We start from the raw sequence: 57,050 nt of genomic DNA, 5'->3' as shown, positions 1-57,050 counted from the left end.
GACCGGCGAAGATGCGGTCGAGCATCGAAGCCAGGTGGCTCTCGTCCTCAACCCGGTCGAAGAACACCATGAACTCGTCGCCGCCGAACCGGCTGACCTTGGTCGTCTCGCCGGCAAAGGCAGCAAGTTTCTCGGCGACGGCGTAGATCAGGCCGTCGCCGATCGGGTGGCCGAGCGTGTCGTTGACGCTCTTGAAGTCGTCGAGATCGAGCACGGCGATGGCGCAGATTCTGCCTCGGTCGCCGCCGGCAAGCGCCTCCGCGACGATCTCGTGGAAATAGGCGCGATTGGGCAGGCCGGTCAGGCTGTCGTATCGCGCCATCGAGCGGATCTTCTCCTCCGCCTCGACGCGCGCCGTCACGTCCTCGAAGGTGATGACGCCCAGTTCCTGGCTGCCTTCGCGCGCCGAGAATTCGTAGTGCTGGCCGTTGGTGAACGAGACCAGCACCTTGCGGTTCCGCCCCTCGCTCAGCGCGCGCGTCAGCTGCGCCTCGACGAAACGGCAGTCCTTGGCATCGAGCAACCCGCCGGCCACGCCGCGCATCAGCAGCGAATGGATGGAGCGGCCGAGCAACGCTTCCGTGGTCTTGAGCGACATCAGATGCGCCGCTTCGGCATTGGCGACGACGACCTTGCCGTCCGGCCCCAGCATCACGAGACCGTGCGACATGGTGTTCAGCGCCCGGTTGAAACGCTGCGCAAGGTTGTTGGCTTTTTTCTCTTCCGACAACGCGGTGAACAGCACTTCGCGGACGAGATCGGCAAAGCGTTTGATAGCGAAGAAGAACGGGGCTGACAGCATCCCCAGAATGACGTGATAGACGTCACCGCGAAGGATGAATGCCAGTGAGATGGGCCAGGTCGTGGTCACGATGAAAATCATGACCATGCGCGGCGAACCATAGTTGCGCCCCGCAATGGAGGTGATGGAGGCGAGCGTGACACATACAGCGGCGATTTCGGCAAAGCTGTCGCTGGTTAAATAGATTGCGACGAAGCAGAACAGCCCCAGCATGAGGCCGTGCATCGAGCCGTAGAGGATGTAGTCGTTTTCGCGCTGCCGCGCCTCCTCCCAATCCTTGGGTGGCGGCGCATTGCGGTATTTGCTCATATTGCCGAGGCGCAGTACAGCGACCGCCACCAGCCCGGCTACAACGTAGAGATAGATCTGGTTCTGGGTTTTCCAGTAACAGAGAAAAACAAGCAGCGTCTGGGCCGCGAAACCAATAGACAAGGTCAGCCCGTCGCGGAAAAGCGTTCCCACGAACGGAATATAGACGTCGACCGGATAGTCGCTCTTTCGCCTGAATGACACGCCGTATTCCCGGCCCTGATACGCCCCAACCAGTGGCACAATCCGCTTAAGAAAGGCTTAGACAGGGGTGGTCCGCGGCGCGGTGCAAATTATGGAATTATAAACGCTGTTACAAAAATCCGCGCCGCAACAGCCGGAAAAACGACGGATTTGTCGTTACGCGAGCATTCTCCGATAGCCGCTACTCGGCCGCGCGCACCATCGGCTCGGCTTCCGGCTGGTCGAGGCGGGCAAGCAGCCTCTCGCGCTCCGCATCGGCCTTCACGACGCTCGCCTGCTTGACGTGACCGTAGCCGCGAATCAACTGCGGCAACGAGCCAAGCGCAACAGCGGCCTCCAGCCGGCGAGGTTTCAGGACGGAAAGGATACGGTCGATGTCCTTTTCGTAGCGGTCGAGCAGCGAACGTTCCATACGCCGCTCTTCACTATAGGAGAACGGGTCCAGCACGGTCCCGCGCAGGCCCTTCAAGGCTGCCAGAACGTGAAAACCCTTCATCATCCAGCCGGAGAACCTGGATTTGCGCGGAGTGCCGTCGGCGTCGCGGCGGCCGAGGATCGGCGGGGCGAGGTGGAATTCGAGCCGGTCGAAACTCTGGAACTCCTGGCTCAACTGCCGCCGGAAGGATCCGTCCGTATAGAGCCGTGCCACCTCGTATTCGTCTTTGATGGCCATCAGCTTGAACAGGTTGCGGGCGACCGCCTCCGTCAATTCCGCCGAGCCCGGTACTGCCCTGGCCTCGGCAACACGCACAGCCGCCACTCGATCGAGGTAGCGCTTCGCATAGGCGGCATTCTGGTAATCCGTCAGGAAAGCGGCACGACGCGAAATCACCTCGTCCAGCGACTGCGAAGGCTTGCTCGCGGCGGCCGCACCCGTCCCGGCCGAGAGCTTGCGCACGAACTCCGGATCGTGCGCGGCGCGGCGGCCCCAGCGGAACGCCGCGACGTTCATTGCCACGGCCTCGCCGTTCAGCTCGATCGCCCGCTCCACCGCCTCTGCCGACAGCGGCAGCGCGCCGGTCTGATGGCTGAAGCCAAGCATGAACATGTTGGCGCCGATCGAATTGCCGAACAGCGCGCTGGCAGCCCTCGTCGCGTCGAAGAAATGCGCGCGTTCGTCGCCGGCCGCCTTGCGGATTGCGCGCTTCAGGCGCTCGGTCGGCAGCGAGAAATCGGCAACGCGGGTAAAATCGCCCGGCATGATCTCCGCCGTATTCGCGACGAAGGTTGTATGGCCCTCACGCACCGCCGCCAACACTTTTCGCGAACCGGAGACGACGAGATCGCAGCCGAGGATGAGGTCGGCCTTCCCTGCCGAGACACGGATCGCATGGATGTCCTCCGGCGATCTTGCGATGCGCACATGCGTGAAGACCGCGCCGCCCTTCTGGGCGAGCCCGGCCATGTCGATCATGCCGCAGCCCTTGCCTTCCAGATGAGCCGCCATGCCGAGGATCGCACCGATGGTGACGACCCCTGTGCCGCCGACCCCATCGATGATCGCCGACCATCCGTCGCCGCCGAGCGCGAACGGACGCGGCTCCGGCACGCCATCGAGCGGATCGGTCGAGCCCGCCAGGCCCCCGGCCTTCCTGATCTTGGCGCCATGCACCGTCACGAAGGAAGGGCAAAAGCCGTTGACGCAGGAGAAATCCTTGTTGCAGCTCGACTGGTCGATGCGGCGCTTGCGCCCGAACTCGGTCTCCACCGGCTGCACCGACACGCAGTTCGACTTGACGCCGCAGTCGCCGCAGCCCTCGCACACCAGCTCGTTGATGATCACCCGCTTGTCGGGGTCGGGGAAGGTGCCGCGCTTGCGCCGCCGGCGCTTCTCCGCCGCGCAGGTCTGATCGTAGATCAGCACCGAGACGCCCTTGACCTCGCGCAGCTCGCGCTGCACCCGGTCCATGTCGTCGCGATGGCTGATCGTCGTGCCGGCAGGAAAATTGGCCGGCCCGTATTTGTCCGGCTCGTCGCTGACCACGGCGATGCGCTCGATGCCTTCGGCGCGCACCTGCTCGGCGATGGCGAACACCGTCAGCCCGCCTTCATGCGGCTGCCCGCCGGTCATCGCCACGGCGTCGTTGTAGAGGATCTTGTAGGTGATGTTGGCGCCCGACGCTTTTGCGAAACGCATCGCCAGGCTGCCGGAGTGGTTGTAGGTGCCGTCGCCGAGATTCTGGAAAATGTGCTGGCGATTGGTGAACGGTGCGTGCCCGACCCACTGCGCGCCCTCCCCGCCCATCGCGGTGAATCCCGAGGTCGAGCGGTCCATCCACAGCGCCATGAAATGGCAGCCGATGCCGGCCGCCGCGACCGAGCCTTCCGGCACCTTGGTCGAGCTGTTGTGCGGGCACCCCGAGCAGAAATACGGCGTACGCTGGCCGATATCCTTTGTGTCGGCCAGCATTGCCTGGAATTGCCTCAGCCGCGCCGCACGCGCCGCGACCTCTTCCGAATGGCCGATGGTGCGCAGGATGCGGTCGGCCAGCGCAATGGCAATCTCGTTCGGATCGAGCGCGCCCTTGGCCGGAAACAGCCAACTCCCGCGCTCGTCGGTCTTGCCGACGACCAGCGGCCTGTGGCTCGTATTGTACAGCGCCTCCTTGACCTGAACCTCGATCAGCGAGCGCTTCTCTTCGACGACGACGACTGTCTCCAGCCCGTCGGCGAATTCGGCGATATGCTCGAAATCGAGCGGCCAAGGCGCCCCGACCTTGAACAGGCGGATGCCGAGCCGGTTGGCTTCGGCCTCGCCGATGCCGAGATCGTCCAGCGCCTGGCGCACGTCGAGATAACTTTTGCCGACCGTGATGATGCCGAGCTTCGCGCCACGCCCGCCCGAATAGACGATGCGGTTGATGCCGTTGGCGCGGATGAAGGCCGCCACCGCCGCGCGCTTGTATTCATGCAGCCGCGCTTCCTGCCCGAGCTGGTCGAGCTCGTTGCGGATAGCCAGGCCGCCCGGCGGCATGTCGAATTCCGGCAGCACGATCTTCACCCGGTCGAGCGAGGCGTCGACGGAGGCGGTCGATTCGATGTTGTCCTTGACGCATTTGATCGCGGTCCAGGTGCTGGAGAAACGCGACATCGCGTAGCCATAAAGCCCGAAATCGATCAGTTCCTGCACGCCGGCCGGGTTGAGCACCGGGATCATCGCGTCGACGAAGGCGAACTCGGTCGCATGGGCGTTGGTGGACGACTCCGCCATGTGGTCGTCGCCCATCAGCGCCAGCACGCCCCCATGTTTCGACGTGCCGGCAAGGTTGGCGTGGCGGAAAACGTCACCGGAGCGGTCGACGCCGGGCCCCTTGCCGTACCACAGGCCGAACACGCCGTCCTGGCGACCCTCGCCGCCGAGCTCGGCCTGCTGCGTGCCCCAGCAGGCGGTCGCCGCCAGCTCCTCGTTGAGGCCCGGCTGGAAGACGATGCTGGCGTCGCCGAGCTGCTTGCGCGCCTTCCAGAGCTGCATGTCCAGCCCGCCCAGCGGCGAGCCACGATAGCCCGAGACGAATCCCGCGGTATTCAGCCCGGCCAGCCGGTCGCGCCGGCGCTGCATCAAAAGCATGCGCACGATCGCCTGCGCGCCGGACAGGAAGACGCGCTCCTTCGACAGGTCGAACTTGTCGTCGAGCGCGACGTCGTGAAGGGTCATGCGTAATTGCCTGTTCGGGAACCGATCCGAGTCGAACGCCCTCGTGGGTTCATCGCAGCGGACTCTTTCGTTCCTTGAACCTCACGTCAAACAAATTTGCATGAACGCCCGGTAATATGAGGTCAGCGGGCATCCAATGCGGCTCAACTCCCTGCCGGCGTTTTGGGGATGCGATAGACGGACACGTGCGAGCGCGAGTCGGCGGTGAACTCGGACCCGGCCCAGTCAGCATGCCTGCTCTCCAGCTCGAATCCCGCCAACGCGGCCATCAGGTCCAGTTCCGCCGGCCAGATATAGCGATGGGGCGAGCGGAGCAGCTCTGCCTGCTTGCCCTCCCCGAACCTGAAATGGTGCGACACGACATGCTGGCGCAGCACGTCGTATCTATCCAGGCCGATATAGCCCTCTTCGGTTTGCCAGACGACCGCCTGCTGGCCCGGCGGCAGTTTGCGCAGTTCTGGAACCCAAAGCTCGATCACGAAGCGGCCGCCGGGGACGAGATGGCGGGCCGCGTTGCGGAAACAGGCTACCTGCTCGGCCTGTGTCAAAAGGTTCGATATCGTGTTGAAGACGAGATAGACGAGCGCAAATTTCCCCGGCGCGACCGCCGTGGCCATGTCGCCGAGGACAACGGGAATCGACGCCTCGTCGGCCTTCCCGCGCAATCGGCCGATCATCGGCGCCGACATTTCGATGCCGGCAACCGGCACACCCCGTTCGCTCAGCGGCACGGCCACGCGCCCGGTCCCGATCGCGAATTCCAGCGCCCGACCGCCGCTCGCAAGTTCGGCGAGGCGCTCCACGGTCGGCCCCAATATCTCGGGTGCGAACATGCCGATGCCCGGTGTATCGTAGCCGTCGGCCGCCTCCGTGTCCCAGATGTCGTCGTCACGCATGATGCGAACTATGTGGCCCGCCGGACTGGCTGTCCAGCGCCTTGCCTCCGGCTGACGCTCAACTGGCCTGGCCTTTGGCCGGACAAGGAAGCCTGTCTGCGCCGGGCAGCTTGCCGTCCGGATGCCCGGCGAGTTCGGGGTTGGGCGTGTAGAGCGGCCCGACGACCAGCGGCCGGTCCGGCAACACGTCCTGGTCCTCGCTGGAGGTGATCGTCGTCTCGATGGTCTGCTTGACCGCCCCGCCAGCATCCTCGATGCGGATCGACACCGTATAGGGCCGGTCCTTGACCACGCAGCGCAGCGGCGGGCTGTTGATCGTCGTCTTGGCAAGCCTAGGCCAGATCTTTTCGCGCACGACGATCGGTGCGCCTCCGGCCGGGTCCTCGAAAGTGACGACCGCCGTCTCGCCCTCCGCTGGCGGCTTTACCGGCGCGATGTTCACCAGGTAGGTCGCCGTCGCCACGCGGTAGTTGAACACGAATATCTTGCCATCGAGCCGGTAGTACTCGCCCTCGCCCCCGGTGTCGCGACAAGACGCAAGCGCAAAACCGGCCGCCAGCAGGATGGCAATCCGCAACGGCCTGACAAGCTCACGCATCGGCGTCGTCCACGATCTTTCGCCGCCGATAGTGCCGTTGCGCCTTCCGCCGGTTGCCGCAGACACTCATGTCGCACCAGATGCGGCTGCGGTTGCGGCTCTCGTCGAGGAAAAGCCAGCGGCAATTGGCGCAGATCCTGATCCGCTCCAGCCTTTCCGGTGGCAGCAGCGACAGCGCCGAGACCGACAGCGCCGCCTCGAAGGCGATCGGCCTGCCCGGTTCACCCCGCATCGGTTTCCCCACCTCGATCCGGCCGCCCTGTCCCGTGAGCCCCACGGCGCATGCGGAGAGCAACAAAGCCAGGTCGTCGGTATCCATCCCGCCATGCAAGGCGGCTTTCCGGAACAGCCGGTCCGTCGCCTCGCGAAGGGCCACCACTTTCGGCGCCGCGGCGCGTGCGTCGGCCACGGCGAGCGGGCGCGACCCGAGTTCGGCGGCGCGCTGCACCGTTGCCGCCTCTGCGAAGCGGCCGATCTCCGCGACATCGTCGAACCGGTCGAACGACCGCGCCGCGTCACCACGCAACACGACCGTATTGGTGACGTCGAGCGCCAAAACGCCGCCGGAGAAACGCTGCGGGATCCACGAAACGGCCATGCCGATAATCTAACTGGTAAAAGCTATTTGACAAGTTAGAATCATCGCCGCAATCTGTTCTCAAAGCTGCGCCGCCGCGCGGCCGGCCGGTATGAGCGACGTGTTTCCAATTGGGAGCATTCCGCCGGCGATGGTTTGGGCCAAGGTCGAGGACTTTGTCGCAGGTCGGGCTGGTGGCCCGGACAAGACGAAGACCGAAGAATTTGGCCCAAACCGGCCCGGCAGAATGCATCCAATTGGAGGCACGTCGCTCAGATGCTCTATTTCCTGCAACAGCTTCTGAACGGCCTGCACATGGGCGCGATCTATGCGCTGCTGGCCTTCGGCTACGCTGTGATCAACGGCGTCCTGCACCGCACCAACCTCGCGCACGGCGCCCTGTTCGGCTTTGCCGGCCAGATCATGATCCTTGCCGCCGTGTTCGGATGGCAGGTCCTGTGGCTCACCTTGCCGGCGACGCTCCTGCTCGGCACGGTGGTTGCATTCGGCTACGGAGCGCTCGTCTCCCTCATATTGGCGCGAAACGTCTTCCAGCCGCTGGCCGACCGCTCGCCCAACACCATCGTCGCGGCGACGCTCGGCGTATCGCTGGTACTGATGGAAATGGTGCGCATCGCCGCTGATACCCGTGATTTCTGGCTGCCGCCGCTGCTCTCCGAACCCGTGGTCTTCGCCTCGGAAAACGGCTTCCGGCTGACGCTGACGGTCTTGCAGGTCATCAACTGCATTGCCGCCACATTGCTGCTGGCCGCGGCATCGCGCGCGATGGCGAAAAGCCGCTTCGGCCGCGAATGGCGCGCCGTCGGCGACGATCCGCTCGCCGCCGCCTTCTGCGGGGTCGACACGAAAAAAGTGTTCCGCCACGCCGTGGTCCTCGGCGGTCTCGCCGCCAGCGTCGCCGGCATCCTCGCCGCGCTCTATTACGGCAACATCAGCTTCGGCAGCGGTCTCATCTTCGGGCTGAAGATCCTGTTCGTCACGGCGGTCGGCGGTTATCTCTCGCCGGCCCGCGCCGCGCTCGGCGGCGCGGCCTTCGGCATCGCCGAATCGCTGTGGTCCGGTTATTTCCCGATCGAATGGCGCGACGGCTGGATGCTGGCATTTCTGGTCGCGCTGCTGGTGCTGAGGCCCGAGCGCGCGCAGCCCGACAGGATCGGCGCACTGCGCTAGCTTAGACATTCGTCGTAGGGCGCGAGGTGCTTCGCGGCTTCCGCTGGGGCACGTGGCATAATCGCTGCCCTTATCTGCGCCAGAACATGTTGACGCAGGACCGGATGCCGTCATACCGATGAAGGAGAGACCCGCCCAAAAAGATCATGACGCGGGCGGTGGGGCGACGATCGGGAGGACCGCATGGCTGTGTTGCTCGCTCTGGCGCGAGGCATCGACCGGCTCAACGAATTCATCGGCCGGTGGATATCGTGGGCGATCCTGGTGTCGATCCTCGTCAGCGCCGGGAACGCCGTCATCCGCAAGGCTTTCAACGTCTCGTCCAACGCTTGGCTCGAGCTGCAGTGGTATCTGTTCGGCGCGGCCTTCCTGCTGGCGGCCGCCTATACGCTGAAGCAGAACGAGCACATCCGCATCGACATCGTATACGGCATGTGGTCGCGGCGGGTTCAGCACTGGATCGACCTGCTGGGGCACGTCTTCTTCTTGATGCCCTTCGTGCTCCTGATGCTCTACTACTTCGTGCCGTATTTCCTGACTTCCTGGCGCAGCGGCGAGGTCTCGTCGAGCGCGGGCGGCCTTACCATCTGGCCAGCCAAGCTGATGCTGCTGATCGGATTTTTCCTGCTGGCGCTCCAGGGCGTCTCCGAGATCATCAAGAAGATCGCGATCATGCGCGGTGATCTCGAGGATCCGAACCCCTTCGTTTCGGCGCACCAAGCGGCTGAGGAAGAAGGCAAGGCGCTCGCGGAGGAACTCAAGTCATGATCGAGTTCATCGCCGTGAACATGGCGCCGATCATGTTCCTCATGCTCATCGTCTTCCTGCTGCTGGGATATCCGGTTGCGTTCTCGCTGGCCGCAAACGGGCTGCTGTTCTTCGTTATCGGCGTCGAACTCGCCCCTTTGTCCAACGGCACCATCAACCTGTCCTGGCCGCTGCTCTATGCCCTGCCCGAACGTTTCTACGGTGGCGTGATGGCAAACGAGACGCTGCTGGCCATTCCATTCTTCACTTTCATGGGCATCGTGCTGGAGCGCTCCGGCATGGCCGAGGACCTGCTCGACACCATCGGCCAGTTGTTCGGCCCGATCCGTGGCGGCCTTGCTTACGCGGTCATCCTGGTCGGCGCCCTGCTCGCCGCGACGACAGGCGTGGTCGCGGCGTCCGTCATCGCCATGGGGCTGATCTCGCTGCCGATCATGCTGCGCTACGGTTACGACCGCCGCATCGCGTCGGGAACCATCGCCGCCGCCGGAACGCTGGCTCAGATCATACCGCCCTCGCTGGTCCTGATCGTTCTGGCCGACCAGCTCGGCCGGTCCGTCGGAGACATGTACAAGGGCGCGCTCATTCCCGGCCTGGTGCTGACCGGACTCTACATGACCTACATCCTGATCATGTCGATCCTGCGGCCCAATTCCATGCCGGCGCTGCCGCCGCAAGCCCGCACGCTCGGCCACGGCGTCACATCGCTGATCGTGGCATTGGCGGCGGTTTTCATCATCGGCTACATCGCCCATGTCCTCCTGTCGCCCTCGCAGGGCGCGAATGCCGACATCCTCGGCGCCACCGTTGGTGTGATCGTCATCTACATCGCCGCCGTCATCGACAAGTCGATGAATACGGGGCTCATGTCGCGCCTTGCCCAGCAGGTCATCATTGTCCTCATCCCGCCGCTGGCGCTGGTCTTCCTGGTGCTCGGCACCATCTTCCTCGGCATCGCGACGCCCACGGAAGGCGGCGCGATGGGAGCCGTCGGCGCTTTGATCCTGGCTGCGGCCAAGGGCCGGCTTAACCTCGATGTCATCAAGCAGGCACTGGCCTCGACGACGCGCCTGTCATCCTTCGTCATGTTCATCCTGATCGGCGCGCGGGTCTTCTCGCTGACCTTCTACGGTGTCAACGGCCATCTGTGGGTCGAGCACCTGCTGACCTCGCTGCCGGGAGGCGAACTCGGCTTCCTGATCGCGGTGAACATCCTGGTCTTCGTCCTGGCGTTCTTCCTGGACTTTTTTGAACTGGCCTTCATCATCGTGCCGCTGCTCGCGCCGGCTGCAACCGCGCTCGGCATCGACCTGATCTGGTTCGGTGTGCTGCTCGGCGTCAACATGCAGACCAGCTTCATGCATCCGCCTTTCGGCTTCGCGCTTTTCTATCTGCGTTCGGTTGCAGCCCGCGTACCCTATCTCGACCGCATCACCGGAAAGAACATCGCACCGGTGACGACTGGCCAGATCTACTGGGGAGCGGTGCCTTATGTGTGCATCCAGGTCATTATGGTGGGTCTGGTCATCGCCTTCCCGCAGATGGTGATGCATTACAAGGGAACGGTCGTGGATCCGGGCAGCGTAGAGTTCACGGTGCCGGAAGCGCCTGGCCTCGGAATGCCATCCCTCGACGCTCCCCCCGCGGTCGGCACGCCACCGGCGGACGGATCGGCGCCGGCCGAGCCCGCTTCGCCGCCAACCGACCTGTCGGCGCCGCCGAGTTTCGGCGATGCTCCAGCTCAGCCGGCCCCGCCGGCGACCGACCTGTCGAAGCCGCCGAGCTTCAACTAGCCCTGTCGAACATCATCGCAAGGAGGCTGCGGGAGGCCTCCTTCGCACTGATCAGAGAGACAGGTAAGGGCGAAAGGTCACCGCCGCATTCAGTGGGGCGATGTCCTGTCGCGATTTTGATCGTGCAGGTCCGCGACTTCCTGCGTCATCGCATCGCCGAAGTCCACCATTTCGTACAGCGGACGGATTTCAATCTCGCTGGGACCCGGCATCGGATTGGGACAACGTTTCACCCATTCCACCGCTTCGGCCATGTCCTTGACCTCCCACAGCCAGTAGCCGGCGATGAGCTCTTTCGTCTCGGTAAAGGGGCCATCCATCACGATCCGCGACGGACCGTCGAAGGCTACGCGCTTGCCTTTGGAGGAGGGCTTAAGACCGTCGCCGGCTTTCATGATACCGGCTTCGATCAACGCTTCATTGTACTTTCCCATTGCCGCTAAGAGTTCGGTCGACGGCATGATCCCCGCTTCGCTGTCGGGGGTGGCCTTCACGATTACCATCACGCGCATCATTTATCTCCCTTGATCCATAGGGGCCGTGAGAGCCTCCCGGTCGAAGGACGAATCCCGCCAGCCGGACCCGACAACATCACCGCGCATTTCATATGAAAAACCCCGCAGGCATTTTCGGCCTGCAGGGTTCGACATTTCGCCAGTCTCATATTCCGCGTCTGTTGGACCAGACGCTCCGATCTTGCGTTACAGCTTTCCGCCGCGCTGCTGGATCATCATGAACGTGTCGTAGTTGTACTCGGCGATCTGCATGTTGAGGTAATAATCTTTGCGGAACGCCTTGATCGACTCCCAGATCGTCTTGAACATTGGGTTCGAGGCTTCCATCTCGGCATAGACTTCATTCGACTTCTCGAAGCAGGCCGCCAGGATTTCCGGGCTGAACGGCTTCAGCTTGGCACCGTTGGCGACCAGCGACCGCACCGCGGTCGGGTTCAAGAAGTCGTATTTCTGCAGCATGTTGGCGTCCGCCGCCTGCGCCGCGGTGTGAACCAGCGACTTGTAGTTGGCGGGCAATTCCTCGAACTTCGCCTTGTTGAACATCAGGTGGACGGTCGGGCCGCCTTCCCACCATCCCGGATAGTAATAGAACGGCGCGACCTTCTGGAAGCCGAGCTTTTCATCGTCATAGGGTCCGACCCATTCGGCCGCATCGATCGTGCCCTTTTCGAGCGCCGGGTAGATGTCGCCGCCGGCGATCTGTTGCGGCACGACGCCGAGCTTCTCGACGACCTTGCCGGCGAAGCCGCCGATGCGCATCTTCAGGCCCTGGAGATCGGCCACCGTGTTGATCTCCTTGCGGAACCAGCCGCCCATCTGGACGCCGGTATTGCCGCCCGGCAGGCCGTAGAGGCCCTGCTTGGCAAGGAACTCGTTGAACAAGCCGATGCCGCCGCCATGATAGTGCCAGGCGTTCATGCCACGCGCGTTAAGCGCGAACGGAACCGCCGCGCCCAGCGCCCACGTAGGGTCCTTGCCCCAGTAATAATATGCCACCGTGTGGCAGGCCTCGACGGTGCCGGCGGTCGTCGCATCCGCGGCCTGCAGGCCGGGCACGATCTCGCCGGCGGCGAACACCTGCACGGTGAAATTGCCGTCGGTCGCCTCGGACAACATTTTCGAGAACACCTCGGCGCCGCCATAGATGGTGTCGAGCGACTTCGGGAACGATGACGCCAGCCGCCATGTGACTTTCGGGTTGGTCTGCGCGATTGCCGGCGCCGCGAGTGCGGTGGCGGCGGCCGCGCCGACGCCGGTCGCGCCGGCTTTCTTGAAGAATGAACGACGATCCATGAATTCCTCCGGTGCGGATCTTGGGGGATGTTACCTTGGGTGTGTCGGGGTTCAGGTCACGCTAAGCCGAAAAATGGCGGTTTCGAGAACCGGAGCGGAGCGTACTTTTGGGTACGTGAGCACCGGAAGCGCGGAACGCGGCATTTGCAGGCCAGCATCACCTGAAATCACGACATGCCCTTAAGGAAACCGTTGATTTTCCTCGTTTGAAGACCTCGCACAATACACGCGGTCGATCCCGAGTCCAGCGCGTGGAAGCCACGAATCCAGCGCTCGCGCGACAAATTCCGGATCGATCGAAGCCGCCTGCGACTTTAGTTGCAGACCTCGTCGCCGCGCGCATCGCGACGGCATCGGCCGCTCTTGGCAATCCGCCATCCGATCGCCTATTTTATGCGCAATCCATTGCTTGCCCACGAAAGCCCAGCCGATGCAGCCGCTCGTCGCCGTTTCCACCGATGTCCGCCAGTTCGACAATTACACCTGGCACGCGGCCCCCCAGCAATATCTGGAAGCAGCGATTGCCGGCGCCGGCGTCTTCCCTGTCCTCGTCCCGTCCTTCGGCGACCGGCTCGATCTCGACAGTCTGCTCGATTCGGTCGACGGCGTGATGATCACCGGCTCGAAGTCCAACGTGCATCCCTCGCTCTATGGCGGCGACGCCAGCGAGGCCAACGGCCCCTACGATCCGGCCCGCGACGCCACCACCCTGCCGCTAATCCGCAGGGCGATCGAGCGCGGCGTGCCGCTGCTCGCCATCTGCCGCGGCATTCAGGAGATGAACGTCGCGCTCGGCGGCACGCTTGCGACCGAACTGCAGGAACGGCCCGGCTCGCTGGACCACCGGGCGCCCGTCAGCGACAACCAGGACGAACGCTTCGCCATCCGCCAGACCGTCTCGATCAAGCCCGGCACCTGCCTGGCCGGCGTCTTCGGCGCCGGCGAGATTTCGGTCAATTCCGTGCACCGCCAGGGCGTCGGCCAGCTCGGCCCGCTCCTCGACGTCGAGGCGGTCGCCGAGGACGGAACCGTGGAGGCCGTATCGGCCAGGAATGCACGCGCCTTCGCCGTCGGCGTGCAATGGCATCCGGAATACTGGGTGCACAGCGATTCCGTTTCGGCGAAAGTTTTCCAGGCCTTCGGCGACGCGGTGCGCGGCCATGCCGCCGCGAAGCTCGGACTGCGCACGGCGGCGGAGTAGGCTGCTTTCCGCCTTCGCCGCACGGCCGGCGCGCGCGATCAGCGCTTCTTGATCGACGCCGTCTCCGGCACGCCCGTCAGCGGCCGCCCTTCCGAAAACCACGCGACCAGATTGTCGACGACCAGGTCGGCCATGGCGTTGCGCGTGTGCACCGAGGCCGAGCCGACATGCGGCAGCAGCGTGGCGTTGGGCAGGTCGAGCATCGCCCGCGGCACATGCGGCTCCCTCGCGAACACGTCGAGGCCGGCGGCCAAAATCGTGCCGTCGGCAAGCGCCGCCGCCAACGCTTCCTCGTCGACCGTGCTGCCGCGCCCGATATTGATGAACACCCCATCCGGTCCGAGCGCCTCAAACACCGCCCGGCCGATCATCTTCTCCGTCGCCGCGCCCCCCGGCATGATCGAGATCAGCGTGTCGACCTCGCGCGCCAGCCCCTCCAGCGTATCGAAATACGGATAGGCCACGTCCGCCGCCGGCCGCCGGTTGTGATAGGCGATCGGCACGCCAAAACCTTCCAGCCTTCGGGCGATCGCCTTGCCGATCCGCCCCATGCCGAGGATGCCGATTTTTCGGCCGCGCAGCGTCGTCCTGGTCAGCGGATACGGCCCGTCCTTCACCCAGCGCCCGTCGCGCAGCCAGCGCTCGGCCCGCGAAAACTCGCGCAGCGTGTTGAGCAGCAGCCCAAGCGCTGTATCGGCGACCTCTTCCGTCAGCACGTCCGGCGTATTGGTCACCATGATGCCGCGCGTCGCCGCATGTCTTGCATCGACGCCGTCATAACCGACGCCGAAATTGGCGATGATTTCCACATTTGGCAGCGCATCGATGAACGCCGCGTTGGCGCCCGCGACGCTGGCCACGCCGCGCACCGAAGCGCGAAGATCGCCGGTGATCAGCGCCGCATCCGGGCGTTCGATGCGGACAAGGCGGAAGGTCTCGCCCAGCCGCGCCAGCACGCGCTCATGGATGCCGCCAGGCACAAGGATCGTCACATCGGAAAGGGGCATGGTCTGGGTCCTGCGGAAGGTTTTGGAATGGGGAAGAGGATCGGTCAGCGTTCGTGCGGACGTCCCGTCGACTGGCGGACGTGCAGTTCCGGCTTGATCAGTTCCTGCGAGGCGCGCACCGGCGTGCCGTTCAGCTTGTCGAGCAGCGCGCGCGCCGCGCGCCGTCCGACCTCGCGCTGGCCGTTCCACACGGTGGTCAGCGCCGGCGTGGCGATGGCCGCCTCTTCCAGGTCGTCATAGCCGCTGACGGAGATATCGACGCCCGGCACCAGTCCCGCCCGCGCGATGCCGTTCATCAGGCCGATGGCGACGAGGTCGTTCCAGCAGCAGGCCGCCGTCGGCTTGTCCTTCAGCGCCAGAAACTGGCTCGCCGCCTCGAACCCCGCCTGTTTTGTGCGCGGCCCCGGAATGCGCCAGGACGGTTTTACCTCCAGCCCCGCCCTGTCCATGGCGTTGACGTAACCCTGGTAGCGGTCGCGCCCCGTCGAGGTCTGGTCCGTGCCGCCGATCATCGAGATGCGCGTGTGCCCCAGCGAGATCAGGTGGTTGGTGGCCAGCGCCGTGCCATAGGCGTCGTCGCCGCGGAACACCGGCACCTCGGCGCCTTCCACCGTTCGCGCGATCAGTACCGCCGGCAGGCCGTTCTCCTCGGCCATAAAAATGTCCTCGGGCGGCGTGCCGATGGCCGGCGACATGATCACCCCGTCGGCGCCGAGCTGCAGCAGCGTGTCGATGAAGGTGCGCTGCTTCTCGAGCTGGTCGTAATGGTTGGACAGGATGAAGGTTTGCCGGCTGCGGTCGAGCTCGCTTTCGATCGAGCGCAGGATCTCGGCGAAGAACGGGTTCATGATGTCGTGCACGACGACGCCGACGATGCCCGACCGCGACGTGCGCAGGCTGGCGGCGCGGCGGTTGTAGATGTAGCCGATGGCGCGGGCGTGGTCCTTGATGCGGTCGCGCGTCGAATCCGCGACGAGCGGGCTGTCCCTCAGCGCAAGCGAGACGGTGGCCGTCGAGACCCCTAGGGCGTCGGCGATCGTCGAGAGCTTGATCTTCTGGGCCAGCGCGTCCTCCCCGGTGCCCCGCAACGATCGATTTAGAGCGCGCCGCGACCAATCGGGTATTCTGCCGGGCCGGTTTGGGCCAAATCCTTCGGGCTTGGTCTTGTCCAGGCCACCAGCCCGGCCCGCGACGAAGCCCTCGACCTTGACCCAAACCATCGCCGGCAGAATGAACCCGATTGGTCGCGGCGCGCTCTAAACTGTTTAAACGGCGCTTATGCCACCGTTTTCAGCCCCGTCAAAGCGATTATTCACAGCTTGTCGGCCAGATCGGCCGCTTCCTCATTTGGAGATGCGCGGTTCTTCAGGCGCAGACGGTGTTCGCGGTGGATGATGTACAGACCGCTGGCGACGATGATCGCGGATCCAGCCAGCGTCCAGCGGTCGGGAAGCTGCGCGAACACCAGATATCCGGCGGCAATCATCCAGACCATTTGCAGATAAGGATAGGGCGCCAGTGCCGTCGTCGTCGCCAGCCTGTAGGCTTTGATCAGGAACCAATGTCCGAGCCCGCCGAACAGGCCGAGGATCAGGAGCAGCACGCCATGCAGCAGGCTAGGCGGCGCGGACACCGTAAACGGCACGACCGGAATCATCAGCACGGCCGGCGCCAGCGCCGAATAGAAGATCAGGCTGGCCGGAGTCTCGCTGGCCGACATGCGCCGTGTCAGGATCACGTAGAAACTGTTGCAGAGCATTGAACTGAGCGCGAATATATGGCCGATGCCGAAGACGCCGTAACCCGGCCGTGTGATCACCAGCACACCGGCAAAGCCGGCGATGACCGCCATCCAGCGCCGCCATCCCGCCCACTCGCCGAGCAGCGGGCCGGCCATCGCGATGATGAGCATCGGCGCGGAAAAGTAGATCGCCGAGGTTTCGGCGAGTTGCAAGGTCAGCAACGCCGCGAAGTTGAATACCGTCGAACCGAGCAGGCAGAGCCCGCGAAGCACCTGCAGCGGCAGGCTGACGACCCGGAACATCTCCGGCCTGCTCCAGCCCCTCAACAGGATGACGGCCAGCAGCGCGTGGCCGGCGAAGCGCGCCCAAGCGACGAACGGCGCCGACATGCCCGACAGCACCAGGTATTTCGCGCTGGTGTCGAGGATGGTGAACAGCACACCTGTCAGGAATACGAACAGGATCGCCGCGACGGGTGTCGCAGCCTCATGCTTGGCGGAAGGCGGTTTCAACAGTCAGGGGCCGGTCGCGAACTTGGGAGGTTCCATTCCGCTTGTGATCCATGCGTCATGCGCGCGCAAGCAGCAACGCGGCCGCGGCGTGGAAAATCGGCCGGCGGGCATCAATCGTCGGCGTCTTCCTCGTCATCGGCCACCATGGCTGAAACGTCCGACAGGTTGGACTCGATGCGCGAAAGAAGCTTGACCAGCGACTTCTGGTCTTTCTTGTCCAGCCCCTTGAACGCCTGCTTCTCGGTCTTGCGCACCGATTTCTCGATGTCGCGTATAGCCTCCCGGCCCGTGTCGGTCAGGAAGATGTGGGCCTGGCGCGCATCCGTCTCCGAGGCGCGCTTGTCGAGAAAACCCTGCGTCTGCAGCCGGTTGATCGTCTTGGTGATGGTCGGCGGGCGCACGCCGATGCGCATGGCGAGTTGCCCCGGCGTCTGCCCGTCCTCGCGGTCGAGCGCCAGCATGATCTGGTCCTGCCCGGCGTAGAATCCGTGCGCCAGCAGCCGCGCCGCCAGCGCGGTCCGCGCCAGCCGCGCCGTCGAATGCAGCCGCCCCATCGTCGCACTTCTGTTGGTCCTGGCCATTCCCCGCTCCCTCAGCGACACCCGCGCCCTAACATTGTTCCCATAAACTTTGCCGGCAACCGAAATTAGGCAGAACGGCTAATGACAGACGTTCTTTACAATTACATGACAGTTGCGAGGCTGATGCTCCGAAGTGGCCGCCGGCCCGGGCAGCCTGCGCGGGTTTCGCCTGCGGAACGCCTTCCGGAACGGGGAGGGAAAAAGCCGTTCCATCCCGAAATTTTCTGTTTTCCGGAATCCCTCTCTCGTCTTTTCAATGCCTTGGCCAACCGCCCGCCGCCGAGAGCCCGAAATCTTGCGGGAGTCTATCCCCGCCCTCCGGATGGAAGCAATAATCCTCGGCGCTGAAAACGAGGCGGTGATGGACGGGACAGCGGCAATCGAGCGAAACTGGGAGGCGCTGAAGCGCATCCTCGTCATGCTTGTCGCCATGGCCGAAATGGGCGCTGGCGGACCGGGCGCTGGCGGCGCTGGCTGTGGGATGCCGGGCGCTGAGGAGCCGGCCGCTGGGGGCAGTGGCGCTGGGGGTGTTGGCGCTGGGATGCCCGGCGCTGAGGGTGTTGGCGCTGGAAGCCGTGGCGCTGGGGGACAGTTTACTTTCTTTCCGCGGAAAGGCGCAACCGCTTCAGGGCAGGTGCGGGCGGAAAAAAGTAAACTGTCCCCGGCACTTACCCTCCCCCGCCATCTCTACCTCGCCATCCTCCGGCTGCTGCGTCCGGCCGAAGCTGCCGCGCGGCGCCTCATCATCGCGGCGGCGCGCGGGATCGTGGTAACCCTGCCGCCGCTGCGCCCGCGCAAACCAAAGCCCGCAATGCTGCGAGGCGCCCGCGCCTTCCTGCCAAAGGGGCCGAAAAGACGTCCCAAACCCACCCCGCGTATCCTCTCGCTGTCGCTGCTCGATCCGCCGCGACAGCCGTTCCGCGTCCCCCGCCGCCGCGCTGTTCCCGCCCACGCCGCCCCGCGCATCCTCGGCCTCGACTTCAACGCGACGTATCGCCCGCTGCCGCCACCGCCATCTTCCGACGATCCGATAGACACTGCGCGTCTCGGCCAGCGCCTTGCCGCTCTCGGCGCCGCGCTCGACGACCTGCCGGGCCAGGCACAACGCTTTGCCCGCTGGCAGGCGCGGCGCGACGCCGCAATCGCGCGGGACGGACCCGTCTCCGGCCGGCGCCTCACGCCGCTGCGGCGCGGCCGTCCTCCCGGCGGTCGGCTGTCCCGCTATGATCCCGTCGCGACCCATCCGGGAAAAATCCGCGAGGTCGACGAAATCCTGGCGCATGCCCATGCGCTGGCCGTCTACGCCCTGGATCGCCCCGACACGTCATGACGCTGCCGCCCGCCGAGCCGGTGGTTCTCGGAATGCGAAGCCAATCAGAAAATCCATGACCGCACGCGGCAGAATCCGAGCGTGGGGGCGATAGGTGCTGCCCACGAGCAGCATCGGGCGTCCGGCTCTCTGGCCCATGCCGATCGGCCGAATGAGACGTGCAATCTGTTGCGTGGCGTCTTATATGCAGCTCACCAAAAATCCTTCGGGGCCTCCCATGAGCGAAGCACAGACCCAGATTCCCGTAACCGTGCTGACCGGTTACCTCGGCGCCGGCAAGACGACGCTGCTCAACCGCATCCTCTCGGAAAACCACGGCAAGCGGTACGCCGTCATCGTCAACGAGTTCGGCGAGATCGGCATCGACAACGACCTGATCGTGGAATCCGACGAGGAAATCTACGAGATGAACAATGGCTGCGTCTGCTGCACGGTGCGCGGCGATTTGGTCCGCGTCGTCGAGGGCCTGATGAAGCGCCCCGGCCGCTTCGACGCCATCGTGGTCGAGACCACCGGCCTCGCCGACCCGGTTCCCGTCGCCCAGACATTTTTCATGGACGAGGACGTGCGCAAGAAGACCAAGCTTGACGCCGTCGTGGCCCTGGTCGATGCAAAGCACCTGCCGCTCAGGCTGAAGGATTCGCGCGAGGCCGAGGACCAGATCGCCTTCGCCGATGTCGTCGTGCTCAACAAGACCGACCTTGTCACGCCCGAGGAACTCCGCGACGTCGAGGCCGCCATCCGCGCCATCAACCCGGCGGCGAAAATCCACCGCACCACCCGCGCCGGCGTCGATCTGACCAACGTGCTGGACCGCGGCGCCTTCGACCTGAAGCGCGTGCTGGACAATGATCCGCATTTCCTCGACGCCGACGATCACCACCACGATCACGAATGCGGCCCGGACTGCGACCACGACCATCACGATCATGACCATCAACACCACGATCACGGCCATGGCGCGGTCTCGCCGATCCACGACGTGACCGTTCAATCCGTGTCGCTGCGCGGCCGCGAGATGGATTCGAGAAAATTCTTCCCGTGGATCGAAAAAGTCACCCAGAACGACGGCCCCAACATCCTGCGCCTGAAAGGCATCATCGCCTTCAAGGACGATCCCGACCGCTACGTCATCCAGGGCGTCCACATGATCATGGAAGGCGACCACCAGCGCCCATGGAAGGACGGCGAGAAACACGAGAGCCGGCTCGTGTTCATCGGCCGCGATCTTGACGAGGAGCGGTTGAGGAAGAGCTTTGAGGCGTGTCAGGTCGCGGCTTGATCGGGCAATCATTAGAGATGGCGCCCCTTCGCACCCCCCTCTGTCCTACCGGACATCTCCCCCTCAAGGGGGGAGATTCGCTGTCGCCTCTGTTTTCGCTAATCGCCAGCGTTGCAGAATGGGCGGCAAGGCCGAAGCTGCCAATCTCCCCCCTTGAGGGGGAGATGTCCGGCAGGACAGAGGGGGGTGCGAAGAAGCGCCGACCTTCCATCCTTTCATCCATCAAATAAACATGCCCACAGTCGCCCCCCTCGACCTCGACGGCCATTGCGTCGCTGCCGTCTTCCTCTCCGACATCCCGCATTTCGCGCTGGCCGATGGCACGGTCCACCGCCTCGACAACGGCCACAAGTCGGTTCAGGCCAATGACGGCCTGCTCTGCGCCACGCTCGACCTGACCGGCACGAAGCTGATCACCGGCGGCGAGGACGGCAAGGTCTTTTCGACCGGCCCCGGTGGCGAGGCGACGGTCGTCGCCGAGGCCGGCCGCAAATGGATCACCAGCGTGGCAACCGGCCCGCAGGAAGCGCTCGCCTATGGCGCGGGCCGCAGCGCCTGGGTGAAACTGCCGGATGGCAAGGTAAAAGAATTCCAGCACCCGCGTTCGGTTGAGGGCCTCGCCTTCGCGCCAAAAGGCTTGCGGATCGGCGTTGCGCGCTACAACGGCGCGACGCTGCATTTCCCGGCCACCGACGGCAAGCCGACCGAACTCGAATGGGCCGGCGCGCATACCGGCATCACCTTTTCGCCAGACGGCAATTTTTTGGTCACCACCATGCAGGAGAACGCGCTGCACGGCTGGAAGCTCGCCGACGGCAAGCACATGCGCATGTCCGGCTATCCCGCCAAGGTGAAATCCCTGTCGTGGAGCGCCAAGGGCAAGTGGCTGGCGAGTTCCGGCGCGCCAGCGGCGATCGTCTGGCCGTTCCAGGCCAAGGACGGCCCGATGGGCAAGGCGCCGCTGGAACTCGGAACGCGGGGCAACACCATGGTGACCTGCGTTGCCTGCCATCCGAGCGAGGACATCGCTGCGATCGGCTACGAGGACGGCATGGTGATGGCCGTGCGTTTCGCCGACGCCAAGGAGGTGCTGCTGCGCCGCCCCGGCAAGGGCGCCATCACCGGACTGATGTGGGACAGGGCCGAGCGCCGCATCGTCTTCGGCAGCGCCGCCGGCGATTGCGGGGTGATCGACATTTCGGCGTGAGGCGACCGACGGCACACGGCCGTTCGGTCTCGGTGCGACAGACTGGAGCGAAGCCGCTCGAAATGCTATTCTTGCGCGCATGAAACCTGAGCAGACATTGACCGTGACACTGCCTGTCGATCTCGTCGAGCGGGTGAACGACAAGGTCAGTTCGGGTGCGTTTCACTCGGCGAGCGACGTGGTGCGCGAGGGGCTGGAGGCCTTGATAGGCCGCGAGGACTCACTCGACCGATGGCTGCGGGAGACTGTGGTCGCGGGACACCGGGAATATCTGTCCGACCCTTCCAAGGCAGTACCTGCGGATGAAATTCTGGAGCGGATAAGGCGCCGCAAACGGTCGGCCGGCTGACGCCCTCTCGTGAAGGTCATTTTCACGCCGCTCGCAGAACGCCAGATCGGTGACCTTCACAACTATATCGAGACCAGAGCCTCAACCGCGATAGCGGACGGTTTTGCAGGGCGGATCGTCGATTTCTGCATGCGCCTCACTCATTTTCCGAAGCGCGGAACTGCGCGCGACGACATCCTGCCCGGTTTGCGAACGATTGGAATGGATCGGCGGGTGACCATCGCATTCATGGTGCTGCCCGAGCAGGTGCTGATCGAAGGCATCTTCTACGGCGGGCAGGATTTCGAGTCGCGCCTGCGCGATCGGCAATGATGGCCCCGCTTGCCGCCAGCTTTACCCATTGGCTAGAGTGCGCCGACACCAGGGGACATCATGGCAGGCACTGAGAACGGCAATTCCGGAGGCATCGCGCCGGAGCGCATGGCGGCGTTGCGCGAGCGCGAGGCAAAGGCGTTTCGCGCGGCACGGCCGAAATCGGAGCGTGCATTCGGCGAAGGACTGCCGGGCTATCTCGGCGGTGTGCCGATGCACTGGATGAAGGACTGGCCGACCCCGTTCCCGATCATGGTGGACAGCGCGAAGGGCGCGACCATCGTCGACCTCGACGGCAACAGGCTCGCCGACTTCTGCCTCGGCGACACCGGCTCGATGTTCGGCCACTCGCCGCCGCCGGTCGCCCGCGCCATCCGCCGCCAGGCGTCGCGCGGCCTGACCTACATCCTGCCCTCCGAAGACGCCGCCGTAGTCGGAAGGTTGCTTGCCGAGAAATTCGGCCTGCCGCGCTGGCAGATCGCCACCACCGCCAGCGACGCCAACCGCTTCGCTCTGCGCGCCGCCCGCGCCATCACCGGGCGGCGCAAGGTGCTGGTCTTCAACGGCTGCTACCACGGCGCCGTCGACGAGACTTTTGTCCGCCTCGACCATGGCCGGCCGGCCAACAAGCGCGGCCTTGCCGGCGAGTTCCGCGACCTGACCCAGGACACGAAGATCGTCGAGTTCAACGACATTCCCGCGCTGGAGGCTGCGCTTGGCGAGCGCGATGTCGCCTGCGTTATCACCGAGCCGGTGCTGACCAATTGCTGCATGGTGCCGCCTGAAGCCGGCTTCCATGAAAAGCTTCGCCGGCTGACGCGCGACACCGGAACGCTGCTGCTCATCGACGAGACCCACACCATCTCGACCGCGCCCGGCGGCTTCACGCGCAAGCACCAGCTTGAGCCCGACATGTTCGTGCTCGGCAAACCGATCGCCGGCGGCGTGCCGGCCAGCGTCTGGGGCCTGTCAGCCGAGACCGCGCTACGCTACGACGCCTATCTCGCCACCAAGGAGCCCGGCTATTCCGGCATCGGCACCACGCTGTCGGCCAATCCGCTGCAGTTCGCCGCCATGCGGGCCACGCTGGAAGCGGTGATGACCGAGGAAAGCTACACGCATATGGAGACCCTGGCCGCCCGCCTGCAGGGCGGCCTCCAGCAGAGCATCGAAAAACATGCCCTGCCCTGGCATGTCGCCCGCGTCGGCGCGCGGGTCGAGTTCATCTGCGCGCCCGGCCCGCTACGGAACGGCGGCGAGGCGGAGGCCGCCCATGCGCCGGCACTGGAGGCGGCGATCCATGTCGCGCTGGTCAATCGCGGCGTGCTCATCGCGCCCTTCCACAACATGATGCTGATTTCGCCCGCCACGACGCGCCGACAGGTCGACCGGCTGGCCGCCGCCTTCGCCGATATTGCCGAGGCTCTCGCCGCATGACAAAGGAAGCGGCAGACAGAGGGCCATCATGACATCACCTTCCGGATCGTCAGCCGACGAAGCGCAAACGTTCCTCGACGCCCATCCCGAGATCGAGGCGGTCGACATCGTGCTGTCCGACGTCAACGGCATCGGCCGCGGAAAAATCATCCGCCGCCACGAGCTGATGAGCATCTACCGGGGCGGCCGGCACATGCCGATCTCCATCCTCGGCCTCGACATCACCGGCGAGGACGTGCACGAGACCGGGCTAATCTGGGATTCCGGTGACGGCGACCTACGCGCCTGGCCGATCCCGGGCACGCTGGTTCCTCTCCACGGCACCAGCCCGGCGCGCGCCCAGGTGCTGATGTCGATGTACCATCTCGACGGCACACCTATGCGTTCGGACCCGCGCCACGCGCTTGCCCGGCAGATCGAGCTTTTCGCGGAAAAGGACCTGTATCCGGCGGGTGCTTTCGAGCTGGAGTTCTTCCTGCTGAAGAACGAGCGCGACGCCGAGGGCCGAGTGCAGCCGGCCGACGCCGTGCTGGACGGTCGGGGCAGCGGCAAGACGGAAGTCTATTCGGTAGACCACCTGCACGGCATGGAGCCGCTTTTCTCCGACATCTATGCCGGCGCGAAGGCCCAAAACATTCCGGTCGAGACGCTGATCTCGGAATACGCGCCCGGCCAGTACGAACTGACGCTGAACTATCGCAAGGACATCCTGAAGGCCGCCGACGACCTCGTGCAGCTGAAGCGCCTGGTGCGCATGCAGGCGCGGCGCCATGGGGTGACCGCCTGCTTCATGGCCAAGCCGATCCAGAAATACGCCGGCTCCGGCATGCACTTCCACGTGTCCCTTCAGGACAGCGCGGGCCGCAACGTCCTTGCCGAGGAAAAAGAAGGCCAGTGGAGCCCAAAAATGCTCAACGCGCTGGGCGGGCTCGCGGCGACGATGCCGGAATCGATGCTGGTCTTCGCGCCGCACGCCAATTCCTGGCGCCGTTTCGTCGCCCAATCTTATGCGCCGCTCGCCGCCACCTGGGGCGTCAACAACCGCTCCGTGGCACTGCGCATCCCGGCTGGCGACGTGAAGAACCGCCGCATCGAGCACCGCCCGGCCGGCGTCGATACCAACCCCTATCTGGTCGCCGCCACCGTGCTCGCCGGCATCGCCAAGGGTCTCGAGGAAAAGCTGGACCCCGGCCCGGAAACCACCGGCAACGGCTACGAGAACGCGCCGAAGCTGGCGGACGCGCCCGCCGACTGGCGCTCGGCGATCGAAGCGGCCACGGCCTCGGACTTCCTCAAGAAGGCGCTGGGCGAAGACCTCCACCGCACCTTCACGGAAATCAAACGCGCCGAATATCTGCGCGTCGCCCGTACCGTTAGCGAACTCGACTACCACCTCTATTTGCACGAGGTCTGACCTTCTGTCAGGGGCTGGCCGTTAAAATCGGCCTTCTATGTCTTTTGATATGGCATTGCCGCCCAAGAGAACGTATCATGAACAAATGGCCGTTCTCACCACACGCGAAAAACTGGCGATCCTGTCCGACGCGGCGAAATACGATGCGTCCTGCGCCTCGTCGGGTGCTGCGCAACGCGACTCGCTGAAGACCAAAGGCATCGGCTCGACGGAGGGCATGGGCATCTGCCACTCCTACGCGCCGGACGGACGCTGCATCTCCCTGCTGAAAATCCTGCTGACCAATTTCTGCATCTACGACTGCACCTATTGCATCAACCGTTCGTCCTCCAACGTGCGCCGCGCGCGTTTCACAATTGACGAGGTGGTGCGGCTCACCATGGATTTCTATAAACGCAACTACATCGAGGGCCTGTTCCTTTCCTCCGGCGTCATCCGTTCGCCGGACGAGACGATGGCCGAAATGGTCGAGGTGGCGCGCCGCCTGCGCATCGACGAAAAATTCGGCGGCTATATTCATCTGAAGACCATTCCGGAATGCGCGCCGGAGCTGATCGAGCAGGCCGGCTGTTTCGCCGACCGCCTGTCGATCAATGTCGAACTGCCGACCGACGAGGGTGTCAAGAAACTCGCGCCGGAAAAGAAGCCGGAGACGATCCGGCTTTCCATGGCCAAGTTGCGCAGCAAGATCGAAGAGAAACGCGAACCCACCTTGCGCACGAAAAAGCGCGAGCGCTTCGCCCCCGGCGGCCAGTCCACGCAGATGATCGTCGGCGCCGACACCACTTCCGACGATGGCATTCTGCGTACCAGCGCACGGCTCTATGGCAGCTACCATCTCCGCCGCGTCTATTATTCCGCCTTCAGCCCGATTCCGGACGCCTCCTCCGCCCTGCCGCTCAAAAAACCGCCGCTGATGCGAGAACACCGGCTCTACCAGGCCGACTGGCTCATGCGTTTCTACGGTTTCTCCCAGCCGGAGATTTTGGAAGGCCGGCAGGACGGCATGCTCGATCTGGAGATAGACCCGAAACTCGCCTGGGCGCTGCGGCATCGCGGGCGGTTTCCCGTCGACGTCAACCGCGCCGACCGCGAAGCGCTGCTGCGCGTTCCCGGGCTCGGCACCAAGGCGGTGGACCGCATTCTCTCGACGCGAAAATTCCACCGTCTGCGGCTGGAGGATGTCGGCCGGCTCTGCGCATCCATCGCAAAAGTGCGGCCCTTCGTGGTCGCCGAGGGCTGGTCGCCGGGCGGGCTGACCGACCGGTCGGCGCTGCGCCAGAAACTCGTTCCGCCGCCCCGTCAGATGGAGCTGTTTGCATGATTGCGGCGCCGCATATCGACAGGGCGGGCATGAGCGTGCGGCTCGCCAGCGAGATCGATTTTTCCGGCTGGCGCAACGCCGCGCGCTCGCTGGCACTCAACGGCATCGCGCCGGACCGCGTCGTCTGGACGGTCGGCGAGGCGGTTGCCGATTTGCTCGGCAGGCGCGGCAATGATCTGCCGGCCGTGCCAAGTGGCGCTACGCTCAACGTTCCCCGCGATTTCATCGAGCGCGCGGAAACCGTGATCTGCCATTCCAACCCGCAGCGTTTCGGCTTCCTCTACCGCCTGCTCTGGCGATTGCAGGCCGATCGGAATCTGCTGCTCGTCGCCTCCGATGCCGATGTGCGGCGGTTCGAATCGATGGAAAAGGCGGTCCGCCGCGACATGCACAAGATGCATGCCTTCGTGCGTTTCCGGCAGGTCGGCGAGGAGCCGGACGCGCGCTACGTCGCCTGGTTCGAGCCCGACCATTTTATCCTCGAGCGCAACGCGGCGTTTTTCGTGCGCCGCTTCACCGGCATGCGCTGGACGATCTTGACCCCGCACGCCTCCGCTTCCTGGGACGGCGAGAGGCTGCTGATCGGCCCCGGCGCTTCGCAACGGGACGCGCCCGCGGAGGACGCAGCCGAGGAGCTTTGGCTGACCTATTTCAGGAACATCTTCAATCCGGCGCGGTTGAAGGTGAAGGCGATGCAGGCCGAGATGCCTAAGAAATTCTGGCGCAACCTTCCCGAGGCCGAGCTGATCCCGACCCTCATCGCCGGCGCCGAAAATTCGGCCAGGGAGATGATCGAAAAGATGCCGACGGTTCCTGCCCCGCATCACGCAAAAATCCAGGCAAGGCATTGGCCGGTGCGCGACGCCCCCGCCGGCCAGGATGAAGGGGCGGATGCTGCCTCCATCCCCGAACTGCGTGAGGCCGCAAAAGCCTGCCACCGGTGCCCGCTGTGGCGCGACGCCACGCAGACGGTGTTCGGCGAGGGGCCTGAAAATGCGAAGGTGATTTTCGTCGGCGAGCAGCCGGGCGACCAGGAGGACCTTGCGGGCAAACCCTTCGTCGGCCCAGCCGGCAAGGTTTTCGACGCCATACTCGATGAAGCCGAGGTGCATCGCACAAAAGTCTACGTCACCAATGCGGTGAAACATTTTAAGTTCGAGCCGCGCGGCAAGCGCCGCATCCACTCCAAACCGAACGCCGGCGAGATCCAGGCATGCCGGTGGTGGCTGGACAAGGAACTGGCGATGGTCAAACCCGACCTCGTCGTGGCTCTCGGCGCCACCGCCGCCCAATCGCTCCTGGGGAAGGCCGTGCCGATCACCAAGATGCGCGGCCAGGTGGTCGAACGCGAAGATGGGCTAAAAGTGTTCCTGACCATCCACCCGTCCTTCATCCTGCGCATCCGCGAGGCGGCGGACAAGGAAGCCGAACGCGACCGGTTTCGTGCGGATATGCGGGCGGTCAGGAAACTGATGGCCGCATGATACTACCGCACCAGGATCGCCCTGAGATCGTTGACATTCGTTCCGGTCGGGCCGGGCACGAACAGGTCGTTGGCGGCGTTGAAGGCCGTCCAGGCGTTGTTGCCCGCCAGCACCGCCTTAGCGTCCACCCCGGCCGCACGCATGCGCGCCACGCTAAAACCGTCGGCGAAGGCGCCGGCGTTGTTTTCAGAGCCGTCGATGCCGTCGGTATCGGCGGCGAGCGCATGAATGCCCTCGAAACCGTCGACGCCAATGGCGAAGGACAGCAGGAACTCGCTGTTGCGGCCGCCCTTGCCGCCCTTGCAGCGAAGCGTGACGGTGGTCTCGCCGCCCGACAGCATCAGGATCGGCCGGGCGAAGGGACGGCCACGCAGTGCCACCTCGCGGGCGATCGCAGCATGCATGGAGCCGACGTCGCGCGCCTCACCCTCGATGGAATCCGACAGAATGACGGCCTCCATGCCGAGCCGCCGCGCCTCTTCGGCGGCGGCGTCCAGCGACACGGCGGCCGAGGCGATGACGTGCACTTCGTTCGCCCTGAAGCGCGGATCGTCCGGGCGCGGCGCATCGGCCGCCTCCGACGCCAGATGCGCCAACACGGCTTCCGGCAGCTTCATGCGATAGGTTTCGACGATCCGCAGCGCGTCGGCCCGCGTCGCGGCTTCCGGCACGGTGGGACCCGAGGCGACCAAAGCGGGATTGTCGCCGGGGATGTCGGAGACCACCAGCGACACGACCCGCGCGGGATAAGCGGCGGCGGCGAGCTTTCCGCCCTTGATGGTCGACACGTGTTTGCGCACCGTGTTCATCGCCGAGATCGGCGCCCCCGAGGCCAGCAGCGCCTCGTTCACCGCGATCTCGTCGGTGAGCGACAGCCCGGCCGGCGGCGAAGGCAGCAGCGCCGAGCCGCCGCCCGACACCAGCGCCACCACCAGATCGTCCTCGGTCAGGCCGGATACCGCCGAAAGCAGCCGCTTCGACGCCGCCAGCCCAGCCTCGTCCGGCACCGGATGCGCGGCCTCAAATATCTCGATGCGCTTGCATTTCGTCGCGTAGCCGTAGCGGGTGACCACCACGCCGGTCAGCGGCCCGTCCCAGGCGCGTTCGAAGGCTGCCGCCATCTGCGCCGAACCCTTGCCGGCGCCGATCACCACGACACGTCCCTTCGGCTTCTTCGGCAGGTGTTTGCGGATCGTCAGTTCCGGATCGGCGGCGGCCACCGCCGCCTTGAAGATCGAAGTCAGGAAATCACGCGATTCAAAAGTCATCTTCAAAAATGCCCACAGTGAAAAAGCTGGCCGCGAAAATCAGGCGGCGGGCAAGGCAAGGGCGGCGTGGTCGAGGCCAAGATGGGCGCAGAGCACTTCGATGATCACCGCGTGATCCTGCCTTTCGGGAAGGCCGGACACCGCGATCACGCCGATTACGCCGACGCCCTTGACCGTGATCGGAAAGCCGCCGCCAGCCAGCACATGGTCGGCCGGGTCAAGCCCATCCGCCGGCGGAAAGATGCGGTCGGGCCGCGCCTTCTCATGCACCAGCCGGTAGGTGCTCTTCTGGTAGATGCGCACCACGTTGCGCTTGCGCCGCGCCCAGTTGGTGTTGCTGGCGGTCGAACCGGGCAGCGCGGCATAGAACAGCGGCCGGTCCCACAACTGGATGTCGACAACGATCGGCAGCTTTTCGGCCAGAGCCCGCTCGCGCAGCGCGGAGCCTATGGTGAAGGCCGTGGCCTCGTCGAAGGCGGGAAACACCAACGCGGCTTCCTGTTCGGCGATCTTGGCGATGTCGTCGGCACTGGCCATGGCATTCCCTCTCAGGCAGAGCACCGGACGCACCGCAGCAGCGCCGGGCGATCGACTTGGTTGCGCATCGGGTCGCGACGCGAGATATCCCAATTGAACGGAGAATGTAAACCGCCTACGATTGCCGGAACGGAAGGTCCGCTGACTAGACCGGCAGCGAGGCTTTCAACGGCTCGCCCGCGACATAGACCTCCGCCACCGTCCGGTCGTCGCCGAGCGTCTGCAGCAGGAAAAGTTCTTCCGCCAGCGTTTCGATTGTCTCCATCCTCAGCCGCATGCCGGGCGTTGTGCTGGAATTGAGGATCGTGATGTCGGCGTCTGTGCCCGGTTCCAATGTGCCGATCTTGTCCACCAATGACAGCGCCTCGGCGTTGCCCCGCGTGATCTGCCAGAACGAGGCGAGCGGATTGAGCTTTTCGCCGTTGAGCGCGATCACCTTGTAGCCCTCGTCCATGGTGCGCAGCATCGAATAGTTGGTGCCGCCGCCGACATCGGTGGCCGCCGCGATCCGCAGCGGGTTTTCGCGCTTGCGGAAACGCTGGTAGTCGAACAGGCCGGAGCCGAGGAACAGGTTGGAGGTCGGGCAGAACACCGCGACCGAACCGCTCGCCGACATCGCGTCCGCCTCCCGCTCCGACAGGTGGATGCAGTGGCCGAACAGGCTTTTCGCGCCGAGCAGTCCGTATCGGTCGTACACGTCCGTATAGTCCTTCGACCATGGATAGAGTTCCTGGGTGAAGGCGATCTCGGCGTGGTTCTCCGACAGATGCGTCTGCATGTGCAGGTCGGGGTGCTCGCGCATCAGCGCCTCAGCCATCTCCATCTGCTCGGGCGTCGAGGTAATGGCGAAGCGCGGCGTCACCGCATAATGCTGGCGGCCCTTGCGGTGCCATTCGGCGATCAGCGCCTTGGTGTCGTCGTAACCGGATTGCGGCGTATCCAGCACGCCCTCCGGCGCGTTGCGGTCCATCATCACCTTGCCGGCGACGTTCAGCATGTTGCGCGCGTGCGATTCGGCGAAGAAGGCCTCAGCCGAGGCCTTGTGCACAGAGCAGTAGGCGACGACCGTGGTCGTGCCCTGCCGCAGCATCTCGTCCAGGAACAGCCTCGCGATGCGGCGGCCGTGCTGGGCGTCGCGGAATTTCGTTTCCTCGGGAAAGGTATAATTGTTCAGCCAGTCCAGCAGTTCGGCGCCGTAGGACGCGATCACCTGCATCTGCGGCATGTGGACATGGCAGTCGACAAAACCCGGCAGGATCAGGTTCGGGCGGTGGTCGACGATTTTTACGCCCTCGCCGGCCTTCGCCCTGACGTCGGCAAACGCCCCCGTGGCGGCGATCTTTCCATCCACGATCAACACGCCGCCGTCTTCCTCGTAGCGGCAGGCGGAGAGATCGTCGATTGTCTCCGGAAACCTCAGGAAGGAAAGAGTACGGCCGCGCAGCAGGGTTTGTTTCATCATTGACCTCAAGGCGTCGTCCCGATGATCATCAATCGGAGGAAGGCGAACCATCGGTTGCGTTGTCGGTCCTATTGTGAAGGAACACCGGCTTGCCTCCCCGCCAGACCGCGCTCAAAGGCGGTACGACTGGCGCGGAAGAGTCTTCGTACCACGTCACCAGCAGCGCGCGTTCCTCCGGCGTGATCTGGGTGACGTTGCCTGGGGGCATCGCATGGCTGCGGCCGGCTTGCAGATAAATCTCCCTGGCGTGCTCGGCGATGGTCCCGTCCGTCTCCAGCACGACGCCCTTCGGCGCGAAATAGATACCTTCGTAGGAGGGCTCGGCCGCGTGGCACATGGCGCAGCGCCCCATCACCGTGTCGCGCACTGCGGAAAAATGCGTCGAGGCCACCAGAGCCTGCGTACCCTCGGCCACTTTCGGCTCGCCCGTCAGCGCCTTCGGCACCGTCGACAGCCAGATGATGATGACGAACAGGATCGTCGCCGCGAGCCAGGTCCAGTGCGGATTGCCCTTGCGCGCATGAACCGTGTTGAAATAGTGCCGGATCAGCACGCCGATGATGAACACCAGCGAGGCGATGACCCAGTTGAACTGGGTCGCAAACGCCAGCGGATAGTGGTTCGACAACATCAGGAACAGCACCGGCAGCGTCAGGTAGTTGTTGTGCAGTGAGCGCGTCTTGGCGATCTTGCCGTATTTGGCGTCCGGCTTGCGGCCGGCGATCAGATCGGCCACCACGATCTTCTGGTTCGGGATGATCACCATGAACACGTTGCACGACATGATCGTCGCGGTGATCGCGCCAAGATGCAGGAGGGCGGCGCGGCCGGTGAACAGGTGCGTCAGGCCCCAGGAGAGGAACACGAGGATGCAGTAGAGCAGGAGCATCAGGATCGTATCGCTCTTGCCGTAGAACAGCCGGCAGAGCAGGTCATAGACAACCCAGCCGGCTGCGATGCAGGCCAGCGAAATCCCGATCGCCACCGGCGCCGAGACGTCCAGCACGTTGCGGTCGATAAGGAAGAGATCGGCGCCGGCGTAATAGACGATGCAGAGCATCGCGAAGCCCGACATCCAGGTGGCATAGGATTCCCATTTGAACCAGGTCAGGTGTTCCGGCATCTCGGCCGGCGCCACCAGATATTTCTGGATGTGGTAGAAGCCGCCGCCGTGGACCTGCCATTCCTCGCCATGCGCCCCGGCGGGCAGGCCGGGGCGCTGGCGCAACCCGAGGTCCAGCGCCACGAAATAGAAGGACGAGCCAATCCAGGCGATGCCCGTGATGACGTGCAGCCAGCGCGCGGCAAAGCTCAACCATTCCCAGAAGATCGCGAAATCCAACATCCCAGAACCTCAATCGCCCATCCGATTGTCGCGGCATCGAGCCTATCGCGAAAGAGTTGAGATGCACGATGACTTTCAAAAAATTCTGGAAAATAATGATGCCGGGACCGGGCCGCACCGTCCGGCGCCAGGGTGGGAGCCGGCATGGCCTATCTGGACAATCTCAAAGTCTTCGTCCGCGTCGTCGAACTCGGCAATCTGTCGTCCGCCGGGCGCGATTTGCGTGTATCGCCGGCGGTCGCCTCGAACCGCATCAAGGAGCTGGAAAAGCATCTCGGCGTGCGGCTGTTCAACCGCACGACGCGGCAATTGATGCCGACCGAGCAGGGCACAGTGTTTTATGACGGCGCCAAGCGCGTGCTCGACGCCATCGCCGAGGCCGAGGCGGCTGTCAGCGCACTTTCCGGCCAGCCGCGCGGCACCATCAAGGTGACCGCGCCGCTCGGGTTGGGGCGCCGCCTGATCGCCTCGGGCATTCCGGATTTCCGCGACAAATACCCCGACATCGAGGTGCGGCTGCGGCTCTCCGACCACAATGTCGACATCATGAAGGAAGGCATCGACGTAGCCTTCCGTCTCGGCCTGCTGGAAGATTCCAGCCTGCGCATGCGCGGCATCATGGAGTGCGAGCGCGTGCTGGTCGCCTCGCCGAAATATCTGGAAAGACATGGCGAGCCGACGGCGCCGCAACAACTCGTCGACGATCGGCACGACTGCCTCATGCTGCGCTTTCCGGGCATGCGCGAGTATTTCTGGACGCTCAGGACACCGGCGGGCCCGGCGAAATTCGAGGTGCACGGGCCGTTCGATTCCGACGACGGCGACGTGCTGACCGGCTGGGCGCTTGCCGGCCGCGGCATCATCAACAAGCCGCGTTTCGAGGTCGAGCCATTCATCCGCGACCAGCGGCTGAAGATCATCCTTGCCGACAATCCTCCGACACCCGTGCAGCTTGCCGCCGTCTATCCGCACAAGAAGCTACAGGACCCGAAAGTCCGCCTGCTGCTCGACTTCATGGCCGACCGCTGTCAGCGGCTGATCCGGGATATCCTTGCTGGAAAATAGTCGTTACCGCGCGCCGAAAGCGCGCGGTAACGACATCAGGCCGAAACGTCGGTTAGCTGCCTACCAAGGCCGGCTCCAATCCGCGAAAAATGTCTGCTTGTCGCGGTGATTTCCGCCCAGCGTGGCGGCGTAGTAAGCGGCGACACCGCTGATCAGCAGCGACGCAGCGGTAATGAACGCCGCCAGCATGGTGAGGCGGCGCGCATGGTCAGCGGCTGCGCGGGCCTGAGCCTCCAGTTCGGCCGCCTGCTGCGTCAATTGATCGACTCGCTGCTGCGCTTCCTCAGGCGGGATGCCGGCGCGGGCGGCGACCGTCGAGACCAGGTACTGCCGGTCTGCGTCGTTCATCTTGCCATCGGCTATGGTCGACAGCAGGATGCGGGTCAGTCCGCCGCGATCCTGCGCTGCGCCCTCGCGATCCGCTGGATTGCCGGTGGCGGGGCTAGCGGGGGCGGTGCCTGCCGGTTGGCCGGTCCCTGGGCGCAGCAACCGGTCCAGCAACAGTTCGTTATGGTCGAGCGCCTCGCCGGCGACCCCGGCCGCACCCGAGGCCACCGTGGCGGCGGCGCCGCCCGCGGCAGACACAGCCGAAGCAGCCGTAGACACCGCCCCGCTGATGCCGGAGTACGCGATGAAGCCGCCGATCAGCACGCCGAGTGCCCAGACAGTGAGGCCGTGCGCGCCGTCGCGCAGGTCCGATTCCTGTTCGCTCGCGTCGCCGACGCGCCGGCGCATCCGCCCGGCGAGATAGCCGCCGGCGAAGAAACTGGATATCTGCACCCACAGCAGCCAAAGCGCCGCGGCGATGGCGAAGCCCATCACCGACATGCCTTCGCCCTTATAGGCCGAGGTGAGCGAGAGGCCGAGCGCCGACCCGAAGGTCAGCAGCACGAAGGAAACGGCCGTCGCGAGCAGCGTCCCGGCCAGGATAGCCGGCCAGTCGACATAACTGCGATCGTCCGCGACGATGGCCGTGGTTGCGGTTGTAGGGCTTTCGACGATTGCCATGGTCGTTCCTCCGACAGACTGATGATGTTCGGGGCTCGCAACGGTTTAGCGGAGCCCAAACAGCGACAGGATCGCGAGGACGATGACCACAAGGCCGACGAGATAGATGATGCCGTGCATGATAGCCTCCTGCTGCATTTGGCAGTCCGAAGCAAACAAGCAGAACGGGACAAAGTTCCGCCACAATGCGGATTTGCCGGCAGCCGCCCGGCTAAGGGCCTGGCATCTCGGAGAACGGTTCGTGCGAAGCGGCCAACCGCCGGTTGATGAACTTATGACAGGTAATTGCGTTGTGGACGCGGCGTCGCCACATTGGATATTGGGTAGCGGCCGACCTGTGGCCGCATCGTGATTTGAGGGACCCAAGATGATTTCGACCCACAACGACCTGAAGTCCAACGTCAGGAAGACCTCGATCGAGATCCTGAACGCACGCCTCGCAGAGGCTATAGATCTGGCGCTGATCACCAAGCAGGCGCACTGGAACGTCAAGGGTCCGCAGTTCATCGCGATCCATGAGATGCTCGACGGCTTCCGCACCGAACTCGACGGTCACGTCGACACCATCGCCGAACGGGCCGTGCAGCTTGGCGGTACGGCGCTGGGCACCTCGCAGGTGGTCGCCGCGGAGACGCCGCTGGCGGCCTATCCGACCGACATCCACAAGATAAAGGATCACTTGGCGGCGTTGATCGACCGCTATGCCGCGACGGCGAAAAATGCGCGTGCCGCCATCGAGGAAGCCGGCGACATCGGCGATGCCGACACCGCCGACATCTTTACCGCCTATTCGCGCGCGCTCGACAAGTCGCTGTGGTTCCTGGAGGCGCATACGCAGGAAAGCGCCTGAAATCATTGCCGGATTTCACATCCTCAGGCTTCCCGAACTCCGGGGCTCGACACTTCGACAGGAACGTTCTGTAGAAAGGTCGATCGTCAGGGCCGCACCACCATTCAAACGTCGGGCGGCGCCAGGACCGGTTTGTCGGGCAGCGGGAAGAAGCGGAAATACGGTTCCGCTTCGCTGAACACGCGCGCGATAGACGGCCGGCTCAGCAGCCGGCCGTAATAAGCCCTCAGCCGCTTCTGGTTCTCGGCGATCGGCACCAGCGTATGCCCGTACATCAGCGCCGGCGCGGCGGCGCAGTCGCCGAGCGAAAAGTCCTCGCCGGCGACCCACGTCTTCTCGCCGAGTTCGCTCTCGAGAAAGGCATAGGCCTCTGCGAGTTGCGCCCGCGACTGCTCGACGCCGAACAGGTCGCGCTTGCCCTGCGGGCGCAACGCGTCGGCCACGATCCGCTGCATCGGCTCATGCACATAATGGTCGAAGAACCGGTCCCAGAAGCGCACGCGCCACGCGGCATCCGCCGATTGCGGAATGAAGCGTACAGGGCCGGGGTGAAAGGCATCGAGATACTCGATGACGATGGTCGACTCGGCCACGGTCGCGCCGCGCTCCTCATCGACCAGTACCGGCATCTTGGCCATCGGCCAGACCGCCTTGAAGGCAGCCGCCGAGTCGGGATCGCCGAAGTCGACGACGATCGGCTGGAACGCCGTTCCGTTCTCGTAGAGCGGGATCAGCACCTTGTGGCAGAACGACGCCAGCGGGTGGTAATAAAGCTTCAGCGCCATCGGTTCTTCCCGGTTGCCGTGCATCAGTTCTCGAAGAAGGGCGCCGACGGATTGGCGAAGGCGACGCGGCCCTTCGGTTCCTCCCACTCCTCCTGTCGGCCAAGCGGCGTCAGGTCGAGCCAGTAATAGCCGCCGCCGACCATTTCCGCGCCGCGCCCGTAATTGGAATAGGTGTGGTAGATGGTGCCGCCGTCGCGCAGGAAGACACTGCGGCCGGGCTGCTCGGTCGATTTCGACCCCTCGAAATAGTAGCCCGTGCCGGCCTTCTCGTGCTCGGCGATGGTCTTATAGTTGTAGGTGTCCGCCCCCCTCTTCGGATCGACGGTCGCCTGGAAATCATAGTTGAAGTCGGAACCGAAGGACGAATACCAGGGAAACGTCCACCCGCGCTCTTGTCTGTAGGCTTCGAGTTTTGCCAGCGGCGCCCGCGACACATGCGCCAGCGTCGTCGCGCGGGCATTGAGGTGCTGGATCAGGCCGTCGGAAATCTCGTCGGCCGAGGCAGTGCAGCCCTGGCATCCCTTTTCCCAACCGGGATCGAACATGAAATGCACGGCGATGAGCTGCCGCCGGCCTTCGAACAAGTCGAGAAGGGTCGCCTTGCCGTTCGGCCCGTCGAACACGTAATCCTTTTCTACCCGCACCATCGGCAGTTCGCGGCGCGCCACGCTCAGCCGGTCGCGGGCGTGCGTCATCTCCTTTTCCTGCGCCAGAAGCGCCTTGCGCGCCGCCAGCCATTCCTCCTGTGAAACGATTTCGGGAAGTGCCATGACGTTCTCCTTCCTGTCGAAGCCGCCGCCGATCGAGGCGGACGCTGTTTCAAGGACGGACGAGGCGGGATGGTTCCGACATGCGGCGCCCCGAAAGCTCGTATATGTTTCAATAAAAGGTTCAGACCCGCGTCAATAGCGCGGGAACGGATTGCATGAAGTAGGTTTATCTCGACGAAGCCAGCCTTTCACGACGGCGGGCGGTCTCAGCTTCGTCGATCCGGTCCCGCCGGAAAACCACACTTCAGGTCCGCTCGGCGCTGTCGCACGAAATCTTGCCGTCCTCCAGGTCGGCGCGGATCTGGCCGCGCGATCGTTTCAGCGGATCGCCGTACTCGCCGCCGGCCGCCTGTTCGTGCAGCACCAGAGCGCCCGCAGCCACCCGATGCTGTTTCCGAAATACGCCTTGCGGATCGAGCTGGCCGTCTGCGCCAAAACTTCGCATGGCTGCGAAATCCAGCACCGTGCCCTCGGCCAGCACGCTCGACAGCCCCAGGGCTGCGGTTTCGTTCGTGTCGTTGGAGACGTAGCCGTAGGTCACCCGGTATCGCGACAGGAATGCCGCGCGCAGTGCATCTCGTGCCGTGCAGCACCTCGAAGACATCTTCGGGACCACAGCCGGCCTCGGCAAGGATGGCGTGAACGCCGGTGACGACAGCCTCTTCCGGGCGGGCGGGCGTCGACGGCACCTTCAGGAACACCGCCGGGCGATTTTCCGATATCATCACGAGATCGGTGAATGCGCCGCCGAGGTCGACCTCGATGCAGACACCCGGCATCCCTTAACCGCTCCAATTGCTCAATGCTGACATTGTGCATCGACAAATTCGGAACCCAAGGGGCGATTCTTGATTGTCAGCAATTTTGCTTGCTTGCTTTGAGCCGGCGGCTTATCTCCAACGGAACGATGCGGTACGAGGCCTCATGACACGACTCGCAAGCCTGAAGACAGAAAAACGCCTGCTCGATCGCCGCGCTGCCGATCATATCCGCTCCCATATCCTCGGCGGCGTCCTGCCCGCCAACAGCCGTCTCCTCGAAACGCAGCTTTCGGAGGAACTGGAAGTCAGCCGTGGTACCGTGCGCTCGGCGCTGGCGCAGCTCGCCGGCGAAGGGCTGGTGCGGCAGGTCGCCTTCACCCGTTGGGAAGTTTCCGGCACGTCGGCCGCGGATGCCTGGGAGATTTATACGCTGCGCGGCGTGCTCGAGGGGCTTGGCGCACGACTGGCGGCGACGAGCCTCACAAACGAGGAAGGCACAAAACTGCGTACCATCGGCGGCGAACTTCTGCGCGCGATCCGCGAGGGACGTTTCCAGGACGCCACCGACATCGATTTCGATCTCCATGCGGCGATCATCGCCACCGCCCGCCACGGACGCCTTGCCGACCAGCATAGGCTGATCCTGCACCAAGTGCGTTTCCATATGGTGCAGTCGGGTTTCCTGCCGAAGGACTACGACCATCTGATCGACGAGCACGAGGCGCTGATCGAGGCGGTGATCGGCGGCGACGCCGACCGCGCAGAGCTTTTGGCGCGCAGCCACAACGAGGCCGAGGTCAAGGCGCTGACCGAACTGCTGCACCGGGGCGCCCGCAGCGAGGTTGCGGAGCCGGAACGCGCGTAGAGGCGCGACCGCCTCCGGCCCGAGCATGGGAAGTGAAAGACATGCAGAACGTGGCGTTGCAGTTGCGGGTCCTCGCCCGGCAACAAGGCCGGCGGGCTGACGACGATCCTCGAAAAGTCGCTCGGCGCGGTCGCCAAGGGCGGCAGCACCAATCTCGTCGACGTCATCGCCTATGCGGCCGAGGCGCATAGTCCCGGCCTGATCTTCATGGATTCGCCCGGCTTCGACCCGATCTCGGCGACCGGCCAGGTGGCCGGCGGCGCCAACCTCATCTGCTTCACCACCGGGCGCGGCTCCTGCTTCGGTTGCAAGCCGGCGCCGTCGCTGAAGCTCGCAACCAACTCCGCCATGTACCGGCGTATGGAAGAGGATATGGACGTCAACTGCGGCGAGATTCTTGACGGCGCGGCGAGCGTCGACGAGAGGGGCGAGCGCGTTTTTCGCGCAATGCTCGCCGCCGCGTCCGGCGCTCCGACCAAGAGCGAGTTGCTGGGTTATGGCGAGGACGAGTTCGCGCCGTGGCACGTGAACGCCTGGCTTTGAATCCAACCCAATCCGAGGAGAAAATGCCGATCATCCGCGTCGAATTGTTGGAAGGCCGCAGCGTCGAGCAGAGGCGTGAATTCGCCGAGGTCGTGACGCGCGAGACGGCGCGCATCCTGCGCTGCACGCCGGAGGCGGTCAACGTCGTGTTCTCGGAGGTCCGCCGTGACGAATGGGCGGTGGCCGGAAAGCTCGCGAGCGATCCGAAGTAGCATGAATCAGCGTCCCAGCGCGGCGCGCAGGTTCGGGCTGAGGATTTTCGCGTCGCCCTTGAAACCGGCCAGCGCGCTTTCGATCAGTGCGAGGTCGCAGCCGGCGCTATGTCCCCGCGCATAGCCGTCCACGGCCTCGGCACCGGGATAGCGGCCCTCCGGATGACGATAGAGGTCCATGCCGGCGACCACCAGGCTGCGCGGCTGCAAGGCCGCCGCGACGGCAATCATCAGCGCGCCGTTGGTCGGGATTTCCTGGGCATAGAAATCGGCGATGACAGGCTCCAACCGGTCGAGCATCAAAAAGCCCTTGCTGGCGCGGCGGCCGGCCAAAAAATGCTGGCGCAGCACGATCCGCCCACCCTCCGACTTCGGGAACACCAGGACCGCCTTCGATCCCTTTGGCGGCAGGTCGGGATCGGCGGTGAAGACGGCATCCGGGTCGGTCATGATGCCTCGCGCCCGCCAAGTCCAGTTCACGCGGAACAGCGTGGCGTCGCGATAGACCGACAGCTCCGGGCTTTCGGAGGTCGGGCCGTTGCCGAGGCAGACGATCGTGTCAGGCGAGCCAAGCCGCGCCCGCAGCGCCTCGACGCTGCCGATCTCCGGCATGCCGAAAAGTCTTGCCAAAATGATTGGCCGGCGGATTTCTCCGCCGTCGGCGACTGCCGCGAGCGATCCAAGCTCCCGCCCCCACTGTTGCCGCACCACCTCGGGCGCAGCGGCGTCCAGAAATTTCGCGACCCGCCAGCGGCGCCGCCAGAGCCATCCCGCCAACCTGCCACCCGTCGGCGCCTCGACGACGAGTTCGTGGCTGAAGCGGCGGCGCACCGCATCGACATCACCTGATGGCACGGCAAGGATCAGCCGGAAATCCGGCCGCTCGCGCAGCAGGGCATCCGCCTCCGGCCAGGCGCGCTCGATCGAAGCCACGTCGCCATGCAGCACGACGGCCCGTCGGCGATCGGGCGGCTGGCCCGGCGGATCGAGCAGGCCGAGGCGCCTCGCCAGGCTCAACGGGAATACGCCTCCAAAAGCCGGCAGCGGCTCGCGTCAGGCGTAATTGACGTAGATCGTCTTCTTCTGGAAATAGGCATCCAGGCCATATTTTCCGTCCTCGCCGCCGATGCCGCTGTCGCGGATGCCGGCGTGGTGAGCGTGGACCGCGTCGCCGCCCGGCCGATTGACGTAAATCTCGCCGAATTTCAGTTCGCGCACCAGCCGCATCATGCGGCGCATGTCCTTGGTGAACACATAGGCCGACAGGCCGTAGCGCGACTCATTGGCAAGCCGCAGCCCCTCGTCGAAATCGTCGACCTTCATGATCGGCACGACCGGCCCAAAAACCTCGTCCTGCATGATCGCCATCTGGTTGTCTTCGACCGAAAGCACGGTCGGCTGGAACCAGTGGCCTTTGGAAAACGCCTCACCTGCCATGCGTCCGCCGCCTGTGAGCACCTCGGCACCCGACGACGTGGCGCGCTCGACCATTCGCTCGACCTTTTCAAGTTCCGGCCGGCTGAACTTCGGCCCGACATCGACCAGCAGCGTCGGATCGCCGACCTTCAGCGCCTCGACGGCGGCGACGAAACGCTCGGTGAACTCGCCGGCGATGCGTCGATGCACGTACATGCGTTCGTTGCAGATGCAGATCTGGCCGCAATTCTCGAAACGCGACAGCACGGCGGCGCGCACGGCGGCCCCGATATCGGCATCCTCGGCGACGACGAAGGGCGCCTTGCCGCCGAGTTCCAGCCTGAGCAGCTTCAGATCGTCGGCGGCGCTGCGGAAAATCTCCTTGCCGGCGCGCACGCTGCCGGTCAGCGTGATCAGGCGCGGGATCGGATGGCGCACCAGTGCGGCGCCAAGGTTTTCACCGGTCCCGCTGACGACGTTGACGACGCCGGGCGGGAAATCCGCCTGCACCGTGAGCTGTGCGATCTCCAGCGCCGAGAGCGGCGTCCCTTCGTGCGACTTGATGACGATCGTGTTGCCGGCAATCAGCGCCGGTCCCATCTTGCGGCACATCAGCGCCGCCGGATAGTTCCAGGCCGTCAGCCCGACCACCACGCCATGGGCAACGCGCTGGATCCAGATCTGCTCGTCCGGCATGTCGGAAGGTATGATGTCGCCGGTGATGCGGCGCGCCTCTTCCGCCGCGTAGGTGAGGTAAAGTGCTGCCCCCTCGATCTCGCCGCGTGCCTCCTGGATGGGCTTGCCCTGTTCGGCCACAACGATGCGCGCCAGCCGCTCGCGGTTTTCGAGGATCAGCCGGGCGAGATCCCTGAGATACTGGCCGCGCGTCGCCGGCGGCAGGGCCTCCCAGGCCGGCTGGGCTGCGCGCGCCGCCACCAGCGCGCGGTCGGCGTCGTCGGCGCCGCCATTGGGCACTGAGGCGATGACCGCCTCCGTCGCCGGGTTCTCGACGTCGATCCATTCCTTGACGGTGGATTCGACCCATTGCCCGCCGATGAAGTGTTTGTAGCGGTCGACGCCCTTCACGAGTTCCTTCATGGCCGGCATGCGGGGTATTCCTGTCTTTTTCTCATTGAGAGATTGAGGTTTTTCAGTCAGCCGGCCACCGGGCGAAGCCGTTCGTAGCCCATCAGTTCCGGCAGCCAGAGCGTGATGTCCGGCACGAACACCAACACGAACAGCAGGGCGATCAGCACGAACAGGAAGATCCACAATTCCTTGGTGATCTCGGCCACCTTGATGCCCGACACGCCGGCGATCAGGAACACCAGTTCGCCCATCGGCGGCGTCACCAGGCCGATCATCATGTTGACGACCGAAGTCACGCCGAAATGCACCGGATCAATGCCGAGATGGATGACGGTGGGCATCAGGATCGGCACGATGATCAACAGCATCAGCAGCGTGTCGAGGAAGGCGCCGAGGATCAGGAACAGGATGGTCACCATAAGCAGGAACATGGTTGGTGACAAGTCGAGGCCTGACATCCAGAGACCCATACGTTCGGGAATCTGCTCCGAAGCGACGATCCAGTTCATGACAAGCGCGCCAGCGATGGTGATGGCGACAATTCCGGTGGCCCGCGACGATTCGACCAGCACGCCGGCGAAGTCGGAGAAGCTGAACGACCGATACCACAGGAACGCGAGCAGAAGCCCGATGAAGGCACATACGGCGGCGGCCTCTGTCGGCGTCACCGCTCCGCTGTAGATTCCACCCAGCATGATCACCGGGATCGTCAGCGCGGGAAGGGCGGCAGCCGTGCCCTCCACCGCCTGTCTCACCGTCGGGGGAGGTTCGGTTGGGAAGTTGCGCCGCCGCGCCAAATACACGACCACCAGCGACTGCGCCCCGGCGAGGAGCAGGCCAGGTATCACACCGCCCATGAACAGGTAGCCGATCGAGGTGTTGGTCACCGTGCCATAAAGGATCATCGGGATCGACGGCGGGATAATCGGGCCGATGATCGCCGATGTGGTCGATAGCGCGGCCGAGAAGCCCGGGGAATAGCCGGCCTTCACCATCATGTCGACTTCCAGCTTGCCCGGTCCGGCTGCGTCGGCGAGCGCGCTTCCACTCATGCCGGAAAAGATGACGCTGGCGACGATGTTGACGTGCGCCAGCCCGCCGCGGAAGCGACCGACCAGAAGGTTGGCAAACTCGAACAGGCGGTCGGTGATCCTGGAGGCGTTCATGATCTCAGCCGAGAAGATGAACAGCGGCACCGCCATCAGCACGAAGCTGGAATAAAGCCCGTTCAGGCTCTGCGAGGCGACCAGTCCGATGTCCTGCCCGGTCAGGAACAGGTAGACGATCGCCGCGCACAGCATCGCGTGGCCGATGGGCATGCCCAGGAACGACCAAACAAAGAACAGCGCGAACATGATCCAGGCTGAAATGCTCACGCCGGCCTCAGAGATTTTCTTCCCAGCGCCGGCCGGCAAGCCGCCAGACGCGAATGGCAGACCCGATGATCACCGCCAGCATGAAGATCACGAAGCAGGAATAGACAAGATCCATCCGGATCTTGAGCAGCATCGAGGAGCGTCTGCCGAGGAAGATCACGTAGTCGAGCACACCGGGCAACGCCGCCAGGAAGATCAGGCCCATCGTGACGGTGTTGACGATAGCCAGGACCCGCCGTTTGCGTGGCGGGATCGCGTGGTAGATGAGATCGAAGACGATCTGCCGCCGTTCGCTGACGAGCATGCCGGCGCTGAAGAACACAACCCACACATAGCCGATCGAACACAGTTCCAGTGACCATGCCACCGGCATGTTCAGCACGTAACGGCTGATGATCTGGATCAGGAAGCCGGCGAACATCACTGCGAACAGGACCGCGGACACCTGCTCCACGGAGCGGTTCCAGCGGCCCATCCAGCCCGTCGCCGGCGCCTCGACCTGAGTGGCGCCGGCCGTCTCCATGCGTCAAGCAGCCTTGATGCGGTCGAGCAGGCCAGCCGGCCAGGACTTGGCGAAATCGGAATTCTCGAACGCGCCGAGAACTTTGGCGCGGAAGGCGTCGACATCCGGCGTCGACACGGTGACGCCCTTGCTTTCGAGGAACGCGGCGGCATCCTTCTCACCGGCGAGCACATTCTCGTCGTTGAACTTCTTGGCTTCGATCTCGGCCGCCAGGACCGCCGCCTGTTCTTCAGGCGTAAGGCTGTCCCAGAACGCGACCGGCATGGCGAAGAAGGTGTTCGACACCTGGTGGTTGGTCAGCACGATCTGCTTGGCAACCTCGTAGAACTTGCTGGAGATGATGTCCGTCAGCGGGTTCTCCAGGCCGTCGATCGTGCCTGTCTGCAGCGCAAGGTAGATTTCCTCGAAGGCGAGCGGCGTGGCATTGCCGCCCAGCGCGTTGCCGAGGAACTGCCAGGCCTCGGAACCCGGCATGCGCAGCTTCAGACCCTTAAGGTCGTCGGGCGTCTTCACATCCTTCGGCTCGCGCAGCATCACCTGGCGGCTGCCGAGGTACTGACTTTTGACGATGTGCAAGCCGACATCTTTGGCAACGCGCGCCTTGTACTCGGTGCCGATCTCGCCGTCATAGACCGCATCGAGATGCGCGGCGTCGCGCATCAGATAGCCGGTGGTGAAGATCGAATATTCGGGGATGAGCACTGCGATGTCCTGCGGCGAGATCATGCCGACCTCGAGGTTGCCGCGCTGCATCGCCTCGATCTCGGTGCCCTGCCCGAACAGCGTGCCGTTGAAGTGGATTTGCACGTCGAACATGCCGGGCGCGTCGCGGTCCAGCGCCTCCTTGAACTTCACCAGTCCTTTCGACTGCCATTCCTCCGCCGAGCCAGGCGTAGAGATGCGGATCACCTTGCCGGCGGCGAATGCGGTCCGCGACAGCAAGGGCGATGCGAGCAGGCCGGCGGCGGCTCCGGCAAACAGCGTGCGCCGATTGATAGTCCGGCCAAGCCGGAAACTCCTCTGTTCCGTCATGATGTGTCCCTCTGCGGTGTAATTTTCTTGTTGCTGGCCGAGCGCGTCGCTCCACCCGACGATGCTTCCACAGCCGTTCCGAAGCGTCAAGATGAATGTTGACAATTTGCAATCAATCATTTTTCTCTGACGGCGCGGCTATCGTTTCCTGCTTCCCGCCGCCTGCGAGATCCATTATGACCGAGGCCACCGGGCTTGCCGCCTCCCACGCCGGCCCCTTGCCGGAGACCCGCTGCCTGGCGGTCGCCGCCGCGACGCCGGTGACGGACACGTTCCGGCCGGACGCCACTCTTCTGGCCGCCCACTGCAAAATGCTGCTGGAGGCGGGCTGCGACGGCATCGCCCTATTCGGCACGACCGGCGAAGGTCCTGAGTTTGCGGTGCGCGACCGCATGGCGGGGTTGGACGCTGTGCTGACCGCCGGCATTCCTGCGAAAAGGCTGGTCGTCTCGGCGACGGCGCTCGCCATTCCCGACATAACCGACCTCGCCCGGCATGCGCTCACCGCCGGCGTCGACAGCATCCTGTTGATGCCGCCCTGCGTCTACCGGTCCGGCGTCACCGACGAAGGCACGTACCGGTTCTACGCGACGGTCATCGACCGGCTGGCGCGCGACGGCCTGCGCCTCTGCCTCTATCATTTTCCCGACATTTGCGGCGTGCCGCTGACGCCGCGCGTCGTGCGCAGGCTGGACGAAGGTTTTCCGGGCATCGTCACCGGCATCAAGGACAGCGGCGGCGACCTCGGCTTCACCGAGACGCTGGTGCGTTCCTTCAGTCACCTCGGCGTATACACCGGCACCGAGATCCATGTGCCGCAGGCGCTGGCCGTCGGCGCGCGCGGCACTATCTGCGGCCTCGCCAACGTCATGCCCCGCCTGATGCGGGCGATGTTCGAGGCGCCAACGGCCTTCGACCGGCGCAAACTGGTGCCGCTGATCACCTCCGGCGACCTCATCCTGTCGCGCCAGTCCTTCGCCGCGTCGATCAAGGCCGTGCTCACCCATGCCTCGGGCCAAGCGGGGTGGAACCGGATGATCCCGCCGATCAACGCCCTGCCCCACCCCGAGCGTCAATGGATGCTGGAGGACTTTTTTCGCTGGGATGCATCGTTGCCGGCCCCGATGCGCACATTCGCCGCTGCGGACACGGGCGACGATCAAAAAATCACACCGCTGCGGCGAGCTTCTTGAGAAACAAGCAAGGAAATCAGCAAGATGACGAAATGGACGGGCGTATTCCCCGCGGTGACTACAAAACTGACGGCCGACGGCGCGGTCGACGTCGCCTGGACGCAGAAGAGCATCGACCGGCTGATCGCCGGCGGCGTCTCCGGCGTCATCGTGCTGCCGATGCTTGGCGAGAACGCCTCGCTGTCGATGACCGACCGCGAGACCGTCATCCGCGCCGCCAGGGAAGTCGTCGCCGGCCGTGTGCCGCTGCTCAGCGGCCTGGCCGAGGTCTCGGCTGATTCAGCCGCCGCATCGGCGCGCCACTACGAAAAACTCGGCGCTGAGGGGCTGATGGCTTTTCCGTCGATCGCCTACAAGAGCGACCCGCGCGAGACCATCGCCTGGTACAAGGGGCTGGCGGCAAGCTGCGGCCTGCCGATCATGATCTACAACAACCCGATCGCCTACGGCGTCGACGTCACGCCGCCGGTCCTCGGCGCGCTGGCCGACACACCCTCCATCGTCTGCATCAAGGAGGAGTCCGGCGACATCCGCCGCGTCACCGACCTTTACAATGCCTGCGGCGACCGCTTCTCTATCTTCTGCGGTGTCGACGACCTGATCCTGGAGAGCCTCGCGCTCGGCGTGACCGGCTGGGTGTCGGGCATGACCAATGCCTGGCCGGCGGAATGCGTGCGCCTGTTCGAACTGGCGCGCGCCAACCGCTACGACGAGGCGCGCACGCTCTACCGGATCCTGACGCCGGCCTTCCATCTCGACACGCATGTGAAGCTGGTGCAGTACATCAAGATGGCGGAACACCTCGTCTACGGCGCGCCGGAATGGGTGCGCGCGCCGCGCCTGCCGCTCGAAGGCGCCGAACGCGAAATGGTCGTGGCGATCATCGAGGAGACGATCCGCAAGCTTGCCGGCTGACCGCGCAGGAAGGTCCGGCGCCGGCTCAAAAGGAGAAAAATGGCCCACGCCTTCACCGCGGCGGACGCGACCAGCCACGGCGCCAACCAGCCGGACCTGGATACGCCGGAAATCCGGCAAGCGTGCATCGACCTCGCCGCCTGTTTTCGCATCGCCGCGCGACATGGGCTGGAGGAAGGCATCAGCAACCATTTTTCCGGGCTGGTGCCGGGCCATGACGACCTGTCCCTGGTCAATTCCTACGGCTACGCCAGCCGCGAGATCACGGCGTCGAGCCTGCTGATCTGCGATTTCCATGGGTATGTGGTCGCAGGCGAGGGTCATCCGGAAGCGACCGCGCATCCACAAGAACCTGGCGCGCGCCCGCGTCGCCTTCCGCACGCACGTGCCCTATGCGACGGCGCTGACGATGACCGAAGACGATCCCCTGATCTTCGTCGGTCAGACTTCGTTGAAATTCTACGGCCGTACGGCAGTCGATCGAAACTAGACTGGCCTGGCGCTCGACGAGCGCAAAGGCGACCGCATCGCCGCCTCGATCGGCGGCGCCGACATCGTTTTCATGAAACATCATGGCGTGATGGTGCTCGGGCGGACCATCGCCGAGGCCTGGGACGATCTTTAAGCGCGCCGCGCAGGTTCAGTGCCCGGCGCTGTCGACCGGAAGGCAGGTACATCCGATCGATCCGGCGATTGCCGAAGCCGCGTACCGGCAGATTTCCAACGGTTCCAAATGCTTATCGTTGCGTCCCAGAACCCCCAACGCTTAGCTCTTTCCATGGGCGCCGGTCCGAAGGCAGGCCGTAGAGACCTCGCGGAACCTACAATCGCTCGATGGTCAGCCCGCCATCGGCATGGATCACTGACCCTGTCGCGAAGGAAAGCTCCGGCCCCGCGAGCATCTTGATGGCGCGCGCGACATCCTCGGCCTCGCCCCAGCGTTTGGCCGGAACCAGCCCGTCGGCGATGCGTCCGTCGTAGCGCGCGGCGACGCTGGCCGTCATCGGTGTGCGGATGATGCCGGGGCGCACCTCGAACACGCCGATGCCGTGCTCGGCCAGCCTCAGCGCGAACAGTTTCACCAGCATCGGCAGCGCCGCCTTGGACAGGCAGTAGTCGCCACGTTCGACCGACGCCATTGTGGCGCTGACCGACGACACGGTGACGATGGCCCGGCCCTCGCGCACTGGTGCATTCAGCATCCGCCGCGCGACTTTCTGCGTCAGGAAAAACGTCCCGCGCAAATTGATGCCGAGAATGAAGTCGAAGGCTTCCGGCGTGACCTCCAGCAGGTCTCCGCGCACTTTAGCCGGCACGCCTGCATTGTTGACCAGCACGTCGATCGGCCCGAGTGCTGCCTCGATCTCGTCTATCACGCGGTCATGCGCGCCGCTGTCGGCAAGGTCGCCGGCGACTATGTGCGCCGCGGGCGCACCGAGCGACTTCAGTTCCGCCACGAGCGACGGCGCATCGTGCACCGTCCGGTCCATGATGCCGACGGCCAGCCCGGAGCGCGCAAGTTCCCTCGCTGTCGCCAGGCCGATGCCGCTGCATCCGCCGGTCACAAGTGCTACGCGCGCCAAACCCATATCCGTTCCATGATTGAATGCCGACAATCATTCCTAGAGGGTTTTCATAAAACTTGCGCGCTCTATTTCCTCGTGATCGCGGCCGGTTCTAAAACCTTAAAACCGTCGATTGGGCGTCGACCCTCGAAGCGAAACCGCAGGGGACAGTTTACTTTCTTTCGGCAGAAAGGCTACGGCAGTCCAGAAGTTGCGCGGGCCGAAAAAAGTAAACTGTCCCCGGCACTTGGTTTTGTGCGGAGCCCGATGCAAGCCGCCTGGCGTCAGGAATTCTGCAGCCTTGTCTCTGTGACGGCACCGCCGTCCATCGACGCCTTGGCCATCACAGTCATGATCTCGGCCACAGCGAGGGCCGCGATTACTGCCGGACGCTTGTCCTTCACCGCATCGCCCCCGATCGGCGACACTAGCCGTGCGAAAGCGGAGTCCGTTCCGCCCGCAGTCTTAAAATACCAGTTGCGGAACGTCGCCTTCTTGGTCTTGGAACCGATCATGCCGACATAGGCCGCGTCGTCGCGTCCCAGCGCCTCGGCGACGATCAGGAAGTCCAGCGCATGGTCGTGGGTCAGCACGACGAAGGCGGAACCAACGGGTGCGTCGCGCACTGCGGCTTCCGGCATTGCCGTCAGTCTGGTCTCGATGCCGGACGGCATGCCCTCCAGCGCCTCGGCGCGGCTTTCCACAACGATCATCCGCAACGGCAGCAGCGAAAAGGCGGCCGCCAGCGCCTGCCCGACATGCCCGCCACCGAACACATAGACATGCGGCAGCCGCGCCTCCTCGGTCTCCACCGTCGCCAGCAGGTCTGCCTTCAACTCTGCGTCCACCTGCCTGATCGACACGTCGACCCGCCCGCCGCAGCACTGCCCGATCTCGGGACCGAGTGGGATTGAGAGCAGGGTTTCCCTCCCCCTTGAGGGGAGGGTCCGGCCAAAGGCCGGGGGTGGGGTCATCGCGGCAGTGCTCGGTATTTCTTCTTGCGACGTCGAGCTGGCAGGTCGGCGCACTGCCGCGGCGACCCCCTCTGTCGCCTTCGGCTTCGGCCCTTCGATATTGCTCCGGGCGCTCGTCGTTGAGAAAGCCAAATCGTTGGCTTTCTCTCGGCCTTCGGCCGATCTCTCCTCGCCCCTCTCAAGGGGGGAGAAACCTCCGCGCAACATCATCCGCGCCTTGTCGATCGCCATGTATTCGAGCTGCCCGCCGCCGATCGTGCCGAAGATCGCGGTCTTCGACACCAGCATCCACGCGCCCTTCTCGCGCGGCGTGGAGCCTTTCGCCGACGCGACCTCGACAAGGGCAGTTGCCGGCCCGTCGAGGAATGCACGCAACTCTTTGGCGATCGATGCCATGGCCCTTTATACCAGAACTCCTAGCCTTTAGCCTCGGCCTTCAGCCGCTCGATCGCCATCAGCACCCGCTCGGGCGTGGCCGGCGCGTCGAGACGCGGGCAGATCTTGTGTCCGGCGACGCTGGCCACTGCATCCGAAAGCGCCTGCAGCACCGAGATCCCGAGCGGCAAGGGCGGCTCGCCGACGGCCTTGGAGCGGTGGATGGTCGGCTGATAGGCCTCGGACCAGTCGGTCAGCTTGACATTGAAGATTTTCGGCCGGTCGGAGGCAAGCGGGATCTTGTAGGTCGAAGGCGCATGCGTGCGCAGCCGCCCCTTGCCGTCCCACCACAATTCCTCCGTCGTCAGCCAGCCCACGCCCTGGATGAACCCGCCCTCGACCTGGCCGATATCGATCGCCCGGTTCAGTGAGCGGCCCGTGTCGTGAAGAATGTCGGTGCGTTCGACGACATATTCGCCGGTCAGCGTGTCGACCGACACCTCCGAACAGGCCGCGCCATAGGCGTAATAATAGAAGGCGTGGCCCCGGCCCTTGGCCCGGTCCCAGTGGATCACCGGCGTCTTATAGTGGCCGGCGGCAGAAAGCTGGATGCGCGCGATATAAGCCTGCTTGACCAGGTCGGCGAAAGGAATCTCCTGGTTGCCGACCCGCACCCGGTTGGGCAGGAACACCACCTGGTCGACCGGCACCTGATACCATTCCGCGGCGAAATCGGTGAGCCGCTGCTTGATCTGCCGCGCCGCGTTCTGGGCGGCCATGCCGTTCAGGTCGGCGCCCGAGGAGGCCGCCGTCGGCGCGGTGTTCGGCACCTTGGCCGTCGTGGTCGCCGTGATCTTGACCCGGTCGAGGTCGATCTGGAATTCCTCGGCCACCACCTGCGCCACCTTGAGATGCAGGCCCTGGCCCATCTCGGTGCCGCCATGGTTCATGTGCACCGAACCGTCGCTATAGACATGGACCAGCGCACCGGCCTGGTTGGATTCGGTTTTGGTGAACGAGATGCCGAATTTCACCGGCGTCAGCGACAGGCCGCGCCGGATCACCCGGCTGTTGGCGTTGAAGGCGGCAATCTCGCGCCGCCGCCTGGCATAGTCGGCGCTCTCTTCAAGCTCGGCGACGATGCGGTGGATGATGTTGTCCTCGACCTTCTGGTGATAGGGCGTGACGTTGCGCTCGCCGGTCGCCCCCATCGGGTCGTAAAAATTCAGTTTGCGGATTTCGAGGGGGTCCTTGCCGACGGCGAACGCCACCTCCTCGATGACGCGCTCGGCGCCGACCATGCCCTGCGGGCCGCCGAAGCCGCGGAATGCGGTGTTGGACACGGTGTTGGTGTAGAGTGGCGCCGACTTGGCGTGGACCGCCGGGAAGAAATAGGCGTTGTCGCAATGGAACAGCGCCCGGTCGCCCACCGGCCCCGACAGATCAGCAGAAAAGCCGGCGTTCAGCGCGAACATATAGTCGACGGCGAGGATGTTGCCCTCGTCGTCGAACCCAATGTCGTAGTCGATGGCAAAGTCGTGCCGCTTGCCGGTGGCGGTCATATCCTCGTCGCGGTCGAGCCTGATCTTGACGGCGCGCCTGTGTTTCTTGGCGGCAATCGCGGCAATCGCCGCGCATTGATTGGCCTGCGTCTCCTTGCCGCCGAAACCGCCGCCCATGCGGCGCACTTCCACGGTCACCGCATGGCTGGGCACGCCGAGCACATGGGCGACCAGATGCTGTGTCTCGCTCGGCCCCTGGGTCGAGCAATAGACGATCACCTCGTCGTCCTCGCCCGGCACCGCCAGCGAGATCTGGCCCTCCAGGTAAAAATGGTCCTGGCCGCCGAGTTTCATGCGGTTCTTGATGCGCCGTGGCGCAGCCGCGATTGCCCCCGCCGCGTCGCCACGCTTCAGCGTCAGCGGCGTCGTCACCTGCCGGTCCTTCTCGGGATCGAGGCCCCAGATGTCGATGACGGCCGGCAGTTCCTCGTATTCTATCTTCGCCAGCCGCGCAGCGCGGCGCGCCTGCTCGCGTGTGTTCGCGATGACAGCAAAGATAGGCTGGCCGTGGAACTGCACCTTGCCTTCGGCAAACACCGGATCGTCATGCATGCCGCTCGGCGAGATATCGTTCTCGCCGGGCACATCGGCATAGGTCAGCACATCGACGACGCCGGGAGCGGCCCGCACGGCCGAAAGATCGATCTTGCGGATCGTGCCATGCGCCACATTCGCCAGGCCGAGGCCCGCATGCAGCGTACCCGCCGGCTCCGGCATGTCGTCGATATAGATCGCCTCGCCGGTGACATGTTTGTGCGCCGAATCGTGGCGCACGTCGGTATGCACCGCGCCCGCGATCTTTTGTGCCTTGAGATCGGGAGAGGTATGCTTGTTCATGGATGCATCCTCCTAGGCTTGCGTTCCTTCGCACCCCCCTCTGTCCTGCCGGACATCTCCCCCTCAAGGGGGGAGATTGGCAGTTGCGACAGCACCGCTACTCCTGCAACGCTGGCGGTTAGCGAGCCCAAAGCGGTCAGCCAATCTCCCCCCTTGAGGGGGAGATGTCCGGCAGGACAGAGGGGGGTGCGAGGAAGCGCTAACTGCCGCATGTCCGGAACAATCTTCATCACGCCGCCCGCCCGACCTGCACCGGCGCCTTTGTCCCGCTGGTCTCGATCAAAAACCGCCTCAGCAGGTTCTTCGCCGCCAGCATCCGGTAGGCGGCCGTGGCGCGCATGTCGGTCAGCGGCGTAAAATCCGTTTCGAAGGCCGCAATCGCCGCCTCGACCGTCTCTTCCGTCCACGGCTTGCCGATCAGCGCCGCCTCCACCGCGAAGGCCCGCTTCGGCGTTGCCGCCATGCCACCGAAGGCGATGCGGATCGCTGCAACCGAGCCGTCACGCGCGACCGCAATCCGGAAAGCCCCCAATGTCGAGGTGATGTCCTCGTCGCGCCGCTTGGATATCTTATAGACGGCGAATTTCTCGCCGCGCACCGGCAAGGGAACGGTAACGCGGTCGACGAATTCGCCCGGCTGCCGGTCCTGCTTGCCATAGGCGATGAAAAAATCCTCAAGCGGGATCGTCCGCGACTTCGACCCGCGCCTGAGCGTGAGCCGCGCGCCCAGCGCAATCAGCGGCGGCGGCGTGTCGCCGATCGGCGAGCCGTTGGCGATGTTACCGCCGATGGTCCCCATGTTGCGCACCTGTTCGCCGCCGATGCGGTTGACCAGCGCGCCAAGCGCCGGGATGCGCTTCGCCAGCAGGGCGAACGCCTCAGTATAGCTGACGCCGGCGCCTATGCTGATCGCGCCGTCGGCCTCGGAAATCATCTTCAACTCGTCCAGCCCGGCGATGAACACAGCCGGCGCGATGTCGCGCATCTGCTTGGTCACCCACAGCCCGACATCGGTCGAGCCCGCGACCACGGTCGCCTTCGGCTCGTCCTTGTAGAGTTTTGCGAAATCGTCCAGCGAGGCCGGAACGACCAGCCGTTTCCTGCCCTCGCCGATCTCGACTCGGCTCCCGTCCTTCAGCGCCGTGAGCCGCGCGATAATAGCCTTTCGCTCGGCCATCAGCGGGTCCTTCGCCACCTTTCCATAGGTAGAGATAGCGCGCGCCGCGCGCATGATCGCCTCGTAGCCGGTGCAGCGGCAGAGATTGCCCTGCAGCGCCTTTTCGATCTCGGCGTCGGACGGTTTCGCGGACTTCATCCACAACCCGTAGAGCGACATTACGAAACCCGGCGTGCAGAAACCGCATTGCGAACCGTGGAAATCCACCATCGCCTGCTGCACGGGATGCAGATTCCCGTCGTTGCCCTTCAGGTGCTCGATGGTGACCACATGCGTGGCGTCCAGCGAGCCGACGAAACGGATGCAGGCGTTGACGCTTTCATAGACGAGTTTTCCGCCGGAAAGCCGACCGACCAGCACGGTGCAGGCGCCGCAATCGCCTTCGCCGCAGCCTTCCTTGCTGCCGTAGAGCCGCCGCTCCAGCCGCAGCCAGTCAAGCAGCGTCGCGTCCGGCGCGACATCGCTCAGCGAAACGTCCTTGCCGTTCAGGATGAAGCGGATTTCGGTCCTGGGTTTCACCTTGGCCACGGTCAGCTTCCCCTATAGGTGGAATAGCCGTAGGGCGAAATCAACAGCGGCACGTGGTAATGAGTCTGCTCGGCCATGCCGAAACGGATCGGCACCTGGTCAAGGAATGCCGGATTGGGCAATGCCGTGCCGGCGGCGCGCAGATAGTCGCCAGCGAAGAAGATCAGCTCGTATTGCCCGGTCTTGAAGTCCGCACCTTCGAGCAGGGGCGCGTCGCAGCGGCCGTCGGCGTTGGTCTCGACCGTCTTCAGCAGCCGATGCGAATTGCCCGAAACGCGGTAGAGCGCGATTTTCAGGCCGGCCGCCGGCTTGCCGGATGCGGTGTCCAGCACATGGGTCGTCAGCCGCCCGCCTTCCGCCTTCGCCATTCGGCCTCCCTCCAGGGTACGTTCCCGTGCGATCATGAATTGTGCGGCAATTAAAGGCCATGCATAAGTCCCGGTGAAGCGGAGCGCCACAAAAAGACTTTCAAATTTTTTGGGGGGATGGCACGCGCGCCGCCTTCGATATCCTTCGGTCAAAAGAGGAAACGCCTGGGGCAATGAACCCGAAACGCTATGTCAGGGATATGCGCGGCTACGGCGCGAACCCACCCGATCCGAAATGGCCGGGCGGCGCCCATGTCGCCGTCCAGTTCGTGGTGAACTACGAGGAAGGCGGCGAGAACAGCGTGCTGCATGGCGACGCCGCCTCGGAGGCTTTCCTGTCCGAGATCACCGGCGCTCAGCCGTGGCCCGGCCTGCGCCACTGGAACATGGAATCGATCTACGAATATGGCGCCCGCGCCGGCTTCTGGCGGCTGCACCGCATGTTCACGCAGGCGAACGTACCGGTCACCTGCTACGGCGTCGCTTCCGCGCTCGCCCGCTCGCCCGATCAGGTCGCCGCCGTGCAGGAGGCCGGCTGGGAAATCGCCTCTCACGGCCTGAAATGGATCGACTATCGCGACACCTCAGCCGACGACGAGCGGGCTGATATGGCCGAGGCTATCCGGCTGCACGCGGAAGTCACGGGCGAGCGTCCGACCGGCTGGTACACCGGCCGCACCTCGATCAACACGGTAAGGCTGGCGGCGGAAGAAGGCGGCTTCGCCTACATCTCCGACACCTATGACGACGACCTGCCCTATTGGCTGGACCATGACGGCCACGGCAACCCGATCCCGCCGCAACTGATCATCCCCTACACGCTCGACGCCAACGACATGCGCTTCGCCATTTCGGCCGGCTATACCAATGGCGATCAGTTCTTCGCCTATCTCAAGGACGCCTTCGACACGCTCTACGCAGAGGGTCAGGCCGGCCGCCCCGGCATGATGAACATCGGCCTGCATTGCAGGCTGGTAGGCCGCCCCGGCCGCGCGCTGGCCCTCAAGCGTTTCATCGACTACGTGCAATCGCATGAGCGCGTCTGGCTGCCGCGCCGCATCGACATTGCCCGCCACTGGCGCGAGACGCATCCCTACCAGGCACCGGCGCTCCGGCCCTCGCGCATGGCCCGTGACGAATTCGTGCAAAAATTCGGCGGCATCTTCGAGCACTCCCCCTGGATCGCCGAACGCGCCTTCGAGTTCGAACTCGGCCCGGCGCATGACAGCGCCGGCGGCCTGCACAATGCGCTCTGCCGCGCCTTCCGCTCGGCCAGCGAGGACGAGCGCCTCGGCGTGCTGAACGCCCATCCCGATCTCGCCGGCAAGCTGGCGCAGGCAAAGCGCCTGACAGCGGAATCGACCTCGGAGCAGGCCAGCGCCGGCCTCGACGCGCTGACCGACGCCGAGCGGCAGAAATTCACCGAACGGAACACCGCCTATGTCGAAAAGTTCGGTTTTCCCTTCATCATCGCGGTGCGCGACAACACCAAGGCCGGCATTCTGCAGGCTTTCGAGACACGCATCGCCAGCGACCGCGCGACCGAATTCGCGACTGCCTGCAAGCAGGTCGAGCGCATCGCCCGCCTGCGCCTGAACGACCTTCTGCCTGTCTGAGGGATAAACCATGACCGCTCGCAGCTACTACGCGCCAAGGGGCGGTCTGCCGCCGCAGACGGACCTCATCACAGACCGGGCGGTCTTCACCGAGGCCTATGTCGTCGTGCCGCGCCGGGAGTTCAGCGACATCGTCGCGAGCTATCTGCCCTTCTGGGACAAGACCCGCGCATGGGTCATCGCCCGCCCGCTCTCCGGCTTCGCAGAGACGTTTTCGCAATATGTCATGGAGGTGCTGCCGGGCGGCGGCAGCGACCGGCCCGAACCCGACAAGGGCGCCGAGGGAGTGATCTTCGTCGTCGAGGGCGAAGTTACGGTGACCCTCGCCGGCGAGGCGCACCGCATGACGCCGGGCGGTTACGCCTTCATCCCGCCGGGCAGCGACTGGACCCTGCGCAATGCGGGGCAGGCCCCCGCGCGTTTCCACTGGTTCCGCAAGGCCTACGAATTCGTCAACGGCCTCGAACCGCCCCAGGCTATCTTCGCCAACGAGCAAGAGATCGAACCGCTCGCCATGCCGGACACCGGCGGCCGCTGGGCGACCACCCGCTTCGTCGACCCCACCGACGTCCGCCACGACATGCACGTCACCATCGTGACCTTCGAGCCGGGCGGCGTCATTCCCTTTCCGGAAACGCACGTCATGGAACACGGCCTCTACGTGCTGGAGGGCAAGGCGGTCTATCGGCTGAACCAGGATTGGGTGGAGGTCGAGGCCGGCGATTTCATGTGGCTGCGCGCCTTCTGTCCGCAGGCCTGCTACGCAGGCGGCCCGGGAAAATTCCGCTACCTGCTCTACAAGGACGTGAACCGGCACATGAAATTGGGCGGTTTTGGCGTGAGGTCGTGATGCTGGCGTTCCTTCCCACCCCCCTCTGTCCTGCCGGCCATCTCCCCCTCAAGGGGGGAGATTGGCAGCTTCGTTGCCACCGCCCCATCTCTAACGTAGACGGTTGGCGAAACCAAAGCGGCCAGCCAATCTCCCCCCTTGAGGGGGAGATGGCCGGCAGGCCAGAGGGGGGTGCGAACGAGCGCCGACTTTACTCGCAAGGGGTCGCCGCATGACCCGCATCATCACCGCGAAACCGCTCACGCGCGAAAACTTCACCGCCTTCGGCGAGGTCATCGAAACCGGCACGACCGACAACCATTTCCCGATCAATGGCGGCAGGGCCGAGCGTTTTCATGCACTGGCAACGGCGGATGCCACAGGCCCGAACGCCTGCGTGCTGATCTCGACCGTGCGCGGC

Annotated in this window: 51 protein-coding genes and 3 pseudogenes (2 of these 54 cut by a window edge); 24 read left to right on the top strand and 30 right to left on the bottom strand. The window is 64.6% G+C overall.

Translation table 11 applies throughout. The features are described from left to right. The 5 genes from ABMA59_RS15980 to ABMA59_RS15960 form a co-directional block, all read right to left on the bottom strand. Positions 1–1,315 carry the 5' portion of a putative bifunctional diguanylate cyclase/phosphodiesterase gene (locus ABMA59_RS15980; RefSeq protein ID WP_349006355.1) on the bottom strand. 998 nt of this gene lie to the left of the window's left edge, so 1,315 of the gene's 2,313 nt are visible here — the first part of the coding sequence; it begins with the start codon at positions 1,313–1,315; its stop codon lies beyond the left edge, outside the window. Positions 1,316–1,496: 181 nt separating this feature from the next. Next, complete coding sequence (locus ABMA59_RS15975; protein WP_349006354.1) at positions 1,497–4,970, bottom strand: indolepyruvate ferredoxin oxidoreductase family protein; 3,474 nt, start codon at positions 4,968–4,970, stop codon at positions 1,497–1,499. A gap of 143 nt (positions 4,971–5,113) precedes the next feature. Further along, entirely contained in the window at positions 5,114–5,866 is a 753-nt protein-coding gene (locus ABMA59_RS15970; RefSeq protein ID WP_349006353.1) for a class I SAM-dependent methyltransferase, read from the bottom strand. 58 nt (positions 5,867–5,924) lie between these two features. Further along, positions 5,925–6,464, bottom strand: coding sequence for a hypothetical protein (locus tag ABMA59_RS15965; protein ID WP_349006352.1), 540 nt, complete (start codon positions 6,462–6,464; stop codon positions 5,925–5,927). After that, positions 6,457–7,062 (bottom strand): CGNR zinc finger domain-containing protein, encoded by a 606-nt coding sequence (locus tag ABMA59_RS15960; RefSeq protein WP_349006351.1) that lies wholly within the window; start codon positions 7,060–7,062, stop codon positions 6,457–6,459. The genes ABMA59_RS15965 and ABMA59_RS15960 overlap by 8 nt, the downstream gene beginning before the upstream one ends. Positions 7,063–7,317: 255 nt before the next feature. On the opposite strand from ABMA59_RS15960, the gene ABMA59_RS15955 reads away from it, so the two are divergent. The 3 genes from ABMA59_RS15955 to ABMA59_RS15945 all read left to right on the top strand — a co-directional run bounded on the left by ABMA59_RS15955 (position 7,318) and on the right by ABMA59_RS15945 (position 10,793). Next, positions 7,318–8,232, top strand: coding sequence for a branched-chain amino acid ABC transporter permease (locus ABMA59_RS15955; protein WP_349006350.1), 915 nt, complete (start codon positions 7,318–7,320; stop codon positions 8,230–8,232). A 183-nt stretch (positions 8,233–8,415) separates the two neighbouring features. Continuing rightward, entirely contained in the window at positions 8,416–9,000 is a 585-nt protein-coding gene (locus ABMA59_RS15950; RefSeq protein WP_349006349.1) for a TRAP transporter small permease subunit, read from the top strand. Next, positions 8,997–10,793, top strand: a complete 1,797-nt coding sequence (locus ABMA59_RS15945; protein WP_349006348.1) for a TRAP transporter large permease — start codon at positions 8,997–8,999, stop codon at positions 10,791–10,793. Before ABMA59_RS15950 ends, ABMA59_RS15945 begins: the two co-directional genes overlap by 4 nt. A gap of 89 nt (positions 10,794–10,882) precedes the next feature. Here the strand turns inward: ABMA59_RS15945 and ABMA59_RS15940 are convergent, their stop codons facing one another. After that, a complete protein-coding gene (locus tag ABMA59_RS15940; RefSeq protein WP_349006347.1) occupies positions 10,883–11,305 on the bottom strand; it encodes a YciI family protein in 423 nt (140 codons plus the stop codon). A 189-nt stretch (positions 11,306–11,494) separates the two neighbouring features. Continuing rightward, the gene (locus ABMA59_RS15935; protein ID WP_349006346.1) at positions 11,495–12,601 is read right to left on the bottom strand and encodes a TRAP transporter substrate-binding protein; all 1,107 of its coding nucleotides are present in this window, start codon (positions 12,599–12,601) and stop codon (positions 11,495–11,497) included. A gap of 430 nt (positions 12,602–13,031) precedes the next feature. Between ABMA59_RS15935 and ABMA59_RS15930 the strand changes: the two genes are divergently transcribed. Next, complete coding sequence (locus ABMA59_RS15930; RefSeq protein ID WP_349006345.1) at positions 13,032–13,802, top strand: gamma-glutamyl-gamma-aminobutyrate hydrolase family protein; 771 nt, start codon at positions 13,032–13,034, stop codon at positions 13,800–13,802. A 38-nt stretch (positions 13,803–13,840) separates the two neighbouring features. On the opposite strand, the gene ABMA59_RS15925 is transcribed toward ABMA59_RS15930, so the two are convergent. The 4 genes from ABMA59_RS15925 to ABMA59_RS15910 form a co-directional block, all read right to left on the bottom strand. Further along, positions 13,841–14,809 carry a 2-hydroxyacid dehydrogenase gene (locus ABMA59_RS15925; RefSeq protein WP_349006344.1) on the bottom strand — a complete coding sequence of 323 codons (969 nt, stop codon included), beginning with the start codon at positions 14,807–14,809 and terminating at the stop codon, positions 13,841–13,843. Positions 14,810–14,853: 44 nt separating this feature from the next. Beyond that, positions 14,854–15,873, bottom strand: a complete 1,020-nt coding sequence (locus ABMA59_RS15920) for a LacI family DNA-binding transcriptional regulator (protein ID WP_349006409.1) — start codon at positions 15,871–15,873, stop codon at positions 14,854–14,856. A gap of 248 nt (positions 15,874–16,121) precedes the next feature. Then, entirely contained in the window at positions 16,122–17,063 is a 942-nt protein-coding gene (locus tag ABMA59_RS15915; protein ID WP_349006343.1) for a DMT family transporter, read from the bottom strand. 110 nt (positions 17,064–17,173) lie between these two features. Then, positions 17,174–17,644: a MarR family winged helix-turn-helix transcriptional regulator gene (locus ABMA59_RS15910; protein WP_349006342.1), complete on the bottom strand. Its 471-nt coding sequence runs from the start codon at positions 17,642–17,644 to the stop codon at positions 17,174–17,176. Positions 17,645–18,005: 361 nt separating this feature from the next. Between ABMA59_RS15910 and ABMA59_RS15905 the strand changes: the two genes are divergently transcribed. The 9 genes from ABMA59_RS15905 to ABMA59_RS15865 all read left to right on the top strand — a co-directional run bounded on the left by ABMA59_RS15905 (position 18,006) and on the right by ABMA59_RS15865 (position 27,783). Then, positions 18,006–18,974, top strand: coding sequence for a hypothetical protein (locus ABMA59_RS15905; RefSeq protein WP_349006341.1), 969 nt, complete (start codon positions 18,006–18,008; stop codon positions 18,972–18,974). Positions 18,975–19,191: 217 nt separating this feature from the next. Next, on the top strand, positions 19,192–20,256 hold the full coding sequence (locus tag ABMA59_RS15900) for a CobW family GTP-binding protein (RefSeq protein WP_349006340.1): 1,065 nt from the start codon (positions 19,192–19,194) through the stop codon (positions 20,254–20,256). Positions 20,257–20,488: 232 nt separating this feature from the next. Further along, positions 20,489–21,463 carry a WD40 repeat domain-containing protein gene (locus ABMA59_RS15895; protein WP_349006339.1) on the top strand — a complete coding sequence of 325 codons (975 nt, stop codon included), beginning with the start codon at positions 20,489–20,491 and terminating at the stop codon, positions 21,461–21,463. A gap of 103 nt (positions 21,464–21,566) precedes the next feature. Then, positions 21,567–21,812 carry a ribbon-helix-helix domain-containing protein gene (locus ABMA59_RS15890; RefSeq protein WP_349006408.1) on the top strand — a complete coding sequence of 82 codons (246 nt, stop codon included), beginning with the start codon at positions 21,567–21,569 and terminating at the stop codon, positions 21,810–21,812. Positions 21,813–21,821: 9 nt separating this feature from the next. Beyond that, positions 21,822–22,124: a type II toxin-antitoxin system RelE/ParE family toxin gene (locus ABMA59_RS15885; RefSeq protein ID WP_349006338.1), complete on the top strand. Its 303-nt coding sequence runs from the start codon at positions 21,822–21,824 to the stop codon at positions 22,122–22,124. A 60-nt stretch (positions 22,125–22,184) separates the two neighbouring features. Continuing rightward, positions 22,185–23,561 (top strand): aspartate aminotransferase family protein, encoded by a 1,377-nt coding sequence (locus ABMA59_RS15880; protein WP_349006337.1) that lies wholly within the window; start codon positions 22,185–22,187, stop codon positions 23,559–23,561. Between the two features lie 28 nt (positions 23,562–23,589). Then, positions 23,590–24,975: a glutamine synthetase family protein gene (locus tag ABMA59_RS15875; RefSeq protein WP_349006336.1), complete on the top strand. Its 1,386-nt coding sequence runs from the start codon at positions 23,590–23,592 to the stop codon at positions 24,973–24,975. 85 nt (positions 24,976–25,060) lie between these two features. Then, on the top strand, positions 25,061–26,299 hold the full coding sequence (locus tag ABMA59_RS15870) for a putative DNA modification/repair radical SAM protein (RefSeq protein WP_349006335.1): 1,239 nt from the start codon (positions 25,061–25,063) through the stop codon (positions 26,297–26,299). Continuing rightward, complete coding sequence (locus tag ABMA59_RS15865) at positions 26,296–27,783, top strand: UdgX family uracil-DNA binding protein (RefSeq protein WP_349006334.1); 1,488 nt, start codon at positions 26,296–26,298, stop codon at positions 27,781–27,783. The genes ABMA59_RS15870 and ABMA59_RS15865 overlap by 4 nt, the downstream gene beginning before the upstream one ends. 2 nt (positions 27,784–27,785) lie before the next feature. Here the strand turns inward: ABMA59_RS15865 and ABMA59_RS15860 are convergent, their stop codons facing one another. The 4 genes from ABMA59_RS15860 to ABMA59_RS15845 all read right to left on the bottom strand — a co-directional run bounded on the left by ABMA59_RS15860 (position 27,786) and on the right by ABMA59_RS15845 (position 32,395). Continuing rightward, the gene (locus ABMA59_RS15860) at positions 27,786–29,057 is read right to left on the bottom strand and encodes a glycerate kinase type-2 family protein (protein ID WP_425475923.1); all 1,272 of its coding nucleotides are present in this window, start codon (positions 29,055–29,057) and stop codon (positions 27,786–27,788) included. Positions 29,058–29,090: 33 nt separating this feature from the next. After that, positions 29,091–29,588: a heme-degrading domain-containing protein gene (locus ABMA59_RS15855; protein WP_349006332.1), complete on the bottom strand. Its 498-nt coding sequence runs from the start codon at positions 29,586–29,588 to the stop codon at positions 29,091–29,093. Between the two features lie 145 nt (positions 29,589–29,733). Then, positions 29,734–31,047: a guanine deaminase gene (gene guaD, locus ABMA59_RS15850; RefSeq protein ID WP_349006331.1), complete on the bottom strand. Its 1,314-nt coding sequence runs from the start codon at positions 31,045–31,047 to the stop codon at positions 29,734–29,736. Positions 31,048–31,078: 31 nt separating this feature from the next. After that, positions 31,079–32,395 (bottom strand): urate hydroxylase PuuD, encoded by a 1,317-nt coding sequence (locus ABMA59_RS15845; RefSeq protein WP_349006330.1) that lies wholly within the window; start codon positions 32,393–32,395, stop codon positions 31,079–31,081. 144 nt (positions 32,396–32,539) lie between these two features. Here ABMA59_RS15845 and ABMA59_RS15840 point away from each other — a divergent pair, with 144 nt between their 5' ends. Next, entirely contained in the window at positions 32,540–33,460 is a 921-nt protein-coding gene (locus ABMA59_RS15840; protein WP_349006329.1) for a LysR family transcriptional regulator, read from the top strand. A 60-nt stretch (positions 33,461–33,520) separates the two neighbouring features. Here the strand turns inward: ABMA59_RS15840 and ABMA59_RS15835 are convergent, their stop codons facing one another. Further along, complete coding sequence (locus tag ABMA59_RS15835; protein WP_349006328.1) at positions 33,521–34,468, bottom strand: hypothetical protein; 948 nt, start codon at positions 34,466–34,468, stop codon at positions 33,521–33,523. 367 nt (positions 34,469–34,835) lie between these two features. Here ABMA59_RS15835 and dps point away from each other — a divergent pair, with 367 nt between their 5' ends. Continuing rightward, complete coding sequence (gene dps, locus ABMA59_RS15830; protein WP_349006327.1) at positions 34,836–35,318, top strand: DNA starvation/stationary phase protection protein Dps; 483 nt, start codon at positions 34,836–34,838, stop codon at positions 35,316–35,318. A gap of 104 nt (positions 35,319–35,422) precedes the next feature. On the opposite strand, the gene ABMA59_RS15825 is transcribed toward dps, so the two are convergent. From ABMA59_RS15825 to ABMA59_RS37225, 4 genes and pseudogenes are all read right to left on the bottom strand, one after another. Continuing rightward, complete coding sequence (locus tag ABMA59_RS15825; RefSeq protein WP_349006326.1) at positions 35,423–36,103, bottom strand: glutathione S-transferase family protein; 681 nt, start codon at positions 36,101–36,103, stop codon at positions 35,423–35,425. A 23-nt stretch (positions 36,104–36,126) separates the two neighbouring features. Next, positions 36,127–36,873, bottom strand: a complete 747-nt coding sequence (locus ABMA59_RS15820) for a DUF899 domain-containing protein (RefSeq protein ID WP_349006325.1) — start codon at positions 36,871–36,873, stop codon at positions 36,127–36,129. A 244-nt stretch (positions 36,874–37,117) separates the two neighbouring features. Further along, the gene (locus ABMA59_RS15815) at positions 37,118–37,414 is read right to left on the bottom strand and encodes a hypothetical protein (protein ID WP_349006324.1); all 297 of its coding nucleotides are present in this window, start codon (positions 37,412–37,414) and stop codon (positions 37,118–37,120) included. A 97-nt stretch (positions 37,415–37,511) separates the two neighbouring features. Beyond that, positions 37,512–37,598, bottom strand: a pseudogene (locus ABMA59_RS37225) (hypothetical protein); the annotation flags it as partial. Positions 37,599–37,797: 199 nt separating this feature from the next. Between ABMA59_RS37225 and ABMA59_RS15805 the strand changes: the two are divergent. The 3 genes and pseudogenes from ABMA59_RS15805 (at position 37,798) to ABMA59_RS15795 (ending at position 39,254) form a co-directional block, all read left to right on the top strand. Further along, positions 37,798–38,499, top strand: a complete 702-nt coding sequence (locus ABMA59_RS15805) for a GntR family transcriptional regulator (protein ID WP_349006322.1) — start codon at positions 37,798–37,800, stop codon at positions 38,497–38,499. Between the two features lie 72 nt (positions 38,500–38,571). Beyond that, positions 38,572–39,042 (top strand): annotated as a pseudogene (locus ABMA59_RS15800) (altronate dehydratase); the annotation flags it as partial. A gap of 23 nt (positions 39,043–39,065) precedes the next feature. Next, positions 39,066–39,254 (top strand): 4-oxalocrotonate tautomerase, encoded by a 189-nt coding sequence (locus tag ABMA59_RS15795; RefSeq protein ID WP_349006321.1) that lies wholly within the window; start codon positions 39,066–39,068, stop codon positions 39,252–39,254. 6 nt (positions 39,255–39,260) lie between these two features. Here the strand turns inward: ABMA59_RS15795 and ABMA59_RS15790 are convergent, their stop codons facing one another. From ABMA59_RS15790 to dctP, 5 genes are read right to left on the bottom strand one after another with little or no spacing between them, the layout of a single operon-like run. Next, positions 39,261–40,271 carry a hypothetical protein gene (locus ABMA59_RS15790; RefSeq protein ID WP_349006320.1) on the bottom strand — a complete coding sequence of 337 codons (1,011 nt, stop codon included), beginning with the start codon at positions 40,269–40,271 and terminating at the stop codon, positions 39,261–39,263. Positions 40,272–40,307: 36 nt separating this feature from the next. Further along, positions 40,308–41,777 (bottom strand): aldehyde dehydrogenase, encoded by a 1,470-nt coding sequence (aldA, locus tag ABMA59_RS15785; protein WP_349006319.1) that lies wholly within the window; start codon positions 41,775–41,777, stop codon positions 40,308–40,310. A gap of 47 nt (positions 41,778–41,824) precedes the next feature. Then, positions 41,825–43,135, bottom strand: a complete 1,311-nt coding sequence (locus tag ABMA59_RS15780) for a TRAP transporter large permease (protein WP_349006318.1) — start codon at positions 43,133–43,135, stop codon at positions 41,825–41,827. 7 nt (positions 43,136–43,142) lie between these two features. Next, positions 43,143–43,658: a TRAP transporter small permease gene (locus ABMA59_RS15775; RefSeq protein WP_349006317.1), complete on the bottom strand. Its 516-nt coding sequence runs from the start codon at positions 43,656–43,658 to the stop codon at positions 43,143–43,145. A 3-nt stretch (positions 43,659–43,661) separates the two neighbouring features. Further along, on the bottom strand, positions 43,662–44,690 hold the full coding sequence (gene dctP, locus ABMA59_RS15770) for a TRAP transporter substrate-binding protein DctP (protein ID WP_349006316.1): 1,029 nt from the start codon (positions 44,688–44,690) through the stop codon (positions 43,662–43,664). 176 nt (positions 44,691–44,866) lie between these two features. On the opposite strand from dctP, the gene ABMA59_RS15765 reads away from it, so the two are divergent. The 3 genes and pseudogenes from ABMA59_RS15765 to ABMA59_RS15755 form a co-directional block, all read left to right on the top strand. Then, the gene (locus ABMA59_RS15765; protein ID WP_349006315.1) at positions 44,867–45,883 is read left to right on the top strand and encodes a dihydrodipicolinate synthase family protein; all 1,017 of its coding nucleotides are present in this window, start codon (positions 44,867–44,869) and stop codon (positions 45,881–45,883) included. Between the two features lie 24 nt (positions 45,884–45,907). Then, entirely contained in the window at positions 45,908–46,798 is an 891-nt protein-coding gene (locus ABMA59_RS15760) for a dihydrodipicolinate synthase family protein (protein WP_349006314.1), read from the top strand. 39 nt (positions 46,799–46,837) lie between these two features. Then, positions 46,838–47,526 (top strand): annotated as a pseudogene (locus tag ABMA59_RS15755) (aldolase); the annotation flags it as partial. Between the two features lie 93 nt (positions 47,527–47,619). Here the strand turns inward: ABMA59_RS15755 and ABMA59_RS15750 are convergent. The 5 genes from ABMA59_RS15750 to uraH all read right to left on the bottom strand — a co-directional run bounded on the left by ABMA59_RS15750 (position 47,620) and on the right by uraH (position 54,184). Continuing rightward, on the bottom strand, positions 47,620–48,387 hold the full coding sequence (locus ABMA59_RS15750; protein WP_349006313.1) for a 3-ketoacyl-ACP reductase: 768 nt from the start codon (positions 48,385–48,387) through the stop codon (positions 47,620–47,622). A gap of 260 nt (positions 48,388–48,647) precedes the next feature. Next, positions 48,648–49,733: a xanthine dehydrogenase accessory protein XdhC gene (gene xdhC, locus ABMA59_RS15745; protein ID WP_349006312.1), complete on the bottom strand. Its 1,086-nt coding sequence runs from the start codon at positions 49,731–49,733 to the stop codon at positions 48,648–48,650. Positions 49,734–49,753: 20 nt separating this feature from the next. Then, the gene (gene xdhB, locus ABMA59_RS15740) at positions 49,754–52,111 is read right to left on the bottom strand and encodes a xanthine dehydrogenase molybdopterin binding subunit (RefSeq protein ID WP_349006311.1); all 2,358 of its coding nucleotides are present in this window, start codon (positions 52,109–52,111) and stop codon (positions 49,754–49,756) included. Between the two features lie 229 nt (positions 52,112–52,340). Then, complete coding sequence (xdhA, locus tag ABMA59_RS15735; protein ID WP_349006310.1) at positions 52,341–53,816, bottom strand: xanthine dehydrogenase small subunit; 1,476 nt, start codon at positions 53,814–53,816, stop codon at positions 52,341–52,343. A 2-nt stretch (positions 53,817–53,818) separates the two neighbouring features. Then, the gene (gene uraH / locus ABMA59_RS15730) at positions 53,819–54,184 is read right to left on the bottom strand and encodes a hydroxyisourate hydrolase (RefSeq protein ID WP_349006309.1); all 366 of its coding nucleotides are present in this window, start codon (positions 54,182–54,184) and stop codon (positions 53,819–53,821) included. A gap of 173 nt (positions 54,185–54,357) precedes the next feature. Here uraH and puuE point away from each other — a divergent pair, with 173 nt between their 5' ends. The 3 genes from puuE to ABMA59_RS15715 all read left to right on the top strand — a co-directional run. Beyond that, positions 54,358–55,800, top strand: a complete 1,443-nt coding sequence (puuE, locus tag ABMA59_RS15725; protein WP_349006308.1) for an allantoinase PuuE — start codon at positions 54,358–54,360, stop codon at positions 55,798–55,800. Positions 55,801–55,810: 10 nt separating this feature from the next. Beyond that, on the top strand, positions 55,811–56,650 hold the full coding sequence (locus ABMA59_RS15720; RefSeq protein ID WP_349006307.1) for a bifunctional allantoicase/(S)-ureidoglycine aminohydrolase: 840 nt from the start codon (positions 55,811–55,813) through the stop codon (positions 56,648–56,650). Between the two features lie 211 nt (positions 56,651–56,861). Then, positions 56,862–57,050 carry the start of an ureidoglycolate lyase gene (locus ABMA59_RS15715; protein WP_349006306.1) on the top strand. The gene runs 312 nt beyond the window's last position, so 189 of the gene's 501 nt are visible here — the first part of the coding sequence; its start codon is at positions 56,862–56,864; its stop codon lies off the right edge, out of view.

This window comes from Mesorhizobium yinganensis (assembly GCF_040081985.1).
Taxonomy (GTDB): domain Bacteria; phylum Pseudomonadota; class Alphaproteobacteria; order Rhizobiales; family Rhizobiaceae; genus Kumtagia; species Kumtagia yinganensis.
This window is presented reverse-complemented; position numbering and strand designations above follow the sequence as displayed.

Excerpts from the sequence above, each read along its gene's own strand:
- ABMA59_RS15975 (WP_349006354.1), bottom strand. The coding sequence starts at position 4,970 with ATGACCCTTCACGACGTCGCGCTCGACGACAAGTTCGACCTGTCGAAG.
- ABMA59_RS15970 (WP_349006353.1), bottom strand. The coding sequence starts at position 5,866 with ATGCGTGACGACGACATCTGGGACACGGAGGCGGCCGACGGCTACGAT.
- ABMA59_RS15965 (WP_349006352.1), bottom strand. The coding sequence starts at position 6,464 with ATGCGTGAGCTTGTCAGGCCGTTGCGGATTGCCATCCTGCTGGCGGCC.
- ABMA59_RS15960 (WP_349006351.1), bottom strand. The coding sequence starts at position 7,062 with ATGGCCGTTTCGTGGATCCCGCAGCGTTTCTCCGGCGGCGTTTTGGCG.
- ABMA59_RS15955 (WP_349006350.1), top strand. The coding sequence starts at position 7,318 with ATGCTCTATTTCCTGCAACAGCTTCTGAACGGCCTGCACATGGGCGCG.
- ABMA59_RS15950 (WP_349006349.1), top strand. The coding sequence starts at position 8,416 with ATGGCTGTGTTGCTCGCTCTGGCGCGAGGCATCGACCGGCTCAACGAA.
- ABMA59_RS15945 (WP_349006348.1), top strand. The coding sequence starts at position 8,997 with ATGATCGAGTTCATCGCCGTGAACATGGCGCCGATCATGTTCCTCATG.
- ABMA59_RS15940 (WP_349006347.1), bottom strand. The coding sequence starts at position 11,305 with ATGCGCGTGATGGTAATCGTGAAGGCCACCCCCGACAGCGAAGCGGGG.
- ABMA59_RS15935 (WP_349006346.1), bottom strand. The coding sequence starts at position 12,601 with ATGGATCGTCGTTCATTCTTCAAGAAAGCCGGCGCGACCGGCGTCGGC.
- ABMA59_RS15930 (WP_349006345.1), top strand. The coding sequence starts at position 13,032 with ATGCAGCCGCTCGTCGCCGTTTCCACCGATGTCCGCCAGTTCGACAAT.
- ABMA59_RS15925 (WP_349006344.1), bottom strand. The coding sequence starts at position 14,809 with ATGCCCCTTTCCGATGTGACGATCCTTGTGCCTGGCGGCATCCATGAG.
- ABMA59_RS15910 (WP_349006342.1), bottom strand. The coding sequence starts at position 17,644 with ATGGCCAGGACCAACAGAAGTGCGACGATGGGGCGGCTGCATTCGACG.
- ABMA59_RS15905 (WP_349006341.1), top strand. The coding sequence starts at position 18,006 with ATGGACGGGACAGCGGCAATCGAGCGAAACTGGGAGGCGCTGAAGCGC.
- ABMA59_RS15900 (WP_349006340.1), top strand. The coding sequence starts at position 19,192 with ATGAGCGAAGCACAGACCCAGATTCCCGTAACCGTGCTGACCGGTTAC.
- ABMA59_RS15895 (WP_349006339.1), top strand. The coding sequence starts at position 20,489 with ATGCCCACAGTCGCCCCCCTCGACCTCGACGGCCATTGCGTCGCTGCC.
- ABMA59_RS15880 (WP_349006337.1), top strand. The coding sequence starts at position 22,185 with ATGGCAGGCACTGAGAACGGCAATTCCGGAGGCATCGCGCCGGAGCGC.
- ABMA59_RS15875 (WP_349006336.1), top strand. The coding sequence starts at position 23,590 with ATGACATCACCTTCCGGATCGTCAGCCGACGAAGCGCAAACGTTCCTC.
- ABMA59_RS15870 (WP_349006335.1), top strand. The coding sequence starts at position 25,061 with ATGGCCGTTCTCACCACACGCGAAAAACTGGCGATCCTGTCCGACGCG.
- ABMA59_RS15865 (WP_349006334.1), top strand. The coding sequence starts at position 26,296 with ATGATTGCGGCGCCGCATATCGACAGGGCGGGCATGAGCGTGCGGCTC.
- ABMA59_RS15855 (WP_349006332.1), bottom strand. The coding sequence starts at position 29,588 with ATGGCCAGTGCCGACGACATCGCCAAGATCGCCGAACAGGAAGCCGCG.
- guaD (WP_349006331.1), bottom strand. The coding sequence starts at position 31,047 with ATGAAACAAACCCTGCTGCGCGGCCGTACTCTTTCCTTCCTGAGGTTT.
- ABMA59_RS15845 (WP_349006330.1), bottom strand. The coding sequence starts at position 32,395 with ATGTTGGATTTCGCGATCTTCTGGGAATGGTTGAGCTTTGCCGCGCGC.
- ABMA59_RS15840 (WP_349006329.1), top strand. The coding sequence starts at position 32,540 with ATGGCCTATCTGGACAATCTCAAAGTCTTCGTCCGCGTCGTCGAACTC.
- ABMA59_RS15835 (WP_349006328.1), bottom strand. The coding sequence starts at position 34,468 with ATGGCAATCGTCGAAAGCCCTACAACCGCAACCACGGCCATCGTCGCG.
- dps (WP_349006327.1), top strand. The coding sequence starts at position 34,836 with ATGATTTCGACCCACAACGACCTGAAGTCCAACGTCAGGAAGACCTCG.
- ABMA59_RS15825 (WP_349006326.1), bottom strand. The coding sequence starts at position 36,103 with ATGGCGCTGAAGCTTTATTACCACCCGCTGGCGTCGTTCTGCCACAAG.
- ABMA59_RS15820 (WP_349006325.1), bottom strand. The coding sequence starts at position 36,873 with ATGGCACTTCCCGAAATCGTTTCACAGGAGGAATGGCTGGCGGCGCGC.
- ABMA59_RS15805 (WP_349006322.1), top strand. The coding sequence starts at position 37,798 with ATGACACGACTCGCAAGCCTGAAGACAGAAAAACGCCTGCTCGATCGC.
- ABMA59_RS15795 (WP_349006321.1), top strand. The coding sequence starts at position 39,066 with ATGCCGATCATCCGCGTCGAATTGTTGGAAGGCCGCAGCGTCGAGCAG.
- aldA (WP_349006319.1), bottom strand. The coding sequence starts at position 41,777 with ATGCCGGCCATGAAGGAACTCGTGAAGGGCGTCGACCGCTACAAACAC.
- ABMA59_RS15775 (WP_349006317.1), bottom strand. The coding sequence starts at position 43,658 with ATGGAGACGGCCGGCGCCACTCAGGTCGAGGCGCCGGCGACGGGCTGG.
- dctP (WP_349006316.1), bottom strand. The coding sequence starts at position 44,690 with ATGACGGAACAGAGGAGTTTCCGGCTTGGCCGGACTATCAATCGGCGC.
- ABMA59_RS15765 (WP_349006315.1), top strand. The coding sequence starts at position 44,867 with ATGACCGAGGCCACCGGGCTTGCCGCCTCCCACGCCGGCCCCTTGCCG.
- ABMA59_RS15760 (WP_349006314.1), top strand. The coding sequence starts at position 45,908 with ATGACGAAATGGACGGGCGTATTCCCCGCGGTGACTACAAAACTGACG.
- ABMA59_RS15750 (WP_349006313.1), bottom strand. The coding sequence starts at position 48,387 with ATGGGTTTGGCGCGCGTAGCACTTGTGACCGGCGGATGCAGCGGCATC.
- xdhC (WP_349006312.1), bottom strand. The coding sequence starts at position 49,733 with ATGGCATCGATCGCCAAAGAGTTGCGTGCATTCCTCGACGGGCCGGCA.
- xdhB (WP_349006311.1), bottom strand. The coding sequence starts at position 52,111 with ATGAACAAGCATACCTCTCCCGATCTCAAGGCACAAAAGATCGCGGGC.
- uraH (WP_349006309.1), bottom strand. The coding sequence starts at position 54,184 with ATGGCGAAGGCGGAAGGCGGGCGGCTGACGACCCATGTGCTGGACACC.
- puuE (WP_349006308.1), top strand. The coding sequence starts at position 54,358 with ATGAACCCGAAACGCTATGTCAGGGATATGCGCGGCTACGGCGCGAAC.
- ABMA59_RS15720 (WP_349006307.1), top strand. The coding sequence starts at position 55,811 with ATGACCGCTCGCAGCTACTACGCGCCAAGGGGCGGTCTGCCGCCGCAG.